The 57671-nt window shown below is 64.8% G+C and carries 44 protein-coding genes and 1 other RNA gene; 26 read left to right on the top strand and 19 right to left on the bottom strand.

The genetic code is table 11. The features are described 5' to 3' along the window. Positions 1-13: 13 nt before the first annotated feature. Entirely contained in the window at positions 14-1438 is a 1425-nt protein-coding gene (locus Q0K12_RS04940) for a hypothetical protein (RefSeq protein WP_297260656.1), read from the bottom strand. Between the two features lie 539 nt (positions 1439-1977). Further along, positions 1978-3894: a molecular chaperone DnaK gene (gene dnaK / locus Q0K12_RS04935; RefSeq protein ID WP_297260655.1), complete on the bottom strand. Its 1917-nt coding sequence runs from the start codon at positions 3892-3894 to the stop codon at positions 1978-1980. Positions 3895-4124: 230 nt separating this feature from the next. On the opposite strand from dnaK, the gene Q0K12_RS04930 reads away from it, so the two are divergent. After that, positions 4125-4952 carry a C-GCAxxG-C-C family protein gene (locus Q0K12_RS04930; RefSeq protein WP_297260654.1) on the top strand — a complete coding sequence of 276 codons (828 nt, stop codon included), beginning with the start codon at positions 4125-4127 and terminating at the stop codon, positions 4950-4952. Positions 4953-5287: 335 nt separating this feature from the next. Here Q0K12_RS04930 and Q0K12_RS04925 read toward each other — a convergent pair whose 3' ends face one another. The 5 genes from Q0K12_RS04925 to Q0K12_RS04905 form a co-directional block, all read right to left on the bottom strand. After that, positions 5288-6850, bottom strand: a complete 1563-nt coding sequence (locus Q0K12_RS04925) for a methyl-accepting chemotaxis protein (protein ID WP_297260653.1) — start codon at positions 6848-6850, stop codon at positions 5288-5290. Positions 6851-7057: 207 nt separating this feature from the next. After that, positions 7058-7666, bottom strand: a complete 609-nt coding sequence (recR, locus tag Q0K12_RS04920; protein ID WP_297260652.1) for a recombination mediator RecR — start codon at positions 7664-7666, stop codon at positions 7058-7060. A gap of 3 nt (positions 7667-7669) precedes the next feature. Next, positions 7670-7981 carry a YbaB/EbfC family nucleoid-associated protein gene (locus tag Q0K12_RS04915; protein ID WP_297260651.1) on the bottom strand — a complete coding sequence of 104 codons (312 nt, stop codon included), beginning with the start codon at positions 7979-7981 and terminating at the stop codon, positions 7670-7672. 10 nt (positions 7982-7991) lie between these two features. Continuing rightward, the gene (dnaX, locus tag Q0K12_RS04910) at positions 7992-9866 is read right to left on the bottom strand and encodes a DNA polymerase III subunit gamma/tau (RefSeq protein ID WP_297260650.1); all 1875 of its coding nucleotides are present in this window, start codon (positions 9864-9866) and stop codon (positions 7992-7994) included. A 51-nt stretch (positions 9867-9917) separates the two neighbouring features. After that, on the bottom strand, positions 9918-10838 hold the full coding sequence (locus Q0K12_RS04905; protein WP_297260649.1) for a branched-chain amino acid transaminase: 921 nt from the start codon (positions 10836-10838) through the stop codon (positions 9918-9920). 471 nt (positions 10839-11309) lie between these two features. Here Q0K12_RS04905 and Q0K12_RS04900 point away from each other — a divergent pair, with 471 nt between their 5' ends. The 5 genes from Q0K12_RS04900 to Q0K12_RS04880 all read left to right on the top strand — a co-directional run bounded on the left by Q0K12_RS04900 (position 11310) and on the right by Q0K12_RS04880 (position 18378). Then, on the top strand, positions 11310-13049 hold the full coding sequence (locus Q0K12_RS04900; RefSeq protein ID WP_297260648.1) for a hydantoinase/oxoprolinase family protein: 1740 nt from the start codon (positions 11310-11312) through the stop codon (positions 13047-13049). Beyond that, entirely contained in the window at positions 13040-13522 is a 483-nt protein-coding gene (locus Q0K12_RS04895) for a tRNA (cytidine(34)-2'-O)-methyltransferase (protein ID WP_297260647.1), read from the top strand. The genes Q0K12_RS04900 and Q0K12_RS04895 overlap by 10 nt, the downstream gene beginning before the upstream one ends. 325 nt (positions 13523-13847) lie before the next feature. Continuing rightward, positions 13848-14585, top strand: a complete 738-nt coding sequence (locus Q0K12_RS04890; protein WP_297260646.1) for a sulfite exporter TauE/SafE family protein — start codon at positions 13848-13850, stop codon at positions 14583-14585. After that, positions 14586-17708, top strand: a complete 3123-nt coding sequence (locus Q0K12_RS04885) for an efflux RND transporter permease subunit (protein ID WP_297260645.1) — start codon at positions 14586-14588, stop codon at positions 17706-17708. Beyond that, the gene (locus Q0K12_RS04880; RefSeq protein WP_297260644.1) at positions 17701-18378 is read left to right on the top strand and encodes a YkgJ family cysteine cluster protein; all 678 of its coding nucleotides are present in this window, start codon (positions 17701-17703) and stop codon (positions 18376-18378) included. Before Q0K12_RS04885 ends, Q0K12_RS04880 begins: the two co-directional genes overlap by 8 nt. A 1315-nt stretch (positions 18379-19693) precedes the next feature. Here the strand turns inward: Q0K12_RS04880 and Q0K12_RS04875 are convergent. The 3 genes from Q0K12_RS04875 to Q0K12_RS04865 form a co-directional block, all read right to left on the bottom strand. Further along, positions 19694-23059, bottom strand: a complete 3366-nt coding sequence (locus tag Q0K12_RS04875; protein ID WP_297260643.1) for an autotransporter outer membrane beta-barrel domain-containing protein — start codon at positions 23057-23059, stop codon at positions 19694-19696. Between the two features lie 453 nt (positions 23060-23512). Then, entirely contained in the window at positions 23513-23857 is a 345-nt protein-coding gene (locus tag Q0K12_RS04870) for a DVU0772 family protein (RefSeq protein ID WP_297260642.1), read from the bottom strand. Positions 23858-24290: 433 nt separating this feature from the next. Continuing rightward, positions 24291-27041, bottom strand: coding sequence for a hypothetical protein (locus Q0K12_RS04865; RefSeq protein WP_297260641.1), 2751 nt, complete (start codon positions 27039-27041; stop codon positions 24291-24293). Positions 27042-27126: 85 nt separating this feature from the next. On the opposite strand from Q0K12_RS04865, the gene Q0K12_RS04860 reads away from it, so the two are divergent. The 19 genes from Q0K12_RS04860 (at position 27127) to Q0K12_RS04770 (ending at position 44592) form a co-directional block, all read left to right on the top strand. Beyond that, positions 27127-27492 (top strand): molybdenum cofactor biosynthesis protein MoaE, encoded by a 366-nt coding sequence (locus Q0K12_RS04860; RefSeq protein WP_297260640.1) that lies wholly within the window; start codon positions 27127-27129, stop codon positions 27490-27492. 209 nt (positions 27493-27701) lie between these two features. After that, entirely contained in the window at positions 27702-30224 is a 2523-nt protein-coding gene (gene secA / locus Q0K12_RS04855) for a preprotein translocase subunit SecA (RefSeq protein WP_297260639.1), read from the top strand. Between the two features lie 299 nt (positions 30225-30523). Further along, on the top strand, positions 30524-31528 hold the full coding sequence (locus Q0K12_RS04850) for an ATP-binding cassette domain-containing protein (protein WP_297260638.1): 1005 nt from the start codon (positions 30524-30526) through the stop codon (positions 31526-31528). Beyond that, the gene (locus Q0K12_RS04845; RefSeq protein WP_297260637.1) at positions 31521-32183 is read left to right on the top strand and encodes a methionine ABC transporter permease; all 663 of its coding nucleotides are present in this window, start codon (positions 31521-31523) and stop codon (positions 32181-32183) included. The genes Q0K12_RS04850 and Q0K12_RS04845 overlap by 8 nt, the downstream gene beginning before the upstream one ends. 40 nt (positions 32184-32223) lie before the next feature. Beyond that, positions 32224-33015, top strand: coding sequence for a MetQ/NlpA family ABC transporter substrate-binding protein (locus tag Q0K12_RS04840; RefSeq protein ID WP_297260636.1), 792 nt, complete (start codon positions 32224-32226; stop codon positions 33013-33015). A gap of 373 nt (positions 33016-33388) precedes the next feature. Further along, positions 33389-34318, top strand: coding sequence for a GTPase Era (gene era, locus Q0K12_RS04835; RefSeq protein WP_297260635.1), 930 nt, complete (start codon positions 33389-33391; stop codon positions 34316-34318). Next, positions 34318-35025: a YggS family pyridoxal phosphate-dependent enzyme gene (locus tag Q0K12_RS04830; protein ID WP_297260660.1), complete on the top strand. Its 708-nt coding sequence runs from the start codon at positions 34318-34320 to the stop codon at positions 35023-35025. The genes era and Q0K12_RS04830 overlap by 1 nt, the downstream gene beginning before the upstream one ends. 116 nt (positions 35026-35141) lie before the next feature. Then, complete coding sequence (locus tag Q0K12_RS04825; protein WP_297260634.1) at positions 35142-35789, top strand: flagellar basal body-associated protein FliL; 648 nt, start codon at positions 35142-35144, stop codon at positions 35787-35789. Between the two features lie 30 nt (positions 35790-35819). Next, positions 35820-36362: a flagellar motor switch protein FliN gene (gene fliN, locus Q0K12_RS04820; RefSeq protein ID WP_297260633.1), complete on the top strand. Its 543-nt coding sequence runs from the start codon at positions 35820-35822 to the stop codon at positions 36360-36362. A 127-nt stretch (positions 36363-36489) separates the two neighbouring features. Further along, complete coding sequence (gene fliO, locus Q0K12_RS04815) at positions 36490-36852, top strand: flagellar biosynthetic protein FliO (protein WP_297260632.1); 363 nt, start codon at positions 36490-36492, stop codon at positions 36850-36852. Between the two features lie 37 nt (positions 36853-36889). Beyond that, positions 36890-37558, top strand: a complete 669-nt coding sequence (gene fliP, locus Q0K12_RS04810) for a flagellar type III secretion system pore protein FliP (RefSeq protein WP_297260659.1) — start codon at positions 36890-36892, stop codon at positions 37556-37558. 13 nt (positions 37559-37571) lie between these two features. Beyond that, positions 37572-37841 carry a flagellar biosynthesis protein FliQ gene (gene fliQ, locus Q0K12_RS04805; RefSeq protein WP_297260631.1) on the top strand — a complete coding sequence of 90 codons (270 nt, stop codon included), beginning with the start codon at positions 37572-37574 and terminating at the stop codon, positions 37839-37841. A 36-nt stretch (positions 37842-37877) separates the two neighbouring features. Then, positions 37878-38207 carry a cell division protein ZapB gene (locus Q0K12_RS04800; RefSeq protein WP_297260630.1) on the top strand — a complete coding sequence of 110 codons (330 nt, stop codon included), beginning with the start codon at positions 37878-37880 and terminating at the stop codon, positions 38205-38207. Positions 38208-38213: 6 nt separating this feature from the next. Further along, positions 38214-38495, top strand: a complete 282-nt coding sequence (gene zapA / locus Q0K12_RS04795) for a cell division protein ZapA (RefSeq protein ID WP_297260629.1) — start codon at positions 38214-38216, stop codon at positions 38493-38495. Then, a non-coding RNA gene (gene ssrS, locus Q0K12_RS04790) (6S RNA) lies at positions 38494-38670 on the top strand. The genes zapA and ssrS overlap by 2 nt, the downstream gene beginning before the upstream one ends. A gap of 136 nt (positions 38671-38806) precedes the next feature. Next, on the top strand, positions 38807-40366 hold the full coding sequence (gene rny / locus Q0K12_RS04785) for a ribonuclease Y (protein ID WP_297260628.1): 1560 nt from the start codon (positions 38807-38809) through the stop codon (positions 40364-40366). A 7-nt stretch (positions 40367-40373) separates the two neighbouring features. Then, the gene (locus Q0K12_RS04780) at positions 40374-41018 is read left to right on the top strand and encodes a hypothetical protein (RefSeq protein WP_297260627.1); all 645 of its coding nucleotides are present in this window, start codon (positions 40374-40376) and stop codon (positions 41016-41018) included. 401 nt (positions 41019-41419) lie between these two features. Further along, on the top strand, positions 41420-43678 hold the full coding sequence (locus Q0K12_RS04775) for a vitamin B12-dependent ribonucleotide reductase (protein WP_297260626.1): 2259 nt from the start codon (positions 41420-41422) through the stop codon (positions 43676-43678). A 413-nt stretch (positions 43679-44091) separates the two neighbouring features. Further along, the gene (locus tag Q0K12_RS04770) at positions 44092-44592 is read left to right on the top strand and encodes a metal-dependent hydrolase (RefSeq protein WP_297260625.1); all 501 of its coding nucleotides are present in this window, start codon (positions 44092-44094) and stop codon (positions 44590-44592) included. Between the two features lie 517 nt (positions 44593-45109). Here Q0K12_RS04770 and Q0K12_RS04765 read toward each other — a convergent pair. The 9 genes from Q0K12_RS04765 to dnaE form a co-directional block, all read right to left on the bottom strand. Next, a complete protein-coding gene (locus tag Q0K12_RS04765; protein ID WP_297260624.1) occupies positions 45110-45745 on the bottom strand; it encodes a protein phosphatase CheZ in 636 nt (211 codons plus the stop codon). Between the two features lie 12 nt (positions 45746-45757). Continuing rightward, positions 45758-46741, bottom strand: coding sequence for a tol-pal system protein YbgF (ybgF, locus tag Q0K12_RS04760; protein WP_297260623.1), 984 nt, complete (start codon positions 46739-46741; stop codon positions 45758-45760). 14 nt (positions 46742-46755) lie between these two features. Beyond that, on the bottom strand, positions 46756-46959 hold the full coding sequence (locus tag Q0K12_RS04755; protein WP_297260622.1) for a PLD nuclease N-terminal domain-containing protein: 204 nt from the start codon (positions 46957-46959) through the stop codon (positions 46756-46758). Continuing rightward, on the bottom strand, positions 46956-47456 hold the full coding sequence (gene lspA, locus Q0K12_RS04750; protein ID WP_297260621.1) for a signal peptidase II: 501 nt from the start codon (positions 47454-47456) through the stop codon (positions 46956-46958). Before lspA ends, Q0K12_RS04755 begins: the two co-directional genes overlap by 4 nt. Continuing rightward, positions 47456-50269, bottom strand: coding sequence for an isoleucine--tRNA ligase (gene ileS / locus Q0K12_RS04745; RefSeq protein ID WP_297260620.1), 2814 nt, complete (start codon positions 50267-50269; stop codon positions 47456-47458). Before ileS ends, lspA begins: the two co-directional genes overlap by 1 nt. 408 nt (positions 50270-50677) lie before the next feature. Further along, entirely contained in the window at positions 50678-51526 is an 849-nt protein-coding gene (locus Q0K12_RS04740; protein ID WP_297260619.1) for a WcbI family polysaccharide biosynthesis putative acetyltransferase, read from the bottom strand. Between the two features lie 14 nt (positions 51527-51540). After that, positions 51541-51954: a 6-carboxytetrahydropterin synthase QueD gene (gene queD / locus Q0K12_RS04735; RefSeq protein ID WP_297260618.1), complete on the bottom strand. Its 414-nt coding sequence runs from the start codon at positions 51952-51954 to the stop codon at positions 51541-51543. Beyond that, positions 51951-52109: a hypothetical protein gene (locus tag Q0K12_RS04730; protein ID WP_297260617.1), complete on the bottom strand. Its 159-nt coding sequence runs from the start codon at positions 52107-52109 to the stop codon at positions 51951-51953. The genes queD and Q0K12_RS04730 overlap by 4 nt, the downstream gene beginning before the upstream one ends. Before the next feature lie 84 nt (positions 52110-52193). Further along, positions 52194-55670, bottom strand: a complete 3477-nt coding sequence (dnaE, locus tag Q0K12_RS04725) for a DNA polymerase III subunit alpha (RefSeq protein WP_297260616.1) — start codon at positions 55668-55670, stop codon at positions 52194-52196. Between the two features lie 305 nt (positions 55671-55975). On the opposite strand from dnaE, the gene Q0K12_RS04720 reads away from it, so the two are divergent. Then, positions 55976-57229 carry a radical SAM protein gene (locus tag Q0K12_RS04720; RefSeq protein WP_297260615.1) on the top strand — a complete coding sequence of 418 codons (1254 nt, stop codon included), beginning with the start codon at positions 55976-55978 and terminating at the stop codon, positions 57227-57229. The last annotated feature ends 442 nt before the right edge of the window (positions 57230-57671 follow it).

Genomic DNA, 57671 nt, shown 5'->3' with positions numbered 1-57671 from the left:
GGAAGGACAGGAGTTAGTTGGCCGATCCGGGCAGCCGCAGTTTGTAAGAGGGGATCGGCGTGGTGCCGATGACCGGCTGCCGGGCCGGCTGTCCGGCGGGTTGCACGGCGGGCTGGGCGACGGGCTGGCCGTTGGCGTCCAGCTGCACCGGCTGTCCGGGCATGCCGGCTTGTACACCGGGCTGCGTGCCGGGCACAAGGGGGTTGCCCTGAGCGTCCACACTGGGCAGGCCCTGCATGCGCAGGGCGGCGCGTTCGAGGATGGCCTGACGGGCGGCCTTGTATTCGTCCAGCGAGAGCGGCTTCATGCCGTTGGCGGCGGGCTGGAAGAGGTAGAGCTGCTGATGGGCGATGCCGTTGCCGTCCCACTTGATGGGGGCCATGCCCCAGACCATGCGCAGCCGGGCGCAGGCGGCGGTGACGTCCGGGCTGGGGGGACGCTTGGCAAAGCCGAGCTGCACGGTGAAGCGGGCGAAGTCATAGCCCAGCGCGGTCCAGAAGTCATGCCCCGCGCCCTGCAGGGCCTTGGGGGCCCGGGCCTGGTTCCAGGCGCCGGGGAAGACGGCAAGCGCGAAGCGCTCCGTATTGACAACGCTTTTGCCGGAAAGGCCCTGCTCCCAGAGCGTGGTCCCCATGAGCACGAGCCGGTCCTCGCCGTTGTAGGCGAGGGCGGTGGTCAGCATGGGCATATTGCGCCAGGAGTCCGGCAGGAAGAGGGCTTCAAAGGCCGTCTGCGGGATGGGGGTGGCGCTGCTGCCGTCCTGGCTCTGGGTGGGGTTGATGAGCGGCGCGACGGCATTGACCCAGGAGTTGGGATTGGCGGCGTCATAGGAGGCCTTTTGCAGGCTGAGGCCGCGCTTGGCAAGCGTCTGTTCCATGAGCCCGGTCATGCGCAGGGCGAAGGCGTCGCTGGGGTGGAAGGCCCCGAAGGTGGAGATGCCCATGCCGTCGGTGGCAAAGGTCAGCAGGGCATCGATCTGGTCCTGCGGACTGGGAAAGAAGCGCCAGGCCTGCACGCCTTCCTCCCCGTCATCCAGGGCGGGCATGAAGGTGAAGAAGGCGCGCTTTTGCAGAGCGCCCGCCTCTCTGGCCTTGGCATAGACCGGGGCCTGCAGGGGGCCGCCCACCACGGCGCAGCTTTCAGGCAGGGCATCCAGCTTGACCAGCCAGTCGGCGGCGCTGGTATTGAGCTGTTCCAGGCGGGCGTCGATACCGTTGGTCTTCATTTCCTGCGCAGCAACGGTCGCGCCGCGGCGGATCTTGTTGGAGATGCCCGCATAAGGGCCGCTCGAGGGCAGGGCCAGCACGATGCAGGGGCCTTGCTTGACGGCAGGCTTGGGCTCTTCCTTGCTGCTCGTGGAGGAGAATTTGCACCCGCTCAGGGCAAGACAGAGGAGGAGGAGAAATCCGGCAGAGGAGAAGGGGCGCGGCAAAGTCATGTAACACCAATCCCAGCGTTAGAAGAAGGGCGAACGACCGCCATTCGCGGCGGGTTCGCCGGTCATGCGACGGGCGATCATCAGCAAAGGATGCCGCCCGCCGTCGTTCCTATCATGTGGTTACGGCCGGTGGGCCGGTCTGTCAGGGCGTGGATCAGGGCGCGAATCGGGATGTGCGGCCGGCGGCGGGCCCGGTCTGTGGTCCGGGCGGAGATCAGGCCTGTGGTCCGGCGGCGGGCGATGCCCCGGAGGGGGCGGTGGGCGGTGCCGCGAATCGTAATCGTGGTAAGAACCGTTCACGCAGCCGTTTGCCAGCAGAACAGCCGACATGAGCAGCGAAAAAAGCAGGATTCTTTTCATGTTCCCTCCCGCGGAACAGTTGTTCCCGTTCAGAATAATACAGGGCGCAGCATGAGGCAAGCCTTGCCGGACGCGCGGACGGCGCGGGCAGGGCGGGAAGGGAGGCGGCTGGACAGACGCAAAAAGGCGGGCCGAAGCCCGCCTTTGGCACAGACGCTGACGCTCATGCGTCGGGAGGTTTACTTTTTCACTTCCGTGTAGTCGGCATCGACGACATCGTCGCCGCCATTGGCCGAGCCGCCGGCATTGCCGCCGCAGGAACCGCCGGCGCAGCCGCCGTCCCCGGGCTGACCGCCCTGCTGCTGATAGAGCTGTTCGGCCAGCTTGTGCGAGGTCTTGGCCAGCTCTTCGGTGGCCGCCTTGATGGCCGCGGCGTCATCGCCTTCCATGAGCTTGCGCAGGCTGGCGATCTTGCCTTCCAGATCGGCCTTGAGGGAGGCATCCGCCTTGTCGCCAAGGTCGTTGAGGCTCTTTTCCGTGCTGTAGATCAGCGTATCGGCATGGTTGCGGGCCTCGATGACTTCCTGCTTCTTCTTGTCCTCGCTGGCGTGGGCCTCGGCCTCGCGCACCAGGCGCTGGATGTCTTCTTCCGAGAGGCCGGAGGAGGACTGGATCTTGATGGACTGCTCCTTGCCGGTGCCCATGTCCTTGGCCGACACGTTGACGATGCCGTTGGCGTCGATGTCGAAGCTGACCTCGATCTGCGGCACGCCGCGCGGCGCCGGCGGGATGCCCGTCAGGTCGAAGCGGGCCAGGGTCATGTTGTCGGCGGCCATGGGCCGCTCGCCCTGCAGCACGTGGATGGACACCGAGGGCTGGTTGTCCGCCGCCGTGGTGAAGACGTTGCTCTTGCGGGTCGGGATGGTCGTGTTGCGGTCGATGAGCTTGGTGAACACGCCGCCCATGGTCTCGATGCCGAGGGAGAGCGGGGTCACGTCGAGCAGCAGCACGTCCTTCACGTCGCCGGTCAGGATGCCGCCCTGGATGGCGGCGCCCATGGCCACCACTTCGTCCGGGTTCACGGAGCGGTTGGGGTCCTTGCCGAAGAACTCGCCCACCACCTTCTGCACCAGCGGCATACGGGTCATGCCGCCCACGAGGATGACCTCATCGATCTGGCTGGCGGACAGGCCGGCGTCGGCCAGCGCCTTCTTGCAGGGCTCGATGGTGCGATCCACAAGGTCGCTGACCATGGCTTCCAGCTTGGCGCGGGAGAGCTTGACCAGCAGATGCTTGGGGCCGTTCTGGTCGGCGGTGATGAAGGGCAGGTTCACTTCCGCTTCCATGGACGTGGAAAGCTCCTTCTTGGCCTTTTCGGCGGATTCCTTCAGGCGCTGCAGGGCCATGCTGTCCTTGGAGAGGTCGATGCCGTTCTCCTTCTTGAACTCTTCCACGAGGAAGTTGATGATGCGCTGGTCGAAGTCTTCGCCGCCAAGGAAGGTGTCGCCGTTGGTGGCGCGCACTTCCACCACATTGTCGCCCACTTCCAGGATGGAGATATCGAAGGTGCCGCCGCCAAGGTCGAAGACCGCGATCTTTTCGTTGGCCTTTTTATCGAAGCCGTAGGCAAGGGAAGCGGCCGTGGGTTCGTTGATGATGCGCTTCACTTCCAGACCGGCGATGCGGCCGGCGTCCTTGGTGGCCTGACGCTGGGCGTCGTTGAAGTAGGCCGGAACCGTGATGACGGCTTCGCTCACCTTTTCGCCGAGGTAGGCTTCCGCATCGGCCTTGAGCTTGGCCAGGATCATGGCCGAGATTTCGGGGGCCGTGTAGGTGCGGCCGTCCACTTCCACGCCGGCGTCGTCATTGGCGGCCTTGGTGATGGTGTAGGGCGAATGCTCCTTCCAGCGATCCACTTCGGGAGAGGCGTATTTGCGGCCCATGAGGCGCTTGATGGCAAAGATGGTGCGCTTGGGGTTGGTGACGGACTGGCGCTTGGCGATCTCGCCCACCAGCCGTTCCTTGTCGGTGAAGGCAACGACGGAGGGCGTGGTGCGGCCGCCTTCCGGATTGGTGATGCACTTGGGATCCTTGCCTTCCATGACGTAGATGCAGGAATTGGTGGTCCCAAGGTCGATACCGATAATCTTGGACATATCTGAATCCTCCCAGCGGAAATAACTCATAGCGGGACCGGGGGCGATGCCGCATCCGGTCGTGAGGCAAAGGTAAGTCTTTCCTGACCGTCGTCCAGAGGTCGGAAAGATTTTTTTTGAAAATTCTGTTCGTGCGTTGACCTTGCCGAAGGATGGGCGTAGTGAAATATTGAACAAAGCCCCCGTAGGGTACGGGGATGTTGCACCTGTTTTCATCCAAGGGAGGAGCTATGGATTTCAGCAGAAGGCAACTCATGATGGGGCTTGGCGGCCTGGCGGCCGGGACGGCGTTTTCGGGCATGGCGGCAACGGCCGTGGCGGCGTCGGAAAAGATGAAGCGCTTTGCGCAAGCCGGCGGCGACTTCAGCTGGACGCCGCACAAGCTGGACCCGAAAGAATGCGCCGCCGTGGCCTATGACGGCTACTGGCACAAGGGGTACGCCTGTGGGTATGGTTCGTTCTACAGCATCGTGGGGCTGCTGGCCGAAAAATACGGCGCGCCGTACAGCCAGTTCCCCTTCTCCATGCTGGAGGCCAACAAGGGCGGCATCTCCGACTGGGGCACCATCTGCGGCGCGCTGTACGGCGCGGCGGCGGCCTTTGCCCTGTTCTGGGGACGTGACGAACGCACCCCGATGGTCAATGAGCTTTATCGCTGGTACGAGACCACCAAGCTGCCCATTTACCAGCCCGGCGACGCGGCCAAGGGCGTGAAGGGCGAGCTGCCGCAAAGCGCCTCCCAGTCCGTGCTTTGCCACATCTCCGTCTCCAAGTGGTGTTATGCCAACAAGATCGAGGCCACCAGCAAGAAGCGCAACGAACGTTGCGGACGTCTCACGGCCGACGTGGCCGGCAAGGCCGCCGAGATCTTCAACGCCAAGATCGATCAGGGCAAGAACTTCAAGGGGACCTTCGCCAAGCAGGACGCCGTGGAGACCTGCGGTTCCTGTCACCAGACCAAGGGCAACGAAGCCAACTGGGCCAAGGGCGTCATGGACTGCACCCCCTGCCACAACGGCAGCAAGGCCCTGGCCGACAAGTTCAAGGATCATCCGTAAGCGGGAGGGCGCGAGCCGCCCCGTATCGGGAGCTGAAGAAAACGGCGACATCCGTGAAGGATGCCGCCGTTTGAGTATTTTGCCTGTGAAAAAGTAAAACGCAAGGCGGCGACATTGCGCCGCCTCGTCCAAACCAAACGGGAAGACCGCGATCTTTCCGCGAAACGCCAGCCGTATGGTTCGCAACGGGAAGCGTTCCAAACGGAAAATGCGCGACTGTTTCCTTGCGATGGTTTTTCGGCGTCGGCTTTGGGCGCGGCTTGCCGCGTGCCCTTTTCCCAAGAAAAAAACCGCCCCGAAGGGCGGTCGTGTTGCGGAAAGGACAGCTTGCGGCCTCAACGGCGCAGGCTGGTGAGCTCGGAAGCGGCCTGTTCCGCTTCGCGGGCCACATGAACGCGGATGCCTTCCAGCACGCTCTGGATGGTATGGGCCTGCTCGGCCAGCATTTCCACGGTGCCGCTGGCGGTGATCATGCTCTCCGAGATGGTGCCGCCAAGGACATTGACTTCGGAAATGGCGCGGGCGATCTCTTCCGAGGCGGCGGACTGCTGCGTGGCCGCGGCGGCGATGGCCTGCACCTGACGGCTGGAGTCGCCAGCCAGCGACTGGATCTGCGCCAGGGCCTGCCCGGAGGTCTGCGCCATCTCCGCCACCTTTTCGATGTCGCCCACGGCGGCCTCCACCGTATCGGTATTGCGGCGGGTCCCGGCCTGCACGGCGCCGATGGAATCTTCCACTTCCTTGGTGGCGCTCATGGTCTTTTCTGCCAGCTTGCGCACCTCGTCAGCCACTACGGCGAAGCCGCGGCCGGCTTCCCCGGCGCGGGCCGCCTCGATGGCGGCGTTGAGGGCCAGCAGGTTGGTCTGATCCGCGATGTCGCGGATGATGGTCAGCACGGCGCCGATGGCCCGGGCCTGCCCGTCAAGGTGTTCCATATCGTCCTTGATGCTCATGGAGCGCTGCTGGACGTTCTTCATGCCGTTGACGGTATTGTTCATGATCTCCATGCCGTGGTTGGCTTCCTTCTGCACGGAATCCGAGGCCTGGGCCGCATCTTCGGCATTCTTGGCCACTTCCAGCACGGTGGAGTTCATTTCCTCCATGGCGGCGGACGTTTCCGCAAGGCGTGCCGAGGCGTGCTCCGCATCCTGCCGTACCTTGTTGACCTCATTGGAAAGCGTGCTGGTCATGGCATTGAGCTTATCCACCACATCCTTGAGCTGTTCGACGGTATCCATGCGCGCCTTGCGGGAGGAGATGCCCGCTTCCCGCTTGAGGCTGAGTTCTTCGGTCACGTCCTGGCTCAGTTCCACATGGCCGATGTTCTCCCCGGCGCGGTTCTTGAGGAATTCAAGATGGACGCGCATGGCATGGCCGTTGCTCAGGACATTGAGACACTCGTGCTCGCCCCGGCGCAGGCGTTCGATGCCGCAGTTGGGCGTATTGCAGGTGGAGCCGTTCTTGGCCGAGCAGTGCTGGCCCAGCACCTGCTGCATGTCCGTTTTCTGCATGGAACGCAGCGCGGCGGTATTGCAGAAGGTCCAGCGCATGTCCATATCCGTTACGGAAATGCCGTAGGGGACCGTATTGAGGATGCTCTCGTACCAGTAGGCCCGTTCTTCACGCTTGCGGACGTACTCGCGAATGGCGGCGGACAGGGAGTCCTCCTCGCGCGGGCTCAGATCCAGATCTTCGGGGGCCTCATTGGCCTGCCGGATAAGCTCCCAGGCCGCACTGACCGGCGCCAGCAGGCGGTGGATGAGGAACGCGCCCGCAAGAAGCAGGACAAGTGCCGTGGCCAGACCCGCCAGAGGCGAGGCCGCGGCCAGCGATACTCCCGCCGTCAGGGCAAGGGCGATGAAAAGCAGGGCGGTCAGCTTGATACTCAGGGCTTGCATGCTACGCCTCCGGAAAGCACGGGGGATACGGGACGGTAAGACTTATCGGCAGGTTGTGCGCATTATTTAGAGGAGGTGCCGCCCCCTTCCAGCGTTTTTGCGCGCGAAGGGAAAGCTGTTGTCGGAGAAAGGGCCTTGTCCGGGGCGGAAGGCGGAATGCCGGAAGGGGCACTCCGTGCCTCCCGTACCGGATGCAGGGCCTGCGGCTCAAAGGTTCTGGCGGTACTGCAGGGACTGGCGGAGGGTCTCTTTGTCCATGTACTTGACTTCCGCGCCAAGCGGGATGCCCTGCGCCAGACGGGATACCTTGACGCCGGGAAAGCGTTGCCGCACCAGCCCCTTGATGAAGGAGGCCGTATTTTCGGCCTCCAGGGTTGCGCCCAGGGCCAGGATGAGTTCGGCGATCTCCCCTTCCTCCAGACGGCGGACGAGCCGTTCCAGATCGAGGCTTTCCGAGTCAACCTTTTCCAGCGGGGCCAGCAGGCCGCCGAGGATCATGTACTGCCCGTGGTAGAAGCCGCCCTCGTCAAGGGCCAGCATGCTGTCCCACTCCGCGACGAGGCAGAGGGTGTCCCGCTGGCGGGCGGGGTCGCCGCAGATGGCGCAGGGATCCGTGCCCGAAAGACCGCCGCAACGGGAGCAGAGATGCAGCCTGTCGCGCAGGTCATGCACATTGCGCCCGAGGCGGCGGGTCTCGGCTTCCGGCCACTTGAGCAGGGTCATGGCCACGCGCATGGCGGATTTGGGGCCAAGTCCCGGCAGGCGCGAGAGCTGTTCCACCAGCTCACGCAGCGGTTCCGGTATGCGTGCGGACATGGGCTAGAAGATGCCCGGCAGCTTGATGCCGCCGGAAATGGCGCTCATTTCGCGTTCCAGCGTTTCGCGGGCGATGCGGCCGGCCTCGTTGACCGCGGCCAGGATGAGATCCTGGAGCATCTCCACGTCGCCGCCTTCCAGGGCTTTGGGATCGATGGCGATGCTGCGCAGCTCCTGCTTGCCGCTGACCACGGCCTTGACCATGCCGCCGCCGCTGCTGGCTTCATAGCTGCGTTCGGCCGCTTCCTGCTGGAGCTTGGCGAGCTTGTTCTGCATGACCTGCGCCTGGCGCAGAATGTCGTTCATGTTGCGCATGGAGTTCTCCTTATGCTTCGGTACAGTGTTTTATGGTTGCGTTGAGCAGCGAGAGACAGTCCTGCATCTCCGGCCGCTGCCGAAATTCCTCGATGAGATCGGCCTCGCTGCGGGGCGGGCGGGGCGGGACGAGCTCCAGCGCCGGCGTCCCCGCGCCGTAGCGGGCCAGCGCCGCCAGGATGTCCGCCCGGTGTTTTTCCGCCTGGGCGAGGATCTGGCCCGCACTGGGATAGAGGCGCAGGCAGCCGGGCGTCCACTCGGCCCGCATCTGCCGCAGCAGGTAGGGCGGCGGGGAGGGGCGTCCCTCGGCCTGTTCCGTCCGGCAGTATTCGCAGAAGGCCGCCCAGTCGGGCGGCGTCTCGGGCCTGGCCGCCCCCCCTTCTCCGGCGGCGGGGACCGCTGTTGCCGCTTCGGCGGAGGGCGCTTCTTCCTGCCGGCGGACGGTCGTCCCCGTGGCGGCGGACGCCGTTTCGGCGGCGGGGCGCGCGACAACAGCGGGACGTGCCGTCAGCGCCTCAGGCGGCGCGGGCAGGTCTCCGGCCGGGGCGGGGTCGTCGCTTTCCGCATCCTCGTCATCGGCGGGCGCGGCGGCATCCGTCCGTCCGGCGCGCGGGGCTCCCGTCCCTGTCTGACGGAGGGGGCTGCCGCCTTCCCTGCGGGCGGCCTGCGCCGGCGGCACGCCGGCGGTCTGTTGTGCCGGGATCATGCCCGCGGGCTGGACGGGCGGCGGGCTTGCGCCGTTGTCCGTCACGGGGAGCGCGGCGGCCCCGGGCAGATGTTCCAGCGGCAGCAGCTGCGGCAGCAGGGCCAGATTGAGCAACAGCAGCTCCAGCGCCGCGGCCGGTTCGGGATTCTGCACGATGCCGCGCTGGGCGTCCAGCGTCATTTGCCAGGCGGCATGCAGGTGCGTGGCCGAGAAGCGCGGGGCGAGGCCCTGCCAGCAGGCGGCCTCGTCGCGGGTGAGGCCCAGATGGGGCAGCATGGCCGTCCCGGCCTGCCGCAAGAGGAAGAGCGTACGCAGATGCCCGGCCAGCTCGCGTACGAAAAAGCCGATGTCCACGCCTTGAGCGGCGATGCGGCGGGAAAGCTCCGCCACGCCGGCGCAGTCCCGCCCGGCAAGGGCCTCGAACAGGCTGACGAAAAGCTCCTGTCCGGCCAGGCCCAGCACCTCGCGGGTCACGCCGGCCGTGAGGCCGTCCCCGCCGAGGGCCAGCGCCTGATCGAGCAGGGACATGCTGTCGCGCACGCTGCCCGCCGCCCGGCGGGCGATGAGGCGCACGGCGGCCTCCTCATAGGTCAGGCCCTCCCTGTCCAGCACGTCGCACAGATGCGCGTGCAGCGCATCCTCGCTCAGATGGCGGAAAACGAAATGCTGACAGCGGCTGACGATGGTGATGGGGAACTTGTGGACTTCCGTCGTCGCGAAAATGAAGACCACCCGGCTCGGCGGCTCCTCCAGCGTCTTGAGCAGGGCGTTGAAGGCATTGCGCGAGAGCATGTGCGCCTCGTCGATGATGAAGACCTTGTAGCGGCCTTCCATGGGCGCATAGCCGATGGTCTCGCGCAGGGCGCGGGCATCGTCCACGCTGTTGTTGGACGCGCCGTCGATCTCGGCCACGTCCACATGGCTGCCCTGGGTGATCTTGCGGCACTGGGGGCACTGATTGCAGGGTTCGGGGCCGGGGGCGTGCTCGCAGTTGAGGGCCTTGGCGAAGATGCGGGCGATGGTGGTCTTGCCCACGCCGCGGGTGCCGCTGAGCAGATAGGCGGCCGCCACCTTGTCCTCGGCGGCGGCGCGGGACAGTACGGCCTTGACCGTATCCTGACCGGCGACCTCGGCAAAGGTCTGGGGGCGGTAACGTGCGGCGAGAGAAAGATGCTTCATGCGGCAGGATGGGGGCGCGCCGCTGCGGGCGCGCCCCGGCGGACGGCGAAACTAGATGGTGTAGTGGGTGCTCCAGCCGGCATACTTGGGGTTTTCGCCCTTGACGACGGCAAAGAATTCCTTTTGCAGATGCTTGGTCACCGGGCCGGCCTTGCCCGCGCCGATGACGCGGCGGTCCACCTCGCGGATGGGGGTCAGTTCGGCGGCCGTGCCGGTGAAGAAAGCCTCGTCGGCGATGTAAAGCTCGTCGCGGGTGAACTGCTGTTCTTCCACGCGGTAGCCGAGGTCGCGGGCCACGGTCATCACGGCGTCACGGGTGATGCCGCCGAGGATGGACGTCCACGGCGTGGTCTTGATGAGGCCGTCCCGCACGATGAAGATGTTCTCCCCGCTGGCTTCGGACACGAAACCGTTGGTGTCCAGCATGACGGCTTCGTCATAGCCTTCTTCCTTGGCTTCCACCTTGGCCAGGATGGAGTTCACATAGTTGCCCGCGGCCTTGGCCTTGCTCATGAGCGTGTTGACGTGCATGCGGGCGAAGGAGCTGGTCTTGGCGCGGATGCCCATTTCCAGCGCCTCGGGGCCGAGGTAGGCGCCCCAGGGCCAGACGGCGATGATGGTATGCACGGGATTGCTGCCGGGGTAGACGCCCATCTCCCCTTCGCCCACGAAGGAGAGGGGACGGATGTAGCCTTCACGCAGCTTGTTGGCCTTGAGGGTCTCGACAACGGCTTCGGAGATCTGCTTGGCCGTGTACGGCAGTTCCAGACGAAGGATCTTGGCGGAGTTGATGAGACGGGTGCTGTGCTCGGCCAGACGGAAGACCGAGGAGGTGCCGTCCGCACAGGCGTAAGCGCGGATACCTTCAAAAACGGCGCTGCCGTAATGCAGCGCGTGGGTCAGCACATGTACCTGAGCCTCTTCCCACGGGACCAACTTGCCGTCAAACCAGATAAATTTCGTTTTCTCCATGTGAGTATCCTTCTGTGCCGGTACGGGTTGTCGCGGTCTGGCCGCGCGAGGGAAAAAATTACTGAAAAGCGCGGCATAAGGCAAGGGCCATGCTGGCGGCCGCTTGCCAGAGCCGCCGCCGGAAGCTACAAAAAGAGGGCGCGGCCGCGGGGCCGCCTTCAAGAAAGCATTTTCCGTTTGAGACGCGTTGCGTCCCAAGCCATACGGCTTGGCGTTTCGCGAAAAAAAACGCGGTTTTTCCGCGGAGCCTTACGGGCATCGACAGCAGAGCGCGACCGAAAGGCGGCCGAAGGCCGTGCCTGTTAGGCCGTAAGGCCTTACAGGCATCGACAGCAGAGCGCGACCGAAAGGCGGCCGAAGGCCGTGCCTGTTAGGCCGTAAGGCCTTACAGGCATCGACAGCAGAGCGAGGGGTTTCCCTTCCCCCCAAACAAACAGCGAATAGTGTTAACAGGTCCTGGGGAGAACAGGCATGACCGAATATGTATTGGGCATAGATGCCGGGGGTACGCATACCGATGCCGTCCTGTGCGGGCCGGAAGGTCTGGTGGCGGCGGCCAAGACGGCGACCTGTCATGAGGATCTGCCGTCGTCCGTGGCCGAGGTGCTGCGGCGGCTGCGAGAGGCGGCGGGGCGGGCCTTCGCTCCGGAGAAGATCCGCCGGGTGACGCTGGGGGCCACGCTGGCCGTCAACGCCATCGTGCAGAACAAGGCCGACAGGGTGGGGCTCGCCCTTTCCGCCGGGCCGGGGCTCGCGCCGGAACGCTTCGCCCTCGGGGAGCATGTCTGCGTGGTCCCCGGCGGGCTGGATCATCGGGGGACGGAAGTGACGCCCCTTGCGCCGGAGGCCCTTGCCCGGGCCGCCGCCCGCTGGAAGGAGGAGGGCGTGCGGGCCGTGGCCTGCGTGGGCAAGTTCTCGCCCCGCAATCCCGCGCACGAGAACGCCATGCGGGAGGTGGCCGCCCGTGCCTGCGGCCTGCCCGTGACCTGCGGCCATGCCCTTTCCGGGCAGCTCAATTTCCCGCGTCGCGTCGCCACCGCCTATTACAATGCGGCCGTGGCCCGTCTGCACGCCGCCTTCCTGGATGCCGTGGAGGGCGAGCTTGCCCGGGCGGGCATCAACGCCCCCGTGCGCCTGCTCAAGGCCGACGGCGGGGCCGTCCCGGCGGCGCTGTCGCGCCGGGAGCCGGTGCAGTCCATCCTTTCCGGCCCGGCGGCCAGCGTCATGGGCGTCATGGCCCTTGCGCCCGTGGAGGAGGACGCGTGTTCCCTGCTCATGGACATGGGCGGCACCACCACCGACCTGGCCGTCTTCGTGGACGGATCGCCGGTGGTGGACAGGGACGGCATGTTGCTCGGCGGGCGGCGTACGCTGGTGCGGGCGCTGGCCTCGCTGTCCATCGGCGTGGGCGGGGATTCGCTCCTCAGCCCCGTGGAGGACGGCGTACGGGTGGGGCCGTTGCGCGAAGGCCCGGCCTGCGCCTTCGGCGGCACGCGGCCGACCCTGCTGGACGCGCTCAATGTGCTGGATGCCGACACGCCGGGCTGTCCGCTTTCCGGCGACGCGGCGGCTTCGCGCCGGGCGCTTGAGGCGCTGGCGGCGGCAAGCGGGCGTTCCTGCGCGACGCTGGCGCAACAGGCCGTGGCGGACGCCCTGCGGCAGATCGGCGAGGCCGCGGACAGGCTCTTGCGCGGCTGCAATGAGCGCCCGGTCTACACGCTGGCGGCGCTCAAGGGCATGCGGACGCTGCGCCCCGGCCGCGTCTGGCTGGTGGGCGGCCCGGCGGATCGTCTGCGGCCGCGGCTGGCGCGCTTCCTGGAGCTGCCGGTGGATTGTCCGCCCCATGCGGACGTGGCCAATGCCGTAGGCGCGGCCCTGACCCTGCCCACGGCCACGCTTGAGATTTATGCCGATACCGGGCGCGGCCTGCTGCGGGCGCCCTCCCTTGAACATGAAGAGCGGCTTGCCGCTTCTGCCCGTCTGCCGCAGGTGGAAGCGCGGGCGCTGGAGCTGCTGCGCGGCCATCTGGCGGCCAACGGCGCGGACGAGGCCGTGGACGGGACGGCCCGGCTGGAAGTGCTGGAGGCCGATTCCTTCGCCACGCTGGATGACGGCGGCTACGGCGCGCGGGACATGCGGGTGAGCTGTCAGGTGGTGCCGGGCATCGCCGGCCGTCTGCGGGGCGCGGCGGGGGAGAGCGCGTGGAACTAGTTTTGTACGAGCCGGAGATACCGCCCAATACCGGCAATGTGGCCCGCCTGTGCGCGGCGACGGACACCCCCCTGCATCTCATCGAACCGCTGGGCTTTCGTCTGGAGGACCGCTACCTGCGTCGGGCCGGGCTGGACTACTGGCCCAATGTGCGCCTGAAGGTCTGGCCGGACTGGGAAAGCTGGCTGGCGGCGGCGCGCGAGGCCCGCGGAGGACGTGCGCCCCGCTGCATCATGACCTCGGCCCGGGGCGGGACCCCGCTGCATCATTTCGCCTTTGCGCCGGATGACTGTCTGGTCATGGGGCCGGAGACGCGCGGCCTGCCCGCCGCCCTGCTGGCGAAGGGGGAGGCGGTGCGTATCCCCATGAAGCCCGGCGGCGTGCGCAGCATCAACATGTCCACGGCCGCGGGCATCGTGCTTTATGCCGCGCTGGCCTCCTGCGGCGAGCTGGATGCGCCGGGCTGGTGCTGAGGGCTTGGACGCAGCATCGGACCGCCCGTCCCGAGAGGGTATTTTTCATAACTTTCTGTAAAATAGAACACTATTTCCCGTGAAAGGGTGTTTCGTCCCTCACGCCCCGCGCACGGGCGGCGGGAGTGAGGGAAGATAGGGGCGTTCACGGGGGGAAGAAATTCCTTTTGTCGCGAGCGGCGACCCGGCGGGCGGCCGCGGGCCGTGTCCGTCTGGTCGCAGGAACCTTGCGGACAGCGGAGCGAAGGGCTTTCTTCCGCAAAAAAACGTAAAGGGTCCCGGAGCCTGGGCTCGGGAAGATCTTTCACGAAGTGGGGAGGCGGCGATGCTGGCTATTGCGGCGGTCTGTTTTCTGGTGGGCTTCCTGGGAGCCGTCACGGGCGTGGGCGGCGTGCTCATCCCGGTGGTGCTCATGTTCGCGGGAGGGCAGGAGACCCATGTGGCCATGGGCACGGCGCTGGCCTCCCTCTTTCCCCTGAGCCTGCTGGGCGCGGTCATCTATGCCCGCCGGGGCTGGTATCAGCCCCGCACCGCGGTGGTTTTCCTTGTCGGGGGCATCATCGGGGGCATCATCGGCGGATTGCTCAATGCCTATGTGCCGGGGCCGCCGCTGGTCTGTCTGCTGGCCGGCATCATCATCTTTGCGGGACTGGCGGCACTGCGTCCCCACCGGCAGGGACAGGGGAACGCCTTCTGGCTGTCGGCCCGGGGGCTGTTCTGCATCGGGCTGGCCACGGGCCTGACGGCCGGCCTGACCGGGGCGGGGGGGCCGGTGCTCTCCATCCCCTGGATGGTGGCTGTGGGCTATACGCCCTTCTATGCCGTGGGTTCCTCCATGTTCATGCAGCTGGGCACCATCCTCTCCGGCAGCTGGGGCAATGCCTGCTCCGGCTTCATCGACTGGAATATCCTGCCGTGGGTCATGATCATGGAACTGGCAGGCTGTCTCGTGGGCCTTCAGGTGGCCAAGCGCATCTCTTCCGAGCTGGCCCGCAAGGCCATCGGCGTGCTCTGCACGGGACTGGGGGTATTTTTGTTGCTGCGTCAGATCCTGGAGTTTTAGATGAATATCGCCTCCCTCTTCATCCGCCGCCCGGTGGCCACGGTGCTCGTCATGCTGGGCCTGCTCTTTTTCGGCGCCGCGGGCTACGTCAACCTGCCGGTGAACCAGCTGCCCAACGTGGACTTTCCCACCATCCAGGTATCCGCCGACCTGTCCGGCGCGGACCCTGAGACCATGGCCGCCTCGGTGGCCACGCCGCTGGAAAAGGAATTCTTCACCATCGCGGGCATCGACTCCATCACCTCGGTCAATGCCACGGGGCGCACGCGCATCACCATCCAGTTCGCGCTGGACCGGGACATCGACGCCGCGGCCCTGGACGTGCAGGCGGCCATCGGCCTTGCCCGGCGGCGGCTGCCCACCAACATGACCAATGACCCCAGCTTCCGCAAGGTCAATCCCGCCGACCTGCCCATTCTCTACCTGCGCGTCAGTTCGCCGACCCTGCCGCTCTACCAGCTCAACGAATACGCCGATACGCTCATCGGCCAGCGGCTTTCCATGGTCAAGGGCGTGGCGCAGGTGGTCATCTACGGACAGAAGAAGTACGCCGTGCGCGTGCAGCTCGACCCGGACGCCCTGGCCACGCGCGGCCTCGGCATCGACGAGGTGTCCGAAGCCATCATGGCCGCCAACAGCAAGTTGCCCACGGGATCGCTGGACGGGGCGCGGCGTTCGCAGTCCATCAAGGCTTCCGGTCAGCTGGAGGACGCGCGGGCCTTCCGGGACGTCGTCGTGGCCTATCGGGACGGCGCGCCGGTGCGCCTGCGCGACATCGGCCGGGTCATCGACAGCGTGGAGCAGGACAAGCAGCTCTCCTGGAGCAATGACGGCGCGCCCTGCATCACCCTGGCCGTGGAGCGCCAGCCCGGGGCCAACACCGTGGAAGTGGTGGACGCCATCCGCGCGCTTTTGCCCGAACTGCGGCGGCAGGTGCCGCCCTCGGTGGGCGTGGACATCTTTTATGACCGCTCCGAGACCATCCGCGAATCCGTGGCCGAGGTGAAGTTCACCCTTGTGCTGACGGTCTTTCTGGTGGTGCTGGTCATCTTCCTCTTCCTGCGCAACCTGCCGGCCACCGTCATCCCCAGCCTGGCCCTGCCCATGTCGGTCATCTCCACCTTCGCCGTCATGTACGGCATGGGCTTCAGCCTGGACAACCTTTCGCTCATGGCGCTGACGCTGGCCGTGGGCTTCGTGGTGGACGACGCCATCGTCATGCTGGAGAACATCGTCCGCCATCAGGAGATGGGCAAGGATCCGCTCACCGCGGCCCATGACGGCTCGCGGGAGATCGGCTTCACCATCATCTCCATGACCATCTCTCTGGCCGCGGTCTTCATCCCCGTGCTCTTCATGGGCGGCGTGGTGGGGCGGCTCTTCTACGAGTTCGCGGTGGTCATCATCACGGCCATCCTCTTTTCCGGCGTGGTCTCGCTGTCGCTTACGCCCATGCTCTGCGCCTACTTCCTGCGGGCCCAGCCCCAGCACCGCGCAGGCTACGAGGGCATGTACGGCCGCATGGAACGGGCCTTCGACTGGCTGGCGAACAAGTACGCCGCCTCGCTGGACGTGGTGCTGCGGCACCGGCGGCTGACCCTGCTGGGCTCCCTGCTGCTCCTGCTGGCCACGGCCTGGCTGGGGGCGGTCATCCCCAAGGGCTTCCTGCCCACCGAGGACATGGGCTTCATGAGCGCCACCACCGAGGCCGAGCAGGGCATTTCCTTCCAGGGCATGGTGGAGGCGCAGCATTCGCTCGATGAGCTCCTGCGCAATGACCCGGAAGTGGAGAGCTTCAACTCCGTGGTGGGCATCGTGGGCAGCAGCCAGAGCATGAGCAACGGTAACCTCATGATCCGCCTCAAGCCCTACAACGAGCGCGAAGGCATCAACGAGGTGGCCGAACGCCTGCGCCGTACGCTCAATACCTCGCCCGCCCTGCGGGTCTTCCTGCGGGTGCCGCCGTCCATCAACATCGGCGGCCGTTCCTCCAAGGCGCTGTATCAGTACACGCTCTCCGGCCCCAACATGGAAGAGCTCTTCGACTGCGCGCAAAAGGTCGAGCAGGCCCTGCGGCGCGTGCCCGAGATCCAGGACGTCAACAGCGACCTGCAGCTGCGCAATCCCGAGCTGCGCGTGCAGATCGACCGCAACCGGGCCGCCGCCCTCGGCGTGAGCGCCGGGCAGATCGAGCTGGCCCTGCAGTCGGCCTTCGGCTCGCGGGAGATCTCCACCATCTACGCGCCGAGCAACGACTACACGGTCTTCGTGGAGTTGCTCAAGTCCTTCCAGCAGTCGTCGGATGCGCTCTCCCGCCTCTATGTGCGTTCCAGTCAGGGGGACCTCGTGCCGCTCTCCACCGTGGCGAGCGTGAAGCCCGGCGTGGGCCCCATCTCCGTCAGCCATTCCGGCCAGTTCCCGGCCGTGACCATCTCCTACAACCTGCGTCCCGGCGTGGCCCTCAGCGAAGGCGTGGCCGCCGTGGAGCGCGCGAGTCTGCCGCTCCTGCCCGATTCGGTCAGCGCCGAGTCCCAGGGCACGGCCCAGGCCTTTCAGGATTCGCTCTCCGGCATGGGCTGGCTGCTCCTGCTGGCCATCGTGGTCATCTACCTTGTGCTGGGCATCCTCTATGAAAGCTTCATCCATCCGCTGACCATCCTCTCCGGTCTGCCCTCGGCGGGCTTCGGGGCGCTGCTCACGCTCTGGATCTTCGGGCAGCCGCTGGACCTCTACGGCTTTGTGGGCGTCATCATGCTCCTGGGCATCGTCAAGAAGAACGCCATCATGATGCTGGACTTCGCGCTGGAGGCCCAGCGCCATGACCCGAACTGCACCCCCCTGCAGGCCATCACGCAGGGCTGCCATGTGCGCTTCCGTCCCATCATGATGACGACCATGGCCGCCCTCATGGGCGCGGTGCCGCTGGCCGTCGGCATGGGCATGGGCGCGGACGCCCGCCGTCCCCTCGGTCTGGCCGTGGTGGGCGGGCTCTGCTTCTCCCAGCTGGTGACGCTCTACATCACGCCCGTCTACTATTATTATATGGAAAAGTTCTCGCAGTGGCTGGGACGCCGCTACGGCGGCCGTTTCCATCAGCAGCCCGAAGAGGTCCCCCATGCCTGAGTGCCGCCGTTGCGGGCAGTGCTGCCGTCTCGGCGGCCCCACCCTCATGCGCGGGGATGCGGACAGGCTGCTCGACGGGAGCCTGCCCCTGTCCGCTCTTGTCTGTCTGCGGCGCGGCGAATGGGCCCGTCATGACGGCAGCCGGGGCACGACGGCTGACGCCGCTCCGCGTGGCGACAATCTGGCTCCGCTGGCCCGCGAGATGCTCAAGCTCGCCGGAGCGGGCGCCGGCCCTCATCCCTGGCAATGCCCATACCTGCGGGAGACCGCCGGACAAGCCGCCTGCGCCATCCACGAGAGCCGCCCCCTGCAATGCCGCGCGCTCTTCTGCGAGGCCCCGCAGGCGGTAGAAGACTTGCTGGCGGGCGGGGATTTCCTTTCTCGGGCGGAACTCTTTGCCCGGCTGGCCCCCGTGGAGCCCCGCGCCTCCCTCTGGCGGGAACTGGCCGAAGCCCATGAGGAAGCCTGTCCGGCAGGCGGTTATTTCCGCCTCTGGCAGGACTTGGCGGCAACGCCGAACGTGGCGGCCGTCCGCCGGGAACTTGCCGAGCTGGAACGCTACGACGAGGCCTTTCGCCAGCTCTGCATCGAGCGCGGCGCTCTGGAGCCGGAACTGCTGCCGCTGGTGCTGGGTCGCCCCCTGCGCGACCTGTCCCGCCCCGGCGTGTGACGGGGAATGGTTTTGAGACGGGGGGAAGGAAGGGGGCTTTTTTGTAAAAAAGCCCCCTTCCTTCCCCCCGTACCCCCCATCCATCCCGCAAAAAACTTTGTTCGGGAGGATGACAGATCGCTGGCCCGCATAGACCGTTCCCAGACCGATGGTCCCCCGGCAGTGTGATAAAAAACCGGGAAATTAAGTGTTCCGTGCTGTTTTCCCGCCATATCTTTAGGACATTTTCCGTTTGAAACGCGTTGCGTTTCAAACCACACGGCCCGGCGTTTCGCGGAAAAACGCGGTTTTTCCTGACTGTTTTCGCTGTCCGTCAGCCTTTGTGGCGACTCGGAAGAGGGCTGCTTTTTGTCTCAACCCCTTACCGGAGCGATGTCCTCCACAGCATGCGTATTCCATCATCCTGTTTGCCGTCGTAAGCGCGTCATGGCGCGGAGGAGATCGCCGCGCCGGAGGCGCGGAAGCTCCGACGCCGCCCGGACGCTCGTCCCGCGTGAGCGCGGGACAGCGGGAGGGCGACGCCTTATGGCGCGCGGCAGAGAGGAGAGCAGGGGAAGGCTGTCGCCTGTCGGATGTTCGTCAGGGCTGGCTGTCCCAAGGCGGGGTTGGGGGTCGTAGGGGGTAAGGGGCCGCCCAGGCCCCTTATCCCCTGCCCCCCGCCGGGAGGCGACCCCGCCCGGACACCGGGCAGAAGCCGCCATCCAGCGGGGCAAAAACAAAAAAGCCACTTTTCTTTCAGTTGAGCCGCATTTGAGAACACCTGCGAGAAGTTTTTCTCTTACTGTTCTCGCTGGCTGTAAGTCTTTGCGACGACTCGGAAGGGGGCAGCTTTTTGTCCCAACTCCTTATCGGAGCGACGTCCTCCAGCGCATGCGTATTCCATCATCCTGTTTGCCGTCGTAAGCGCGTCATGGCGCGGAGGAGATCGCCGCGCCGGAGGCGCGGAAGCTCCGACGCCGCCCGGACGCTCGTCCCGTGTGAGCGCGGGACAGCGGGAGGGCGATGCCTTATGGCGCGCGGCAGGGAGGAGAGCAGGAGAAGCCTGTCGCTTGCCGGATGTTCGTCAGGGTTGGCTGTCCCAAGGCGGGGTTGGGGGTCGTAGGGGGTAAGGGGCCGCCCAGGCCCCTTATCCCCTGCCGCCCGCCGCGCAGGCGACCCCGCCCGGATACCGGGCTGAAGCCGCCATCCAGCGGGGCAAAAACAAAAAAAGGAAGAGACCCCTTCTCCATCCGCCGGGCTGAAGCCTCTGCCCAGCGGCAAAACAAAAAAAGGGGGGATCGCTCCCCCCAAGAAAACGCCGTGACGGCAACAGAGATCAGAATTCCCAGCCGAAGCTGAGACCGGCATTGACGGCCGTGGCTTCCGGACGGAAAAACTCCCCACCCACATCGACCTGCGTGAAGAAGCTGTTGGCATGCCGCAGGCGCAGACTGCCCTGCAGGAGCAGGGCGTCACGTCCCACCAGTTCGGTGGCGGAATCGAAACGGTAGGGGCCATAGCCCTGAAAGGCCGCCGTGGTGCGGAAGGTGCCGTCCAGCAGCTCATGCCGCCAGGCGGCAAGCATATCCAGCCCCAGGGTCGAACCGTTTTCCAGCGCGACGTTCCAGCCGGCATGCGCGCCCAGGGAGAGCAGCAGGGAATCGTACAGACTGTCGTCCACACGCAAGCGGCTGGCCTGCCCGTCCTCTTCCGTGAAGCCGGGGCGGCGCAGGAAGGCGTATTCCAGCCAGCCCAGCGGCCCGGCACTGAGGGAGCCGCTTTCAAACTGCCGGCTCCAGTCCTTGCCGCCGCCCAGCATGGCGCTGCCGGTGAGGCCCGTCCAGCGGCTTTCGTTGTGGCGAAGGTAGGCATCGCCGATGTTGACGTTACGGTCCATTTCGCCCTGTTCCATGCCGAGGCGGGCTTGCGCCGTGAGATAGAAGCCGTCCCACTGTTCGGGGGCCAGCAGGCCCTGCAGGCCCGCAAGGGCGGACTGGGTGTCGGCGCTGGCGTCGTGCGCGCCGTTGATGGTGGTGCGGCGGGCAGCCAGCGCCAGATGGAAACCAAGGCTCAGGCCGGAGTCGAAATGGCGGTCCATCCCGGCCAGCAGGCCCACGCCGGCGCTGTTCCAGCCGGAAGCGCCGCCGTGATCGCCCTGCCAGGAGGCAGCGCCGTAGGGCGTTGCCCAGGCCTGCCAGAGGCCCGCCTCCGGGGAGTCCTGCACGCTGCCGGCGGCACGCGCCGCCTGCCGGGCCTGTTCGCCTGCCAGCATGCGCCGCAGGAGCAGGACGGTGAACTCGCTCTGCTGCCCCAGTGAGGCGCGGGCGGAAGCATCGTAGGCTTCCGGGCCGAGCTGATGCAGGGCCCGGCGCACGCCGCTGCCGTCGCGGGGCGTCCAGTCGATGGCGGCGAGCAGCTGCCGCATGTCGCCTTGCGCCACATTGGCGATGCCGTGCAGCGCGTGCCCCAGCGAGGCCGTGCCGGTGGTGTCGGCATAGCGGCTGTAGGCATCGCCGGGGCGGGAGACGTACAGCTGCGGACGGGAGGGGTCGGGGTCGCGCAGGCTGAAGTCCAGCGTGGGCGACTGGCCGGCGACGAGGCTGACCGACGAGAAGCCGCCGTTGATGGTGTCGGCTTCCACCGGCGCTTGCGGGGTGATGACGGCATTGCCGGCGTAGAAGTCCCGCAGGGGACGCAACGTCCAGTTGCCGGCCAGAGTGGCCGTTTCGGCCTCGATGCCGGCCACGCTGCCGTCAGCCATGACGGCGGTCTCCAGTGTGGCGTCGGGGCCGTTGACGAAGGTGGTGGCGACGTCGGCGGCCGTGCCGTCGGGCGTCATGCCGCCAAGGGCCAGATAGCCGGAGTTGGCAAGACTGTAGACGCTCAGCGGCCCGGTGACGGAAAGGCGGCCCGCGCTGAGGGTCATGTCGATGCTGTCCGGCCCGTAAACGCCGCCGTTGAGGGTCATGGTGAAGGCGGCATCCGGGTTGACGCCGGCGCTGCCGTCAGCCTGCGGCGCAAGACCGAAGGTCAGTGCGGTGTGCAGGTCGTCACGAGAGCCGGTGTACTGGATATCGGGATTCTGAGGGTCCCAGTCGGAAATGATGTCGCCGGTGATGGAGGCCCCGGAAAGGATGTTGATGCGTTCGACGAGGGCGTTTTCCGAAATGTAGATGGCGGCCGCGCTGCCGCTCAGGCTGCCGCTCACGTCGAAGGTCGAGACCAGCGCCCCGTCGAGATTGAGGGGCAGACCGCTGTGATCGAGGTTGCCGTGGGCGATGGACTGCTGCCGTCCATCCGCCGTCCAGATCCAGGAGCCGCGGTATTCCGTGGCATCACCGAGCAGGTTGTGTCCGAAGTCAAAACGGACGGCCACGCCGCCTGCGCCGTTGGCCTCGATGTTCCCGCCGCTGATGATGTTCTGTTCCTTGCCGTAGGCCACCAGCAGGCCGGTGCCGCCCAGACCGTTGGCGCTCACGCGCACCCCGGAGGCTATGCGCAGGGTATTGCCGCTGCCGTCCACGCGTATGCCGGTCCCCGCGACGCCGTCGGCCAGCAGGTCGGCGGCCTGGGTCACGTCGTTGTCCTTGCCGTAGATGTGCAGGCCGACGCCCAGGGTGGCCGTATTGGCCTGTCCCGTCAGATAGGCATCCCCGGCGGCATTGCGGGCAAAGTAGCCGTTGTGGTTGATGATGGTCCCGCCATCGCCGTAGACGGAAAAGCCGAAGAAGTTCCGGCGATCGATGGCATAGCCCATATCCTGCAGGGCGGCCAGCTCGGCCTCCATGAAGGTGGTGTAATTGCGGTAGTTCTGGTGGCTCATGAGGCTGTGCTCGAGCTCGATGTGCGAGAGCTCGGGATCATCGCCCTCGTAGCCGTTGATGGGCAGGCCCGCACCGGCTCCCATGACTTCGGCCACATGCTCCCCCTGGAAGGTGACGCCGCTCTGGGCTTCGTCCCCCACGATGAAGTCCGTACCCGGCGTACCCTGGCCCGGCTTGACGATGCTCATGCCCGGCCTGAGCCAGGTGCCGTACTGATCCCTGAGGTGCGCATCCCATGTGCTCAGATATTTGCTGTCCATGACCGAAGCCAGAGACGACACTCCGAGGGCATGGCCGATCTCGTGATAGAGCGTCGCGACGAGATTGAAGCCGTTGACGGTGGGCAGAGGCGAAAGGTTTTCCTGGATGGCAAAATCGAGCTTGCCGATACGGATGATCCCCGGCGAATCGGGAGCGTTGCCGTTGATGATGGCATCCTGCACGCCGGTGGGGAAAAAGTGATCGCCGGAACCGGGGTTGCCGTTGGGTTCGCTTGAGGCATCGGCGTTCTCAAAAAGATAGGTGCCCACAGTGATGGGGATGGGGGCGGTGTTGCGGCTGCCGGGGCCGAGTACCTCCGCCCAGAGGGCGGCGGCCCGGGTCACGGCATCTTTCTGCGCCTTGCTGAGCTGCCAGGGGGAGTACCCCGGCATGTCCGGATCCTCATAGTTCCCGTACCGTTCACCCGCATCGAAGAAGTGCAGTGCAAAAAGCGGCGATCCGTCTGGACGGGGGACGATGCGCAGTTCACTGGCCTCTACTGTGGCGGTCTGCAAGGGGAGAAGCGGTATGGCGCTGCCAAGCAGTCCGGCGAAAAGCGCGGCAAGCGTGATGTTTTTCCAGCGCCGCAGACCGGCGCGGGCTTCCTTCGAGAGCATGGTGGACCTCCTGTACGTCTGGTGCGTATCCGCTGCGGCACGCGGCAGCCTTGGGCTGTACGCATCGCTTGCCTGTGGCGGGGCCGTCATTTGGGCTGGCGTCATCGCAGGCACTGCCCTTGCGGCATGGGCCGCGTGTCGGATCTGTTCCATGGCCGTGTCCTGCGGAAAGCCGCTGCCGCTTGCGGAGAGCGCGCATGGGGGGGCGGAGCCTAACAGAAGTGCCGGCCGTAAACAAGGCTAAAAAAATTTCATTCTTTCCGAAAGTTGGCATGATGTCCAGCCTGATCCGCATGGCGGATGACAGACGGTGCGGAGCGGTAAGGAAAAGGGCTCGTCCGTCGACGAGCCCTTTTCGCGAGGCAGATGGTGTGATGCAACGGCATGCGTCATGCCGCGAGGAGTGGGAGGGTATGCTATCTCCGACGGAAAAAGGGGGGATCCGCCGGGAGGTTATTGGCCCATTTCGTGACGCAGCCAGTTCTTGATGGCGGGCGTCGGTTCGCTGATGCCCCGGCAGGTGCCGTGCACAGCCTGAAAATCTTCCAGAAGGGCGTCGGGCAGCGGTACGGAGATCAAATCTTCCGCATTTTCGGAGTTGCGGCGCACAAGGCGTACCACGGGTTTTTCACCCCAGTTGTCCACCACGAAGTAGTAGGACACGTCTTCCTTGGAACGCACCGGCGGATATTCCGCATGCCAGTCGTTGTTGCCCCATTCCAGATACATGGTCACGGCATGTTCCGGCGACAGGTTCCACGATATATCGTACAAGGCAAAATCCTTCAGGCTCGACATGGTGTGCCTCCTTGTTGATTCATTAGTAACTATTCCTAAGAAGAAAGTCAAGACTTTTCCGAGTGAAAAACTGGGAAAAGACACGGACGGCGAATGAGGGGGGCATGAAAAAAAGCAACACCCGGGACGGCGGCATAGCGCCGCCCGGTCCAAAAGAAAACCGCCTGCCGGGTGGCAGGCGGTCGGGATCGTTGGGGCGGGGCCTAGGACGTGCTAACACAAATTTTAAAAACAATTTCAATAGATAAAGTCAATAAACTCTGTACGCTTCGCTTGCCTTTGGAGCTGGGTCGCCTCGTGTTCCTGACCCTTTCCCGGTGAAAGCGCGCTGGGGAAAGGATGGGGGGCTTGGGGGGAAGGGAAACCCTCTCCCGCGCTGGCGGAGGGGTTTCCCTTCCCCCCAAAAAACAGGCAGCGAAGAGTGTGAACAGCCCTAGTTGTCTTCCATGCGGCGGCGAAGTTCTTCCTGCCGCTGGCGTTCGGCTTCGGCCTCCTGCATGCGGCGGGCGTTCTCCGCTTCCATCTGGCGCTGGCGGCGGATGCGGTCAAGGCGCATCTGCTGGGCCTTTTCGCGTTGTTCGCGGGCCTCGTTGAGCAGCTTTTCCCGCTTGGAGTCAAAGACCAGGGTGGAGCGCAGCGCGGCGACGCCGAGGGCGATGACCGAGATGATGAAGACCAGCACCTTCTGGATGCCCCACTGGTTCTCGCCGATGAGGTCGCGCAGCCAGCCCATGTAGAAATGCTGGCCCCAGAGCACCACCGCGGGCACGCCGAGGAAGCAGAGCAGCAGGCCCACCAGCTCGACCCAGAGGAAGGTCTTGCCCATGGTCATGACGAAGAGGGTGACGTCACGCACCATGCGCAGGAACTTGAGGCGCTTGCGCAGGTCGCGCAGCAGCTGGTTGAGGCGCGGCGTCGTGCTCTGGGCGCGCTTGAAGGTGGCGGCGTCATTGAAGTTGCAGGCGAAGGCCCAGTTGATGATGCCCGCGCACTCGTTGAATTCCTGACTGAATTCCTTGAGCGCCGAGGGGAAGGGGAACCACGAGGCCTCGTCGCGCACTTCCTGCAGGCGTTCCAGATAGCCCTTGTAGCGTTCGCGCAAGTCGTCCACTTCGTGCTGTATGCACTCGTCGAGTTCCTTTTCCAGGGGCGGCGTTTCCTCGACCACGCGCAGGAAGGCCGTGTAGTTCTTGACCTCGCTCATGTGCTTGAGCTGGGTGATGCGCTTGCCGAGTTTGATATGGACGGGGTGGTCTTCCTCGAACCACTGGCCGAGGCGTTCCTCCATTTCGTTGATGCGTCCGGTCTCATCCAGGGCGCGGCTGTGGGCGGCGTCCCAGAGATCATAGAGCGAGGACAGGATGAGCAGGCGGCCGCGCTCCAGGGCCGGGTCGATGAGGATGCGGTTGAAGAAGGCCGGCTCTTCCTTGACCAGCCTGGCGATCTGGTCGAGCACCTGCTCGCCGAAGCCCATCTTCACCTTGCAGACGATCTCCCGATAGCGCAGATCATGCCACTGCGGCATGAGGCGCAGCACCTGCGCGTACTGTTCGAGGGCCTGGGCGTAGTGGCCGAGCTCCTCGTGCAGGCGGCCCTGCAGATATTCGTTCCAGGCCTGCAGAGCGGGCGAGGGGGTGAGACTGGCGGCCTCCCGGAAGGACTGGGGCGCATGGGCGTAGTCGCCGCGTTCCACCTGCAAAAAGCCCAGCACCGTCCGCAGCCGGGGATCGCGCGAATGCCGCGTGATGGAGTCGTTGATGGCCTTTTCCAGCGAAAGGAGGCCTTCCGGCGGCGTCTGGGTCAGCTTGTCGAGGAAATCCCAGGCCGGGCTGTCGTCGCGCTGGACGGTCTCGTCCTCGTCCACGTCGCGCATGCGGTAGAGCCACTGCCGGGGCACGTTGCGCAGCTGGCCGGCCCCGTTGAGATCGAGCACCGCCTGCAGGAGGGTGGCGGTGGGCCCGGGAGTCGCCAGCAGTTCGCTGTAGCCGTTCAGGCCCTTGGCGACCAGCACATGTTCTATCTGGCGGAAGCCCTCGTTGATGGTGTCCAGGTCCAGCGCGGCCAGCTCGTCCCAGATCTGGGGACGGCTGGGGGCGTAGGTGCGGGTGGGGCACTGGGCCGCGGTGTGGGTGCGAATGCCGCAGTAGAAGCAGCCGGCGTCGGAAGTCCCGCTGGCAGCCAGATGGCCGGCCATGAGCAGCGGTATGGAACGATGGCTGACGCTGTTCTCGTCAAGGATGATGTTGCACCAGCTGTCGATGCTCGACTGATCGCCGGAAAAGGCGATGTCGCGGATGGTGAAGCCCTCGCCCAGCAGATAGGCGTTGCGGTAGCTCAGGTAAGGAAAGTCGGGCATGAGGCTGTCCCACTTCAAGCCGACTTTCTTGGGCAGATCGTTATTGAAGTTGAAGTTCTTGCGGTCCGTCACCACGCAGACGCAGGGCCAGCAGGGGGCCTTCTGGTCGCTTTCGCGGTCGAAGGTCTGCAGATAGTCCCGCAGGAAGGTGCGCAGCATGAGCAGGTTCTCCACGGCGACCATGACGAAGGTCTCGTGGACGATGAAGCGCATCTTGTGTTCCTGGAAGAGGCTCTCCAGCCGCTCGAACATGGCGGGCCAGCCGGTCTGGTATTCCTTGTCCAGCGGGCTGCCCAGCGGGTGCAGGATGGCGAACCACGACTGGGTGGACGTATAGGGCATGCGCACGTCCGCCTTGAGCAGCGCCCAATCCAGCTGGGCGACGCCCTGACGGGGCGCGGCCTTTTCAAAGTCGATGCCGGGCAGGGTGTTCTTGCCCTCGCGGCTCTTGGGGTGCACCCAGACTTCCAGATTCTCGCGCACCATCATCGACTGGGCGGCCAGCTTGCCGTCCACCCAGAGGTTCATCTCCCGGCGCGCGCCGAACTGCAGGCGGCCGGGGAAGATCTCGATGGCGACGGACAATTCGTTGAAGTTGCCCCAGACGGAAAGGCGCGCCAGCGCAAGGAAGGCGTCATCGGTAAAGAAGAACCACAGCGCCTGGTCGCCCTCTTCGGTCAGCAGCATGCCGCCGTAGTTGAGCAGCGTCTGATTGACGGCCGCGGGCGGGGTCTTTTGCCAGCACACCCAGACGGCATGCCCCATGGTGCTCATGCGGACCACAGGGATATCGGGCAGACGATTGAGAAGCTGCGACAGATTGGCCATGAAAAAATCCTTTATGCCGGGCGGCGATACATGTAGACTGCTGCGTCAGGACATCCGTCCCGCGCACAACAGGAGAGCTCGACTTATGGACATCACCAAAACGCTCCAGGAACTGAAACAGCGCCCCGGCTTCAGCGATCATGTAGGCATGATGCTGGTGCACAACGGCGTCGTGCGGGGCTGGTCCCGCAAGGAACATGCGGCCGTCGGGCGGGTCATCGTCCGTCCCGACCGCGAACGGATGGAAGCCATCCGCCGCGAGATGGAAGGCCGTCCCGGCATCTTCGCCATCCTGGCGGAAGCCGCCGAGGGCGAGCTCCGCCCCGGGGACGATCTGCTTTTCCTCGTGGTGGCCGGCGACATCCGCGAGAACGTGAAAGCCGTTTTCGCGGAATTGCTGGACCGCATCAAGGCCGAGGCCGTCATCAAGGAAGAGCTGCCGCCTGCCTAGAGCGGATCGCCGCAACCCGTCAGTTCCTTTCCTCTTATCGGCACGGCGGGAAGGGACATTAGCGCCGCTTTCCTTTTTCTGCAAAGATTTACGGCATTGCCAAACGGCAAAGCCTGCCTATACTATGGGGACAGGCCGGGGCGCGCCCCTCTCCGTGAACCCATTCCCTTTCGGCCGCACGCATGCGGCCGCGCATCCCAGGAGTCCCGATGTTCGGATATATCTTCAAAAAAATCTTCGGCAGCAAGAACGAGCGCTATCTGCGGCGGCTGCGCCCGCTGGTGGCGCGCATCAATGCGCTTGAACCCGATATGCAGGCCCTGGCCGACGAGGACTTTGCCCGGCGCATGGGCGAGTGCCGGCAGGCCGTGCAGGCCGGGGAAAAGACGCTGGACGATCTGCTGCCCGAGGTTTTTGCTCTGGTGCGGGAGGCCTCGCGCCGCGTGCTGGGCATGCGCCACTATGACGTGCAGCTCATCGGCGGCATGGTCCTGCACAAGGGCAAGATCGCCGAAATGAAGACCGGCGAGGGCAAGACCCTTGTGGCCACGCTGGCCGTGGCGCTCAATGCGTTGTCCGGCAAGGGCGTGCATGTGGTGACGGTCAACGACTATCTGGCCCGCCGCGACGCCGAGTGGATGGGCAAGCTCTACGGTTTCCTCGGCCTGAGCACCGGCATCATCGTGCACGGTCTGGACGACGAGGAACGCAAGGCCGCTTACGCCGCGGACATCACCTACGGCACCAACAACGAATTCGGCTTCGACTATCTGCGCGACAACATGAAGTTTTATGCCGAGCAGCTCGTGCAGCGCGGGCACAGCTTCGCCATCGTGGACGAGGTGGACTCCATCCTCATCGACGAGGCGCGCACGCCGCTCATCATCTCCGGCCCCTCGGACGAGGACGTGAGCGCCTATCGCGTCATGGACGGGGTGGTGCGCCAGCTCGGGCCGGAGCACTACACCGTGGACGAAAAGGCCCGCACCGCCATGCTCACCGAAGAGGGCGTCATCCGCTGCGAAGAGCTCCTTAAATTGGACAACCTCTTCGATCCGGTCAACGTCACGGCCCAGCACGGCATCCTCCAGTCCCTCAAGGCGCATCACATCTTCAAGCGCGACAAGGACTATATGGTCGTGGACGGCCAGGTGGTCATCGTGGACGAATTCACCGGCCGTCCCATGGAAGGCCGCCGCTATTCCGACGGTCTGCATCAGGCGCTGGAAGCCAAGGAAGGCGTCACCGTGGCCGCCGAGAACCAGACCCTGGCCGCCATCACCTTCCAGAACTATTTCCGTCTGTACGACAAGCTGTCGGGCATGACCGGCACGGCGGACACCGAAGCCGTGGAATTCCAGCAGATCTACGGTCTGGAGGTGGTCTCCATCCCGCCCAACCGGCCCATGATCCGCAAGGACTACCCCGACCTTATCTACCGCAGCCGCAAGGAGAAGTACGAGGCCATCCTCGAGTCCATCCGCGAGCTGCACAAGACGGGCCAGCCCGTGCTGGTGGGCACCATCTCCATCGAGACCTCGGAGATGCTCTCCGCCCACCTCAAGCGCATGGGCATCCCGCACAACGTGCTCAACGCCAAGCAGCATGAGCGCGAGGCCGAGATCGTGGCTCAGGCCGGGCAGAAGGGCAAGGTGACCATCGCCACCAACATGGCCGGCCGCGGTACGGACATCATCCTCGGCGAGGGCGTGCGCGAACTGGGCGGTCTGCACATCCTGGGCACCGAACGGCACGAGAGCCGCCGCATCGACAATCAGCTGCGCGGCCGCTCCGGGCGTCAGGGCGACCCGGGTTCGTCCCGTTTCTACCTCTCGCTGGAAGACGACCTCATGCGGCTTTTCGGCTCGGACCGCATCGCCGGGCTCATGGAAAAGCTGGGCCTCAAGGACGGCGAAGCCATCGAGAACCGCATGGTCACCCGTGCGGTGGAAGGCGCGCAGAAGCGTGTGGAAGCGCATCACTTCGAGATCCGCAAGACCCTGCTGGACTACGACAACGTCATGAACCAGCAGCGCGAGGTCATTTACAGCCTGCGGCGCGACATCATGACCGAGGCGGACATGGAGCCCGTGGTGGCCGAATTCCGCGGCGACGTGCTGGACGACGCCTATGGTCAGCTCGACCGGGTGCCCGCCGATCAGATGGACGAGGCGCGCCAGACGGTCATGGCCCGTCTGGCGGACGTCTTCAACCTCGGCCGGGTCATGGAGCCGGGCTCGCCCCTGCCGGAACGCGAGGTCTGCGAGGAGAAGATCGGGGAGATCTTCGCCCAGCTGCGGGAAGAGGCGCAGTCCATGTATCAGCCCATCCTGCGGTATTTCCTGCTGGAAGAGCTCGACCGCTGCTGGAAGGAACACCTGCGCAACATGGACGCCCTGCGCGACGGCATCGGCCTGCGCGGCTACGGACAGAAGGACCCCAAGCTGGAGTACAAGCGCGAGGGCTTCGAGATCTTCCAGAACATGTTGTTCCAGATCCGCGAAGCGGTGTTCCGCACCCTGACGCGGGTCCATGTGCAGCCGGAGAGCCGCGAAGAGGAGCCGCCCCTGCATCACAAGGAAGAGGAGCGGAACCTTTCCTATTCCGGCGGCAGCGAGGTGGAGCCGCCCAAGGCCCGTCCCGCACGCGCGCGGCAGCAGGTGGGCCGCAACGACCTTTGCCCCTGCGGCAGCGGCAAGAAATACAAGCGCTGCTGCGGCGCCGGCCAGTAGAGCATTTTCCGTGTGAAACGCGTTGCGTTTCACACCATATGGCGGGAGGGAGGCCCTGCGGGGCGGCCCTCCCGTTTGCCGTCTCGGGGAGCCGCCGGGGAACGGGGACGTGCCCTCTTTGCGCCCGGCGGAAAATATGCTAGAGCGGTTCCACTTTGAAGGAAGCGTACCGGATGGCCGCAGGCGCGGCCGTCCGCATCCCGTCTCTGCAGGGCGGGACGCGGCATGGCGTCCGCGTGCAGCCGCCCGGCGTGCGGGCTGCGCCGACGCACGGGAAGTGCCGCGCGCGGGGAGGTGCTATGGCCGATGAGCCAATTATTCGGATAGTCGGGCTGGAAAAGCGTTTTTCCGGCAAGAATGCGGAAGTCTATGCCCTGCGCGGCATCAATCTTGATATCGGCAAGGGCGATATTTTCGGCATCATCGGGCAGAGCGGGGCGGGCAAGTCCACGCTGGTACGCTGCATCAACATGCTGGAGCGCCCCACGGGCGGCAGCGTGCTTTTTGACGGCAAGGATCTTTGCCGCCTGCCGGAAGCGGAACTGCGCGCGGCGCGCCGCTCCATGGGCATGATCTTCCAGCAGTTCAACCTGCTCATGCAGCGTACGGCCCTGCAAAACGTCTGCTTCCCGCTGGAACTCGTGGGCACGCCCCGCGCGGAGGCCCGCCGGCGCGCGCAGGAACTGCTGGAACTGGTGGGCCTTGCCAACCGCATGGGCTCCTATCCCTCGCAGCTTTCCGGGGGGCAGAAGCAGCGCGTGGCCATCGCCCGCGCCCTGGCCACCAATCCGCGCGTGCTGCTCTGCGACGAGGCCACCTCGGCCCTCGACCCCGCCACCACGGACTCCATCCTGGCCCTCATCAAGGACATCAACGCCCAGCTGGGCATCACCGCCGTGGTCATCACCCACGAGATGAGCGTCATCGAAAAGATATGCAGCCATGTGGCCATCATCAGCCGGGGCGTCATCGAGGAACAGGGCCTGGTGGAGGACGTCTTCTTCCATCCGAAGACGGAGGCCGCCCGGCGGCTCGTCCTGCCCGAGGCCCTGCAGAAAGCGCCGGGCGAGCACATGTACCGGCTCATCTTCAACGGACGTTCCTCCTTTGAGCCGGTCATCGCCAATATGGTGCTGGAATGCGGCTGCCCGGTGAACATCATGTACGCCGATACGCGCGACATCAACGGCGTGGCCTTCGGCCAGATGGTGCTGCAGCTGCCTGATCGCGAGGCCTCGCGCACCCGCATCATGGCCTATGCCCGCGCCCACAACATCCTGCTGGAGGAGATGCGCAATGATTGACCAGCAAACCGTCGAGATGCTGCTCGTGGGCGTGTGGGACACCCTCTACATGACGCTGGTGGCGACCTTCTTTTCCTACGTCTTCGGTCTGGTCATGGGGGTGGTGCTGGTCATCTGCCGCAAGGACGGCATCCGGCCCAATGCCCTCGTGTACGGGGTGCTGGACGTGGTGGTCAATCTCACCCGCTCCTTTCCGTTCCTCATCCTCATGATCGCGGTCATCCCCTTCACCCGCTTCCTGGTGGGGACCACCATCGGCAACAACGCCACCGTGGTGCCCCTGGTGCTGGCGGCCGCGCCCTTCGTGGCCCGTCTGGTGGAGTCCTCCCTGCTGGAGGTGGACGGCGGCGTGGTGGAGGCCGCCCAGAGCATGGGCGCGTCCACCTGGCAGATCATCAGCAAGGTGCTGCTGCCCGAGGCCCTGCCTTCGCTCATCAACGGCAGCGCCGTGTCGGCCATCACCATCCTGGGATATTCGGCCATGTCCGGCGCGGTGGGCGGCGGCGGTCTGGGCAAGCTGGCCATCATGTATGGGTACAACCGCTATCAGACGGACATCATGGTCATGACCGTGGTGCTGCTCATCATCATCGTCCAGGCCTTCCAGAGCTTCGGCAACTGGGCCACCCGACGCAGCGACAAGCGCGGCTCCTGACGGGCCGCGTGACACCCTTTAGCCTGTGGGAGACACAGCCATGAAAAAACTGCTTTTGACGCTGGCGGCGCTGCTGCTGCTGCCCCTTTCCGCCCATGCGGGCAATACCATCGTGGTGGGGGCCTCGCCCACGCCGCATGCCGAGATCCTGGCCGAGGCCGCCAAGATCCTCAAGAAGGACGGCTACACCCTGAAGGTGGTGGAGTATTCCGACTATGTGCAGCCCAATGTGGCGCTGGACAGCAAGGAACTGGACGCCAACTACTTCCAGCACAAGCCCTATCTGGACGATTTCAATGCCCAGAAGGGCACCAAGCTCGCCAGCATGGGCGGCGTGCACTATGAGCCGTTCGGCATCTACGCGGGCAAGTGCAAGAGCCTCAAGGACCTGAAGGACGGTGCCATGGTGGCCGTGCCCAATGACGCCACCAACGAAGGCCGCGCCCTGCTGCTCATGGAAGCCGAGGGGCTCATCAAGCTGAAGAAGGATGCCGGTCTCGCCGCCACCCGCCGCGACATCGCCGAGAATCCCAAGAAGCTCAAGATCGAAGAGATCGAGGCCGCCCAGCTCGTGCGCGCCCTGCCCGACGTGGACGTGGCCATCATCAACGGCAACTACGCCATCCTGGGCGGCCTGAAGGTGGCCGACGCCCTGGCTGTGGAAGCCGCCGATTCCGTGGCCGCCGCCACCTATGCCAACATCCTGGCCGTGCGGGCCGGCGACGAGAGCCGTCCCGAGCTGCAGGCGCTCTACAAGGTGCTGACCAGCCCCGAACTGGCCGAGTTCATGAAGAAGAAGTACGCGGGCGCGGTGCTGCCGGCCCACAAGTAGCGACGTCGGCCGGGCTGTCCGCCTGCGGGCGGCCGGATGACGGAAGGAAGGGGGCGTCTGCCGTTGGAGGCAAACGCCCCTTGCCGTTGCCGGGGCTGACGGCGGGACTCCGGCCCGCGGGCGGTCCGCATCCGGCGGCCTCCCGACGGGCGGGCTTGACCGCGCGGCCGTGTTGTGGAAGACATAGAGCAATTCCCCATTGAAAAATGTGGATTGCTCCGGTAGTCGCGCGAGCGACTGCCCGCAACCGAACACACGGAAAAACCACGCTTTTTCCGTCGTGTGAGGGCAGCGTCAGCAGGGAGAGTGGACACGATTTCCCTGCGAATCCGCTCTAGACCATCATTCCCGATAACGAAAGACGAGGCATCAAATGACCGCGCAAAGCTATCGCTGCGGCTGGGTGGCGCTCATGGGGCCGCCCAATGCGGGCAAGTCCACCCTGCTCAACGCGCTGCTGGGGCAGAAAGTCACCATCGTGACGCCCAAGCCGCAAACCACGCGGAACCAGATCGTGGGCATCCATACCGACGAGGCGGCGCAGACCGTCTTCATGGACACGCCGGGGCTTTCGCAGGTGCGGGGAAGGTTGAGCAAGGCCATGCTCCAGGCCGTATGGCAGAGCCTCAATCAGGCCGACGTCATCATGCCCGTGCTGGACAGCCATCTTTATATCCGTCATCCCGACTATCTGGAGCGCGACCTTGCGCCGGTGGCCGAAGCGCTGGCCAGCGAGACGCGCCCCATGATCGTGGTGGTCAACAAGGTGGATCTTTTTGCGGACAAGAGCCGCATGCTGCCCCTCCTGACCCGCCTGAGCGAGATGTGGCCCTCGGCGGAGATCTTTCCGGTATCGGCCCTCATGAAGGACGGCCTGCCCGCCCTCATGGAGCTCATCCGCTCGCGCCTGCCCGAAGGCGAGGCCCAGTTCCCCGAAGACCAGATCTCCACGGCCCCGGTGCGCTTCATGGCGGCGGAGATCATCCGCGAGAAGCTCTTCCTGCAGCTGCGGCAGGAGGTTCCCTACTGCATCGCCGTGGAGGTGGAGCACTGGGAGGAAGACGCGGAAAGAGGGCAGACCGTCATCCATGCGGTCATCTATGTGGCCCGCTCCATGCACAAGGGGATGGTCATCGGCAAGGGCGGCAAGGTGCTCAAGCAGGTGGGCATGGAAGCCCGCAAGGACATCCAGGAGCTTCTGGGCGGCAAGGTGCATCTGGAGCTCTGGGTCAAGGTGCGGGAAAACTGGACCGAGGACCCGGCCTTCGTGCAGGAGATGACCCGGGTCGGGGAGGTGCTGTGATGGATATTCGCGCGCGTTACGCGTCCGTGCTGGAACGGCTGGACAAGGCCGTCTCCGCCGCCGGCCGCAAGCGGGAGGAAGTGACCCTCGTGGCCGTCTCCAAGCTGCATGCGGCGGAAGACGTGGCCCAGGTGGCCGCGGCCGGGCAGGTGGATTTTGGCGAGAACTATGTGCAGGAGGCCCTGCAGAAACGGCAGGATCTGGCTGCCGATCCGGCCTGCGCCCATATCCGCTGGCATATGATCGGCCACGTGCAGAGCCGCAAGGCGCCGCTGGTGGCCGGGGCCTTCACCCTGCTGCATACGCTGGATTCCCGCAAGCTGGCCGACGGTCTGGAAAAGCGCCTGGTCGCGCTGGATGCCCGTCAGCCCGTGCTCTTCGAGATCAATGTGGGGGCCGAGCCGCAAAAATCCGGCATCATGGCTGAAGATTTGCCGGAACTTGCCGATTATGTTCTGGAGCACTGCCCGCATCTGGATGTGCAGGGGCTTATGTGTCTGCCGCCGGTCTTTGACGCCGGGGACGCCGCGCGCCCGTATTTCGCGCGCCTGCGCTGCCTGTGCGAGGATCTGCGGACGCGCACCGGGCTGGCATTGCCGCATCTGTCCATGGGCATGTCCGGCGATTTCCCGGCGGCCGTGGCCGAAGGTTCGACCATCGTCCGCATCGGGACGGATATTTTTGGTCCGCGACCGCCAAAAGTCTAGCGTGGCGCGGTTATTGCAATAAGTTACGCGGGTCCGGAACACGACGGCGGCGCGGCAGACCGGCGGCGCATCGTTGAGGACGCTTTTCGGGACACCGCTAACGGCAAGGAGCAGCTATGGCAGCCAAAGACGGCAGCAAGGAATCGCAGGCCCTTCCCCCGGGCGCTGCGGGAGACACCCCCAAGAAGAAGTCCCGTGCCAAACGGATCGTCATATTTTTGGCGATCCTGCTCATTACCTTGAGCGCCGCGGGAGGCGCGGCCTACTGGTGGCTGTACCTGCGGACGGCTGAGGGTGTGGCGCAGGAAAGCCCGGCGGCCCCCGCGCCGGCAGAGGCCACGGCGGCGCCGGCAGCGGCGCAGCCCGCCGCACAGGCCGGCGGCAAGTCCGGGCAGACGCCTGCCGCGACGGCTTCCGGCAAGGATTCGGCCCGCATCGAGGCGCAGCCGGAAGCGCTGCGCAGCACAGGCATCGTCCTGCCGCTGCCGCCCGTTCGGGTCAACCTGACCGATCCCAGCGGACGGCGTTATCTCACCGTCGGCATGGAGATCGAGGTCAACAGCGACGTGTCGAAGGAGCTCAAGGCGCAGAGCGCCCGCATCAACGACACCATCATCATGCTGCTGGCCGGGAAGACCTACGGCGAGATCTCCACGCCGGAGGGCAAGGTGTCGCTCAAGCATGAGATCGCCGCGCGGCTCAACCAGATCCTGGGCGCGCCGCGGGTCATTCGAGTCTACTTTACCAACTTTGTGGTGGAATAGCTTCCCCACGTCTGAAACGAGGATGTGAGCATGTCGCAGGACGAACAGGACGATATGGCCGCACAGTGGGCGGCTCAGCTGGATGGTAGTGGAGGAGCGGACGACCTGCTCGCCGACGTTGACCTCGGGGGGGATGCTTCCGCGTCCGCGGGCGGCGAAGACGAGGCGCTGGCTTCGGAGTGGGCCGAGTCCCTTGCCAATGACGAAAAGAACGGCGGTACGGACAAGCTGACCAGCTTTGCCGAGCAGGCCACGGATGCCCAGTTCAAGAACATGACGGAGGCGGCCCGCCAGCCGCATGATCAGAAGCTCAAGCGCGAGCTGGATTTCATCCTGGACATCCCGCTGGATGTGTCCGCCGAGCTGGGACGTACCCGGCTGCTCATCAATGAGCTGCTGCAGCTGGGCCAGGGCTCGGTGGTGGAGCTGAACAAGCTGGCCGGCGAACCGCTGGAAGTCTTCGTGAACGGCAAACTGGTGGCCCGCGGCGAAGCCGTGGTCATCAACGAAAAGTTCGGCGTCCGTCTGACGGACATCATCAGTCCCATCGAGCGGGTGAAGCAGCTTGGCTAGCCTGTCTGTACGCTGCCGCGCCATACTGACGGCAGCTTGTGCGGGAATCTGGGCGACCGGGGGACTGACCCCGGTCGCCTTGGCCGCTGAGGAAGCGGCTCCGGCGGCGGGCGCGCTCGGGCAGCCCATGTTTTCCTGGGGCAGCTATGCGCAGGCGCTGGCTGTTTTGTGTCTGTTGCTGGGCCTCCTCTGGGTCGGGGTGTGGCTTCTGCGCCGCTACGGACGCTTCAACTTTATTCCGCGCCCCGGCAATCTGCCGCGTGACGCGCTGCTGATGGAAGCGCAGATGCCCCTGGGGCCCCGCAAGGGCCTTATGGTGGTCCGCTTCATGAATCGCAGACTGCTGCTCGCCGTGACCGAACAGCAGATCAGCCTGCTGACGGAGGAAAGCCTAGATCATGAAACGCCTTGTCAGGATTTTCAGCACATCCTGGAGCAGAGCGTTGCCGCTTCTGCTCACGGCGCTGGCGCTGACGGTTCTCGTCCCTGAGCAGGTGGGAGCCGCGCAGGATCTTACCCTGCCCAGCATGCAGCTCACCCTCTCCGGCGGAGCGACCGAACCGAGCAAGGTCTCCGTCCTGCTGGAGATCCTTTTCCTCCTGACCGTCCTGTCGGTGGCGCCGTCCATCATGCTCACGGTCACCAGCTTCACGCGCATCATCATCGTCTTCAGCTTTCTGCGGCAGGCCATGGGCGTGCAGCAGCTGCCGCCCACGCAGGTGCTGGCCAGTCTTGCCATCTTCATGACGGTGGTCATCATGTTCCCTGTGGGCAAGCGCATCAACGACGAAGCCCTGCAGCCCTACCTGCAGGAGCAGATCGACTACAAGGTCGCGCTGGACAGGGCCCAGGAACCGCTGCGCGTCTTCATGTTCAAGCACACCCGCGAAAAGGACATCTCGGTCTTTTACGCCATTTCGGGCATGGAAGCGCCCAAGAACAAAAATGAAGTCCCGACCGTGATGCTGGCCGCCGCCTTCGTCATCAGCGAACTCAAGACGGCCTTCACCATCGGCTTCCTCATCTACATCCCCTTCCTCGTGCTGGATATGGTCATTTCCAGCGTGCTGCTGGCCATGGGGATGATGATGCTGCCGCCCATGATGGTCTCCATGCCGTTCAAGCTGTTGCTCTTCGTGATGGTGGACGGCTGGAACCTGCTGGTCGGTTCGCTGGTCAACAGTTATCTCTTGTGACGGGAGGGCAGGCATGACGACGGATTTTGTCATCGGTTTCGGGCGGCAGGCCATCGAGCTCTGCCTCATGATGGCGCTGCCCATGCTGGCCGTGGGACTCGGCGTCGGGGTGGTGGTGAGCATCATCCAGGCGGCCACCCAGATCCAGGAGACCACCCTGAGCTTCATCCCCAAGATCATCAGCATGTTCATCGCGCTCCTGCTGGCCCTGCCGTGGATCATGGAGCGTGTGGTCTCCTTCACCCGCGAGGTCTTCATCAATATCCCCAACTACGTCCAGTAGTCTCCGCAGCCTGCCCGCGGCACGGGAGCGTCCTCTATGGGCGGCTATCCCGTTGCGCGGGCAGGCTTTTTGCTTTCGGGCATCTTGCGTAACCGGCCCGGCAATGCTATAAACAGGTTCATGGATGTTCTTGAGCAGCTTGAAGTCCGCGTTTCGGAGCTTTTGCGCAAGCTGGAGGCCATGCAGGCCGACAGTGAGCGGCAACAGGCCGAAATGGCGGCGGCTGCCAGGGAAAACGAGGCTCTTGTGGCCCAAAACGATGCGTTGCAGCAGGCTTTAGCTCAGGAGCGGGCATGGCGGGCCGAGGCACTGGCCCGACTGGATGCCCTGATACAGGCTGTTGAAGAGCATGACAGCGCGGAGTAGACGCCCATGAGCTCGGAAAACGCGAGCAGGCTGACCGTCCTCGGGACCGATATCTTTTTTCGTCCCGGCGCGGATCTGGAAAAGTTCCGGGCAACCATCGCTCTGGTGGAAGAACGGTTCGCCGATTTGAAACTGAGGTCCCACGGCGCGCAGACCAAAGATATTCTGCTGACGTACTTGGCCCTTGGGCTGGCGGACGATTTACTGCAAGCGCAGAAAAAGCAGGCGGATGTGCAGGATCGCATCCAGAACCTGCTTACGCAAATAGAAGAGTCGCAACCTCTTTAAATCCCTGGGGTGTGCGTGATTTATGTCTCGGTGCTGACCTTACAAGCATACAAAAGGGAGCCGTACCCGCTACCGGTGAGCATGCCCGCAAGGGAAGCCTGAAGGGAGCGCCTCGGCGCCCACCTGGGAAACCAGGTTCTGCACCGAAGTCATGACACGGCACCCTGGGGCATTTGCCCCGGACACCTCCGGGTGTGCCTGTCCTGCGCCGTTCGGGCGCGTCTCTACCTGCCCCCGCCGTGGTTACACGCTGACCGCTGCGCCTTGTGGTGCGGCGTTGGGCGGCTTTGCCGCCATTTCGGGGGGAATCTATGGACATACTGACCATCGTGTCGGCGGTGCTGGCGCTGCTTGTGGGCGCGGCGTTCGGCTATGTGCTGCAGAGCCGGGCGACGACCAAGCGTATCGGGGATGCCGACGAGCTGGCCAAGCGCATCGTCGAGGAGGCGCGCAAGGAAGCTCAGGCGCAGAAAAAGGAAATTCTCCTGCAGGGGCAGGATGATCTCTATAACCAGAAGCGCGAGCTGGAAAACGAGTTCAAGGAACGCGAGCGGGAAGTCAAGAACCGCGAGCGCAAGCTTGAGGAAATGGGCGACAGGCTGGAAGAGCGTCTGGGCAAGGCCACGGAAAAAGAGCACGAGCTGCTCGCCACCGAGAAGGAGCTTGCCCGCAAGGAACGCCAGCTTGCCGAAAATGAGGAATACCTCCAGGGCCGCATCGAGGAGCAGGAACAGCGCCTGTCGGAGATCGCCGGCCTGACGGCGGACGAGGCCCGCGAGCGCCTGCTTGCCGACATCGAGGCCCGCACGCGGCATGAGTCCGCGCGCATGATCCGCCAGATCGAGACCGAAGCCCGCGAGACGGCCGACCGCAAGGCCAAGGAAATCCTCTGCAGCGTCATCCAGCGCTATGCCGGCGACTACGTCAACGAACAGACGGTGACGGCGGTCAGCCTGCCCAGCGAAGACATGAAAGGGCGCATCATCGGCCGCGAGGGCCGCAATATCCGCGCGCTGGAAGCGGCGACCGGCGTGGACCTCATCATCGACGACACGCCCGAGACGGTCATCCTCTCCGCCTACAGCCCCCTGCGCCGTCAGGTGGCCAAGATGGCGCTGGAACGCCTCATCCAGGACGGCCGCATCCATCCCGCCCGCATCGAAGACATCGTGCAGAAGTGCGAGCAGGAGCTCGACGCGCAGGTGCGGGAAGTGGGCGAGCAGGCCACCTTTGATGCCGGCGTGCACGGCATCCATCCCGAGATCGTCCGTCTGCTGGGGCAGTTGCGCTACCGTACCTCCTTCACCCAGAACGTGCTGCAGCACTCGCTGGAAGTGTCGGCCCTCTGCGGCATGATGGCCGCCGAACTGGGGATGGACGTCAAGAAGGCCAAGCGCGCCGGGCTGCTGCACGACATCGGCAAGGCCGTGGACCACGAGGTGGAAGGCCCCCATGCGCTCATTGGCGCGGATATCGCCAAGAAATACAACGAAGCCAAGGATATCGTCCACGCCATTGCGGCCCACCACGAGGATCAGCGGCCGTCCACGGCGCTGGCCGTGCTCGTGCAGGCGGCGGACTCCATTTCCGGAGCCAGGCCCGGCGCACGCAAGGAGCTGCTGGAAAATTACGTCAAGCGGCTTGAGGATCTGGAGAATATCGCCACCTCCTTTGACGGCGTCTCCAAGGCCTACGCCATCCAGGCCGGCCGCGAGATCCGCGTGATGGTCAATCCCGAGAGCGTGGATGACGACACGACCTACCTGCTGTGCAAGGACATCGCGGAGAAGATCGAAAAGAACCTGACCTATCCCGGACAGATCCGGGTGACGGTCATCCGTGAGCGCCGGGCCTCCGGCTTTGCCAAGTAGGGCGGCTGTGAACGCCGTCTGGCTGCTGTTCCTGCTGGGCTCCGAGCTGCCCGCCGTTTTCCTGCTGGCCTTTGCCGCCGCCTGCCGGGCCGGTATGGGCGGCTCGCGGCGCGGCGCGGCCTTGCTGACGGCCGTCATGACGCCGCTGGCCGCGGAAGTGCTGCGGCATCTTCTGTTGCGCAGCGGTCAGTACCTCTTCCTCGTGCACCCTCGGGAAGTGCTGGCCTGCATGCTGGCCGGCGGCCTGCTGGGCTATGCGGCCTCGCGGGGGCGGCGTGCGGCTCCGTTGCTCATGCTCACGGACTCGCTGGGCGTGTTCCTGTTTTCCGCGCTCATGGTTCATGCCGGACTGGCTTCCGGTCTGTACGCGCCGCAGGATGTGGGGCTGGCCCTGCTGGCCTGGCTGGCGGCCGGCCTGACCGTGCTGCTGCGTGATACGCTCAATGCGGACAGTCCCCGCATCATGGAAGAGCAGGTCTATGCCACGGGCATGGCGCTGGCGGCCCTCCTGCTGCTGGCGGCCCGTCTGCAGTGGCCCGCTGCCGCGCCTGCCGCGCAGTTGGGCATGCTCTGGGGGGCGGCCCTGCTGCCCTTGCTGCTTCGCTGCGGCTGGCTTTTGCGGCAGGGGAGGGGCAAGCTGTCGTCCTGGTAGAGCATTTTGCCTTTGACAACGGCAAAATGCGAGGCGGCGGCACAGCGCCGCCCGGCCGAAACCAGGCGGAAAAACCGCGTTTTTCCGCGAAACATCAGGCCGGATGGTTTGGCACGCAAAGCGTTGCAAACTGAAAATACTCTGAGTATTGACATATATGTCTGTCACACTTCTCCTGCGGGCAGTGCTTTTCAACCTGCCCGCAGGAGAGTATACAGAGGGGAGCTTCCTCTTGGGTCATCCGCCTGGGAGGAGGGTTTTTTTTTGCATAATGCCGCAGCCTTCCGCTGCCGTGACCGGCCTGCGCGGCCTCTGCCGGGAAATGCGTCGGCAGGCGTCGTGCGGTTTATCGGCAGGGGCAAGGCTGCTTCCACCACCTTACGAACAAAGAAGGGATGTCCATGATTCCCATGCCTGAACAGCTGCCGCATCCGCAGCTTACGCCCAATATCGAGGTTGTTCTGAAAAAGCGTTACTTGCGCAAAAGCCCTGACGGGCTGTCCATCGAGGAACCCCGCGATCTCTTCTGGCGGGTCGCCGCAGCCATCGCCGCCGTGGACGGAGACTACAAGGCCACGCTGGAAGAGCAGTCCGCTCTGGCCCGTCGCTTTTATGACCTCATGACTTCCTGGCGCTTTTTGCCCAATTCGCCCACGCTCATGAACGCGGGCACGGAGCTGGGGCAGCTTTCCGCCTGCTTCGTGTTGCCGGTGGGCGACTCCATCGAGGAGATCTTCGATGCCGTCAAGTACGCGGCCATGATCCACAAGTCCGGCGGGGGCACCGGGTTTTCTTTCTCGCGCCTGCGGCCCAAGGCCAGCCGGGTGGGCTCCACGGGCGGCGTGGCGTCCGGGCCGGTGTCCTTCCTGCGCATCTTCAATACGGCCACGGAGCAGGTCAAGCAGGGCGGCACGCGGCGCGGCGCCAACATGGGCATCCTGCGCGTGGATCATCCCGACATCGTGGAATTCATCCGCGCCAAGGAAAAAGACGGGGAATTCAACAACTTCAATCTGTCCGTGGGCCTGACCGAAACCTTCATGCAGGCGGTGGAGGCGGACGGGGAATACGAATTGCGCTCCCCGCAAAACGGCGAGGTGTTCAAGCGCCTGCGCGCGCGAGAGATCTTCGACCTGCTCGTACGCAAGGCCTGGGAATCCGGCGATCCGGGCATAATTTTTCTGGACCGCATCAATCGTGACAACCCGACCCCGGAGCAGGGAGAGATCGAGTCCACCAATCCCTGCGGCGAGCAGCCCCTGCTGCCGTATGAGGCCTGCAACCTCGGCTCCATCAACCTGGCCTGTTTCTACCGGCCCGGCCACAATGAGGATGCCGTGCCCGCCGACGGCGGCATAGACTGGGATGCGCTGCGCGAGGTGGTGCATCTGGCCGTGCATTTCCTGGACAATGTGGTGGACGCTTCCCGCTTCCCGCTGGAGCGCATCGCCGAGACGGTGCGGCGTAACCGCAAGATCGGCCTTGGGGTCATGGGCTTTGCCGATCTGCTCTATCAGCTGGGCATCGCGTACGATTCCGAAGAGGGAACGGCGCTTGCCGAGCGCATCATGGCCTTCATCAACGACGAGGGCCACAAGGCTTCGGCGGAGCTGGCGCGTCTGCGCGGGCCCTTCCCGGCCTATGCGCACTCCACCTACGCCGCCCGTGGCGAAGGGCCGTACCGCAACGCCACGGTGACGACCATTGCCCCCACGGGCACGCTGTCGCTCATCGCGGGCTGTTCTTCCGGGGTGGAACCGCTCTTTGCCCTCTGCTTCACCCGCAATATCCTCGATGGGGAACGCCTGCTGGAAGTGAATCCCCACTTCGAGGCGGCAGTGCGTGAGGCGGGGCTCGATTCGGACGAACTCATGGAGCAGGTGCTGGAAAAGGGCTCCATCCGCGGCATGGGCAGTCTGCCCGCGGCCATGCGCCGCGTGTTCGTGACCGCTATGGACATAGAGCCCGTCTGGCACCTGCGCATGCAGGCCGCCTTCCAGCGGCATACGGACAACGCCGTCTCCAAGACCGTCAACCTGCCCCATTCCGCCACTGAGCAGGATATCCACGACATCTACTGGCTGGCCTACAAGGAAGGCTGCAAGGGCGTGACGGTCTACCGGGACGGCTGCAAGGCCGTACAGGTCCTGGCCACCGGCGAAGGCCAGCGCAAAATGGACGGCGAACCGGCAAAGTCGCCGGTCTCCGCTGTGCGCAAGCGCCCCGACGTGGTGCAGGGCTTCACCCAGAAGGTACAGACCGGTCTGGGCGCCATGTACCTGACCGTCAATGAGGTGGACGGCAAACCCTTTGAAGTCTTTGCCACCATCGGCAAATCCGGTCGTTCCATCACCGCCAAGGCCGAAGCCATCGGCCGTCTGGTCTCCCTTGCGCTGCGCTCCGGCGTGGAAGTGCGCGACATCGTGGCCCAGATCAAGGGCATCGGCGGCGAGCATCCCGTCTTCCGCGGCAAGGGCCTCCTGCTCTCCATCCCCGACGCCATCGCCTGGGTTCTGGAACGGCGTTACCTCAAGGACGAACAGCTCGGTATCGGCGTGACGGACATCGAACAACAGCACTGCCCGGAATGCAACGCCGTGCTGGTCTTTCAGGAAGGCTGCCTCATCTGCCCCACCTGCGGCTTTTCCCGTTGCGGCTAGGGCCTGGTGTGATACTGTGCGTTTTCCGCAGGGGGAAGGGGGACCCCCCGCCTCGCGCGGGTGGAGTCCCCCTTCCCCCTGCACCCCCAACCCCTCCCCGGCGCGCTTTAGAGCAATCCACATTGAAAATGTGGATTGCTCTGGTAGTCGCGAGAGCGACTACCCGCAACCGAACACACGGAAAAATCACGCTTTTTCCGCAGTGTGAGGGCAGCGTCAGCAGGGAAATTGGATACAATGCCAATGCGAATCCGCTCTAGAGCGTTTTGCCTTTGAAAAAGGCAAAACGCGAGGCGGCGCACAGTTCCATTGGGCCAAAAGCAAGCGGAAAGCCGCGCATTTCCGCGAAACGACAGGCCGTATGGCTTGGAACGCAAAACGTTTCAAACTAAGAATATTATAAAGGAAAACGCATGAAATGGATGACACATCAGGCGGCGGCGGTCGGTATGGCCCTGGTGCTGCATTTGCCGGTGGAGGGGGTGCTTGCCTCCTGTTTTGGGGCCGTGCTGCCGGACATGCTGGATCAGCGTGCCGCCCGGTTCACGCGTAATCCGCAGCGGACATTCAACCGCATCCATCGAGGGGTGACGCACTGGTTCGGCTGGTGGCTGGGGCTTTTTCTGGTGGCGAGCCTGCTGCCGCTGCCGCCGCACGGGCGTGCGCTGGTGCTGGGAGTAGGGTTTGGGGCCTTGAGCCATATCGTGCTGGACATGCTCAATCCCACCGGGGTGCCGCTGCATCCCTTCAGCCGCAAGAATCGTTTTTCCTTGCGGCTCTGCTCTACGGGCAGCGTCGGGGAGTATGTCTTTCTGGCGGCCATGCTGGGCTGTTTCGTGCTCTTTCTGGGGCCGCGTTTCTGGGACATCCTGCATCAGGCCGAACGCTGGGCCGGTCATGTGCTGCGCTTTTAGGGCGTTTTATCTTTGAAAAAGATAAAACGCGAGGCGGCGGCACAGCGCCGTCCGGCCAAAAGTGAGCGGAAAAACCGCGTTTTTTCCGCGAAACGCTAAGTCGTATGGTTTGAAACGCCAAGCGTTTCAAACAGGAAATGCCCAAGGCCCTCCCGCGCCAGCGGCGACCCAACGGGCGGCCGGAGGCCGTGCCCGTTGGAGTTTACTCATAAAACGTTCTGTATTTTGTGGAGAAATGTTTTTTGCATGGTTCGCCCCCTGGTAAAAGCGCGCTGGGGAAGGGATGGGGGGCTTGGGGGGAAGGGGAACCCCTCCCGCGCCGGCGGAGGGGTTCCCCTTCCCCCCAAAAAAAACTGCACACAGAGGCAGCACGCCATATGCAGAAAAGCCGCCGGGGTGACCGGCGGCTTTTCCGCAGTGTCAGGCATCACGCTATGGCGGGCAAGGATGCGGGGCCTGACGACGTTACAGGCGGCAGCCGGCCAGCAGCGGCTGCCGCCGTAGTGCCTTTTCGGGCTTACAGGCCAAGCTGGGCCAGCATGTCGTCGATGGCGCCCTGAGAGCAGCCGTCGGCGCTGGGGCCCTTGAGATGGCTGTTGGTCTGGCGGGAGTTGCGGAAGTCCTCCACGGCCTTGTTGACCTCCTCACGCAGTTCCTGCGCGTCCTTGGTCGGGTTCTTTTCCGCGCCGTCGAGGAAGAGGCCTGAGGAGACGTAGAGTTCCACCACCGTGCCCTCGATGCGGTTGAGGGCCTCCACGACCTTCTTGATGCGCTGGCCGGTGATGTCCTGAAAGCTCAGGGTGGTGATCACGTTGGTCAGGTCGTCGCCCAGATCGGTATTGATGGCCTTGAGGCGTTCTTTCTGCTCGGCGCTGGCGCTGCCGTTCAGAAGCGCCTCGATGAGTTCGGCGGACTCCATCTGCCGTTCCAGCTGTTTTTCCACCACTTCCAGGATGCTCATGGTCGCCTTTTCCGTGGCCTCCATGACTTCCCGCAGCTGATCCGAGGCTTCGTTGAAAAGATGGTCCGCCTCGTCACAGCCCAGCAGCTGGCCGCTGGTGGCTTCGGAAATCTGCTGATAGATGCGCTTGAGTCCTTCGCGCATATCGTCGTTGAGCTGACGGTAGACGCTCTGATGCTCTGCTCCGCTCATGGCATGCCTCCGCTACTTGTTGGTCTTGAGGAAGGTCTTGGCGCGGGCCGCTTCCGGCGAATTGGGATACTTCTTGATCAGTTCCTGCATGCGGGCCTTGGCGGCCGCCGTCTGCTTGATCTTGCTGAAGCAGATGCCCTGCTTGAGGTAGGCGCCCGGCGCGCGCGAGGACTTGCCGTATTTGGTGATGACCGTATCGTAGGCCAGGGCGGCATCGGCGAACTGATTGCGCTGGAAGTAGCATTCCGCCAGATGGTACTGCGCCTCGGCGGTCATGGTGTGATTGGGGTAGTTCTTGACGAAGTCCGAGAAGGACCGCTGAGCTTCCTCGTATTTGCGGTTGGTGAAGGCGTTGATCCCGGCGTCATACAGGGCCGTGGAAACGTCCTTCTTCGCTACCGGGGCCTGCTGGGGCTGCGGCGTGGGCTGGCCCCAGGTAGAGCCCTGATCCACGGCGGCGGCGGTTCCCGCGGCGGCCGCGCCGGTGGTCGCCGTGGCGGTGAGGGCGGTGCTGGGCTGGCCCCAGGTCTCGCCGGTGCCGGCAGCCGCGGCGGACTGCGGCGCGGTGGCGGAGGTCTGCCCCCAGCCGTCCGACAGGGCGGGAGCGGACGCCGGGGCCGGCGCGGGCGCGGCCGAAGCCGCCGGCAGGGCGGGCAGCGGGTCGCCCAGGTTCAGATTGAGGGCCATGCTGGTTTCCACCTGACGCAGGGCGGCGTCATGCTTGTTCAGGCGTTCCACCACGGCACGGGCGCCGCCCACTTGCTGCAGGTCGTAGACCTGCCCTTTGAGGGCCTGGACTTCCTGACGCAGGGCCTGCACCTGATTCCACATCTCCGCCTGCGCGGGCTGGAGCTGGCGCAGCTGGGAATCCTGCTGCTGCACGCGCTGTTCCAGATCCAGCGAGGACGAGGAGGACGAGCTGCCCGCCACGCAGCCGCTGATGAGCGATGCGCTGCACAGGAAGCCAAGGGCGGTAAGGAGTCGACTGTGTTTCATGAAGCACCTCGAATTTACGGAAAGGGGTCGCCGGCCTTGCGGCGACCGGTAAAAATGTACGCCAGCCCGCCAATCACGGGCACGAATACCACGAAAACCAGCCAGAGGGACCGCTGCAGCGGACTGGAAAACTGATGCCGCCAGATGTGCATGATGCTCCAGAAGGTCGGCAACATGGGCAGCAGGGCCAGCGGGATATGCCACCAGGCGAAGGTCATGGGCGATCCTCTTTTCCCGGGTCGGGGCGGGGAGACCGCCAGAGCAGCAGGCAGGCCAGGCCCGCCCCTATGCAGATGGCCATGTCCGCCACGTTGAAGGCGGGCCAGTGCCAGTCCCCCACATAGATGTCCAGAAAGTCCACCACGGCCCGGAAGCGTATACGGTCGACGAGGTTCCCCAGCGCTCCCCCCATGACGAGCCCCAGCGCCCGGAAGAGCCAGGGCTGTTCCTGCGCGGTGCGGACAAGCAGGATGATGGCGACCGCCGCCACCAGCGTGGCCAGCAGGAAGAGCCAGAACTGCCATTCGATGTCCGAGCGGTTGAGGAAGCCGAAGGCCGCCCCCCGGTTGCGGATGTTCACGAGATCCAGCAGACCGGGGATGACGGTGATGCTCTTGTGTTCAGGAATGGCGGCCAGCACCCAGAACTTGGTGAGCTGATCGAGCAGCAGCGCCAGCAGGGCGTAGCCGCCAAGCAGTCGGTAGCGGGTTCGCACTAGGACAGTTCCTTCATGACCGCCGTGCAGCGGGGGCAAAGGGTCGGATGGGCGGCATCCTGTCCCAGTTCCGTGCTGTAGATCCAGCAGCGTTCACACTTCTCGCCTTCCGCCTTGGCCACGCCCACGGCCAGCCCGGGCACGTCGCCGTCCTGCGGGGCCGTGGCGGGCGCTTCGGCCAGCGGGGCCAGCCGGATCTGCGAGACGATGCAGAATTCCCGCAGGTCCGCGTGCAGGCTCTCCACCCGTTCACGCAGTTCGTCGCTCACATAGAGCGTGACGCTCGTATCCAGCGAATGCCCGACCACGCCGTCCCGGCGCAGCGGCTCGATGGCGCGGGTCATGGCGCCGCGCACGGCCATGAGCACGTTCCAGTCGTCGCGCACGCCGTCTTCCAGCAGGAAGGGGCTGATGTCCGGCTCGGAGAGAGCGAAGACGGTGGGCGCTTCGTCGCGCAGGTCATTGGGCAGGGCAAGGTAGATCTCCTCCGCGGTGAAGGAGAGCACCGGGGCCATGTCCCGCATGAGCAGGCAGGTCAGGTGGTAGAGTGCCGTCTGCGCCGAGCGGCGTTCCCGGCTGTGGGGCGCCGAGGCGTAGAGCCGGTCTTTGAGGCCGTCCAGATAGACGCCGGACAGGTCGGTGGTGCAGTAATTGTGCAGGGAGTGGTAGACCTTGTGGAACTCGTAGTCCGTATAGGCCTGCTGGATGCGCTGATGCAGGCGGGCCGCCACGTCGAGGGCGTAGCGGTCCAGCGGCAGCAGGTCGGCGGCGGGCAGCAGATCCTTGCGGTGCAGGTCGGACAGGTTGCCGAGCATGAAGCGGGCCGTATTGCGGATGCGGCGGTAGGCGTCCACCAGCCGGCCGAGGATCTCGTCGGAGATGCGGACGTCTTCCCGGTATTCCACGGAGCTGACCCACAGACGGATGATCTCGGCCCCGAACTTGTCGATGAGTTCCTGCGGCGCGATGACGTTGCCCACGGACTTGGACATCTTGCGGCCGTTGCCGTCCACCACATAGCCGTGGGTGAGCACGGCCCGGTAGGGCGGCGTGCGGCGGGTGCCCTCGGCCGCCAGCAGCGAGCTGTGGAACCAGCCGCGATGCTGGTCCGAGCCTTCAAGGTAGAGATCGGCCGGGAAGGACAGTTCGGGACGGGCCTCCAGCACGGCGGCCCAGCTCGTCCCCGAATCGAACCAGACGTCGAGGATGTCGGTCTCCCGCTTCCAGTGGTTGCCGCCGCATTTGGGGCAGGTCAGCCCGGCGGGCACGATGTCCTCCAGCGGGGCTTCGTACCAGTAGTCGCAGCCCGTGGGATGCTTGGCGAAGCGTTCGCTCATGTCGCGCATCCAGGCGGCGTCGTTCCAGGCCTCGCCGCAGTCCTCGCAGAGCAGGGCCATGATGGGCACGCCCCATTGGCGCTGACGCGAGATGCACCAGTCCGGGCGGGATTCGATCATGTTGTAGATGCGGTCCCGGCCCCAGGCGGGGATCCAGCGCACCTTCTCGTCGATGGCCGTCAGGGCGCGGCGGCGCAGGTCGTTCTTTTCCATGCTGATGAACCACTGCGTGGTGGCCCGGAAGATGACCGGCTTCTTGCAGCGCCAGCAATGCGGGTAGGAGTGGGAGATGGTCCCCGCATCCAGCAGGTTGCCCACTTCCTTCAGTTTGTCGATGACCGGGGCATTGGCCTCAAAGACGTTGAGCCCCGCGAAGAATTCCACGCTGGGCAAAAAGCGGCCCGCGTCGTCCAGCGGCGAATAGATGTCCAGCCCGTAGGCCAGGCCCACCTCGTAGTCCTCCCGACCGTGGCCCGGCGCGGTATGCACGCAGCCCGTACCGGCGTCCAGGGTGACGTGGCGGCCCAGCACCAGCGGCGAGGGGCGGTCATAGAAGGGATGGCGGGCCGTGAGGCGTTCCAGCTTCTCGCCGGTGGTGCGGGCGATCTCGCGGACATCTTCCCAGCCGAAGCGGCGGGCGCAGCCTTCCAGCAGTTCGGCGGCCAGCAGATACTGCGCGCCCGCGGCCTCCACCAGCACGTATTCAAATTCGGGATGCAGGCAGACGGCCATATTGTCCGGCAGGGTCCAGGGCGTGGTCGTCCAGATGACCACGAAGGCCCGCGCCGGATCGGCCCCGGGCAGCACCTCGGCCAGCCGGGCGTCCGTCAGGGGGAAGCGTACGAAGACGGAAGGGGAGGTGTGGTCGGCGTACTCCACCTCCGCCTCGGCCAGCGCCGTGTGGCAGGAACAGCACCAGTAGATGGGTTTCTTGGCGCGGATGACGTTGCCCGCATCCACGAAGTTGGCGAGTTCGCGCGCGGTGGCCGCCTCGTAGGCGGGGGCCATGCTCATGTAGGGATGTTCCCAGTCGCCCAGCACGCCGAGGCGCTTGAATTCCTTGCGCTGAGTGTCGATCCACTTGCCGGCGTATTCCCGGCAGAGCTTGCGCACCACATGGGCGGGCAGTTCCTTCTTCTTTTCCTTGAGTTCCTGCTCGACCTTGAGTTCGATGGGCAGGCCGTGGCAGTCCCAGCCGGGCACATAGCGGGCTTCATGGCCCTGCATGTTGCGGGCCTTGATGATGATGTCCTTGAGGATCTTGTTGAGGGCCGTGCCCATGTGGATGTGGCCGTTGGCGTAGGGCGGGCCGTCATGCAGCACGAAGGGACCCATGTGGGTATCCCGCTCGATCATGGCGCGGCAGGCGTCGATGTCTTCCCAGTGCTTGAGCATCTGCGGTTCGCGCTGGGCAAGATTGGCCTTCATGGGGAAGGCGGTCTGGGGCAGATTCAGGGTCTTCTTGTAGTCGCTCATGCTGGCTCCCGAAGCGGATGGGGTGCTCCGTGCGGTTCCCTTGTTATGTCGCCTCCCGCGTATGGCCGACAAGGCCGCGCACAGGGCGCGACCGGCCATTCCGTCGGGGGCGGCTGTCATGACGTTGGCGTCGGGCCGCCGCAAAGGCTGACCCTGCCTGTTTTAGAGCATTGTGCCTTTGAAAAAGGCAAAATGCGAGGCGGCGGCACAGCGCCGCCCGGCCGAAAGTGAGCGGAAAAACCGCGCTTTTTCCGCGAAACGCCAGGCCGTATGGTTTGAAACGCCAAGTGTTTCAAACTGGGCCTGCTCTATAAGGCGATGATTTTCCGCAAAGACGCGCGCAAAGTCAAGGGATGACGGCGGCCGCCGGCACAGGAGGAGAGCGCCCCCGGCGAGCCGGGCCGGGGATCAGGCCTCGGGCGGCAGATGGGCCAGGAAGGCCAGCAGGTTGCCTTCGCCCGCGGCGCGGCAGCTCAGATAGCAGCGGGCGTAATCGGCGGCGGTCATCTGGCGGGCGAAGACCCGGTAGCGGCGCTGCCGGCCGGCAAAGGGCAGGGCAAGGCCGCCTTCGCTTTCCGGCAGGCCCAGGGCGGGCGGCAGGGGCAGCCAGAAATCTTCCTGCGGATGCGCATAGTCGCGGGCCACGCTGTCCGGCAGGCCTCCAAGGCCCAGCAGGCGCAGCACGCTGTCGGCCACATGCAGCACGAGCCGCCGGGCCGGATGGTTGACCGTGATGAAGAGCTGTTCCGTGCGCCAGTGCTCGCGCAGCAGCGGCGCGCAGCGAATGGGCGCGTTCCGCTCCTTCGCCTCTTCCCGCCGCAGGGATGCCTCGGCGATGTCGGCCGTCGCGCCGAAGAAGGACGGCCGGGAGCGTTCATAGACCAGGCTGGCTTCCAGCGGGGAAAGACCGCGCTGCAGCAGGCCTTCCAGCAGGGTGTCGGCAAAGTCCACGCCCGGCAGGCGCGTCCAGGTGGGCCAGTATCCCTGAAAGAAGAGATTGGGCAGCCGCAGCGCCTGACAGGAAGGCGGCAGGCGCTGCAGGATCTCGGCGCTGGAGAGTTCGCCCCATTTGGCGCCGAGCTCCTGATGCAGATAGAGGGCGCAGCCATCCAGCAGATCTTCCGGCAGGGCGGCACGCGTGTAGTTGAGCACATGCAGCACGCGAAACCGCCGGGCAAAGGCCGGAGTGGCTTCCAGCAGGGGACGCAGGGCCTCGCCCTGGCAATTGGCGTGCAGGAGGCAGAGTGCGCGCGGCATGGCTGCGGACGGGACTATTCGTCCCACTCAAGATAGGTGGCCGTCTGCCGGCCCTTTTCGGAAACGGACACGCCGGCCACGGCGACCTTGCGGGCCTGCGGGTCGGGGTGCCGCCGCAGCCGCTCGGCCACGCTCCGCCAGATGTGGCGGGCCAGGTTCTCCGACGAGGGATTGACGGCGTCGAAGGGCGGCGTTTCGTTGAGCACGCTGTGATCCAGCGTGTCCAGCGTTTCCTTGAGCACCTGCCGCAGCACCTTGAAGTCCAGCAGCAGTTCCGTGTCCGGCAGCAGTTCTTCGCCCTGAACGGTGAGTTCCACGCCGAAGTTGTGTCCGTGCAGATGTTCGCACTTGCCCTCGTAGTGCCGCAGGGCATGGGCGGAGCAGAATTCGTCCCGTACGGTGAGACGCCAGCATTTTTTTCTGTTCATTGGAGGATCCAGTACATGACGATGGCCGCCATGATCATGACGATGATGGCCAGGATGATGCGCGCGTTCTGATCCCATTCATAACTGGCGTCGCTGTCGGGATCGTCGTCCAGCGGCGGGGAGACAAGGTTCTGCAACCAGGAAAACAGGGACATGGCAGGCTCCTTCGGCTAAAGGGGGGAAATCGTCAAAAAGTCGTCCTGCGGGGACTGCATTCAAAAACCGTACCCCTTTGCGACTCATGACGCCCAGGCCGCCAGGGCCCTGTCCAGTTCCGGGCCGGGGGCCACCCGGAATTGCGGCCCGAGCTGCAGGAGGCAGCGGTAGCCGTCCAGCAGGACGACGGCCTGCGCTTCCACCTCGCCGGGATGGGCGGCCAGGATGTTCTTCAGGCTCAGGATATGCTCGCGTCCCAGCCGCTGGGCCGGGATCTGCACGCAAATGGGCTGATCGCTCTGGCCGCAGGCCTCGCGCAAAAGCCGCACGCTCTGGCCAAGCAGCTTGACGTCGCGGGGGGCCTCCTCGCCGTCCTCGTCGCTGTCGCGCGCGCTGTCCTCCTGCTTGTCCAGGCGGGCCCGCAGGCAAAGGGGTTGCTCGCTTTTCAGCAGTTCGCGCGCCTCGGCATAGGGCTTGGGGAAGAAGGTCACCTCGGCATGCCCGGTAAGGTCCTCGATGCTCACGAAGGCCATGCGCTCGCCCTTGGATTTGGTGATGACCTCCTTGATGCCGGTGACCAGCGCCGGGCAGGAAATCTCCGCGCCGGGGAAGAGGTCGCGCGCGTCTTCCAGCGTGCTCAGGCCGATGCGGCGGATCTCGCGGCTGAAGGGCTGCAAGGGGTGGCTCGTGAGGAAGAAGCCCAGGGCCTCCTTCTCAAAGCGCAGCTTCTCGTCATTGTCCCATTCGGGCATGGCGGCCTCCGGGCAGTCCATGCCGATGCCGGGCAGGGGGGCGGCTTCGGTGCGGGGGGCCAGCGCCAGCAGGGAGACCTGATTGGATTCCTTTTCCCTGGCCTTTTTCTGGGCCCGGGCCACCACGCCGTCCAGGGTGGCGATCATGGCGGCGCGGCTCACGCCGAGGCAGTCGCAGGCCCCGCCCTTGATGAGCGATTCCAGCACGCGCTTGGTGACCTTGCGCAGGTTGACCCGGCAGCAGAGATCCAGCAGGGAGGCGTACGCGCCGCCCTCGGCGCGGGCCTCCATGATCTCGCGGATGGCTTCGTCCCCCACGTTCTTGATGCCGCCAAGGCCGAAGACCACCTTGCCGTCCTTGGCCGAGAAGGCCCGCTGGCTGTCGTTGATGGACGGCTGCACCACGTCGATGCCCATGTCCTTGCAGCAGGAGACGTACTTGAGCAGCTTGTCCTGATTGCCCATTTCCGAGGTCATGAGCGCGGCCATGAATTCCACCTTGTGGTGCACCTTGAGGTAGGCCGTGAAGTAGGACACCAGCGCATAGGCGGCCGAATGGGACTTGTTGAAGCCGTAGGCCGCGAATTTTTCCATGAGGTCGAAGATCTCGTCGGCCTTTTCCCGGCCGATGCCGTTGGCCTTGGCCCCCTCCACGAACTTGACGCGCTCCTTGGCCATGGCCTCGGCCTTTTTCTTGCCCATGGCCCGCCGCAGCAGGTCGGCGCCGCCGAGGGTGTAGCTGGCGATGATCTGCGCGATCTGCATGACCTGTTCCTGATAGACGATGACGCCGTAGGTGTCCCGCAGGCAGTCGCTCAGGGAGTCGTGCGGATAGACGACCGGCACCTGCCCGTGCTTGCGCTTGATGAACTCGTCCACCATGCCCGAGCCCAGCGGGCCGGGCCGGTAGAGGGCCAGCATGGCGATGACGTCCTCGAAGCAGGAGGGCTTGAGCATGCGCAGGTACTGCCGCATGCCCGAACTTTCCACCTGGAAGACGCCGTCCGTGTCCCCGCGCGAATAAAGTTCGTAGGTGGCGGCGTCGGTCAGCGGCAGGTTGTCGAGGTCCGGCGGCGTTTGCCCCTGCAGGCTGATGTTGTCCAGCGTGTCCTGGATGAGGGTCATGGTCTTGAGGCCGAGGAAGTCGAACTTCACAAGGCCGGTCTGCTCGGTCATGGGGCCGTCGAACTGGGTGACGAGTTCGCCGCGCTTGCCCGTGTAGAGCGGCAGATATTCGTCCATGGGCTTGTCCGACACCACAAGGCCCGCCGCATGGGTGGAGGCGTGCCGCGCAAGGCCCTCCAGCCGCCGGGCCGTATCCAGCAGCTTTTTGACCTGCGGGTCGCTGTCGTAGAGCTTTTGCAGCTCCGGCTCGGCCTCCATCGCTTTGTTGATGGTCATCTTGAGGTCGTCGGGCACCATCTTGGCGATGCGGTCGGTCTCGGCAAAGCTCATGCCCAGGGCCCGGCCCACGTCGCGCACCACGCCCTTGGCCTTCATGGTGCCGAAGGTGGTGATCTGGGCCACGCTGTCCTTGCCGTAGGTATCGACCATGTGCTGGATGACTTCCACGCGGCGGCGTTCGCAGAAGTCCACGTCGATATCGGGCAGGCTCACGCGTTCGGCATTGAGGAAGCGCTCGAACAGCAGATTGTAGGGGATGGGGTCGAGGTTGGTGATGCGCAAAGCCCAGGCCACGAGGCTGCCCGCCGCCGAACCGCGCCCCGGCCCCACGGGGATGCCGTGGTCCTTGGCCCAGTTGATGAATTCCTGCACGATGAGGAAATAGCCCGGGAAGCCCATGTTGCAGATGACGTCCAGCTCGTAGCGCAGGCGCTCGCGGTAGGCATCCGCATCCACGGAGGCCGGGTCGGGATGCTTTTGCAGGCGCAGTTCCAGGCCTTCTTCGGCCAGCCGGCGGAATTCCGACTCCAGCGTGGCCCCTTCGGGCAGGGGATAGACCGGGAAATAGTGGTGGCCGAAATCCAGCTCCACGTTGCACTGTTCGGCGATGCGCATGGTATTGGCCAGCGCTTCCGGCACATGGCCGAAGGCGGCTTCCATCTCCTCGGCGCTCTTGTAATAGAGTTCCGTGGTCTCGAAGCGCATGTGCTTGGGATCGTCCATGGTGGTCTGCGTCTGGATGCAGAGCAGCACCTCGTGGGCCTCCACGTCGCCGGCATCGAGGTAGTGACAGTCGTTGGTGGCCACCAGCGGCAGATGGAGCTGTTCGGCGATCTCCATGAGGCCGTTGTTGACCGTCACCTGTTCCTGCAGGCCGTTGGACTGCAGTTCCAGATAGAAGCGGCCGGGGTAGATGTCCGCGTATTCCCGGGCCAGCGCGAGGGCCTTGTCCATGTCGCCGGCCTGGATGGCGCGCGGCACTTCGCCCGCGATGCAGGCCGAAAGGCAGATGAGCCCCTCGGCATACTGGCGCAGCAGCGGCTTGTCCACGCGCGGCTTGTAATGGAAGCCCTCCAGAAAGCCCTTGGTCACCAGCTTGACGAGGTTGTGATAGCCCGTCTCGTTCTGGGCCAGCAGGATGAGATGGTTCCGCTTGCGGGCCAGTTCGGACGTCTTGTCGAAATGGTCATGGCAGACGTAGACCTCGCAGCCGAAGATGGGCTTGATGCCGACGTCGGCGCACTGCTTGGCGAAGTAGGCCGCGCCGTACATGTTGCCGTGATCGGTGATGGCGCAGGCGGGCATGCCGAAATCCTTGGCGCGGTTGCACAGATCCTTGAGGCGGATGGCCCCGTCCAGCAGGCTGTATTCGGTATGGCAGTGCAGATGCACGAAATCGGACATGCGGCGTTCCTCGGCCGGATTTTCCCGGCGGCTGGGGATGAAGGGGAAAGGCGGCGCGGATACGCCGTGGGGAAAGAAATTAGCATGCCTCGTTCCGCGGCTCAAGGCGCGGGAAAAGCGGTCCGTCCGCCGAAAAAAACTTTACAAAACTATTTAACTAGTTTTATTGTTGCAAAGGCTTCTCCCTGAACGCCCCGGCGTCGGCAAAGCAGGCGCAGGCCAGAGGCGGGAAAGCTCCATCTTACATGCCGTGCGGCATGGGCGGGAAGGCAACTCGCACATGACCGGCGGCGACAGGGGGCAGTATGAGCATCATTACGGATCTGACGCGGATGTGGCTTACACGATCGACACGCCCGTTCACCTTCACAAAGGAATACGACCAGACGCTTCCCTATGCCGAATGCGCCGACCTTGGCCTGTATGTCCATATCCCGTTCTGCAGAAGCGTCTGCAATTTTTGCCCGTATTGCAAACGGCCATATGTCAGGGAGCTTTGCGAAAGGTATATCGATTCCCTGCTCAAAGAGATAGAGATGGTGGGCGGCCGGCAGCCGGGAAGAAAGCGTGTGACGAGCCTGTATTTCGGCGGCGGCACGCCCGCTCTGGCCGTTGACCGCATCGGGGAGATCAGGGAAGCGCTGGAAAGGCATTTTCTCATCACCGATGGCGTGGGGCTGGAACTGCATCCCGACGATGTGACGCCGGACGTCCTGCGCAGGCTGAAGGAAGCGGGCGTCACCAGGATCAGCATCGGCATCCAGTCCTTCCAGGCTACGTACCAGAAGCTTCTGGGCCGGAAGCCCGTGGACAAAAAGATGTTGCGGCAGGCGCTGGATGCGGTGCCCTTTGCGACCGTATCCGTGGACCTCATCTTCGCGCTTCCCGGCCAGCGGTACGAGGACTTGCGCGCGGATATCGACGAAGCCGTCGCGTGCGGGGCAAATCATGTGGCCATATACCCCTTCATCGATTTCACCTGTACGTCGAGCCCTGTCCCCGCCATGCCCAAACGGGAGAAGCGCGAGCTGCTGGACGCCATCACCCGCTATTGTCTGGGCAAGGGCTGGCGCCGCAATTCCATCTGGACGTTCTCCTGCTCGCCGGACGTCGCGTACTCCTCCATGACGCGGGACAACTTCCTCGGTTTCGGCTGTTCCGCAACGACTCTGCTTAACGAACAGTTCAAGATCAACACCTTTGATGTGGAGGCCTATTGCGCGCGTATTGCCGACGGAAAGCTCCCCACGTCCCTCACCCTTCGCTTCACGCGGCGGCAGCGGATGCTGTACTGGCTGTTCTGGACGGCATACGGCACCCGCGTGCGGGCAGCGGACTTTGAACGCTTTTTCGGCGTGCCGCTGAAAAAGATGTATGGCGGCGAACTCCGGCTGGCAAAACTGCTGGGCTTTGTGACGGAAGCCGGCGGAACGTACGCCCTGACCCTGAAAGGAGCGTTCTTCTACCATTATTATGAAAATTTTTACACATTGGCCTATATCGACAAGATGTGGGGAATATTGCGCGGGAACGCATTCCCGGAGCGCATCGAATTGTAGGCTAGCCCGCGCCCTTTCCCCCGGACACACGGCGAATGGCGGCAACGGCCCCTGACGGACACGCCCTGCGGCAAGATGCGGTGTTCCCTGTCATGGATGCGGCGTGGAGAGGAAAGCCGCATGCCTCGTCGCGCGGCTCAAGGGCGAAAAGGGCTGACGTCGCACGAGGAACCTTGACTGGACTTTTTTGTTGGTTTTATACGTACGCGAATTATCATAGAGCATTTTTGGTTTGAAACGCTTGGCGTTTCAAACCATACGGCCTGGCGTTTCGCGGAAAAAGCGCGGTTTTTCCGCTCACTTTGGGCCGGGCGGCGCTGTGCCGCCGCCTCGCATTTTGCCTTTTCAAAGGCAAAATGCTCTAGGGTCAGGACTCATTATCAGGCAATATGTTCTGACTGAGATATTTTTATAACTTGTTGTAAAATAAATACTTATTTTT

The sequence above is a fragment of the uncultured Desulfovibrio sp. genome (genome assembly GCF_944324525.1).
GTDB lineage: Bacteria > Desulfobacterota > Desulfovibrionia > Desulfovibrionales > Desulfovibrionaceae > Desulfovibrio.
The sequence above is the reverse complement of the archived record's forward strand: the minus strand, read 5'-3'. Positions and strand labels throughout refer to the sequence as shown.

What these genes read in the sequence shown, in the direction of transcription:
- rny (WP_297260628.1), top strand. Translation starts at nt 38,807, where the DNA reads ATGGACATACTGACCATCGTGTCGGCGGTGCTGGCGCTGCTTGTGGGC.
- Q0K12_RS04925 (WP_297260653.1), bottom strand. Translation starts at nt 6,850, where the DNA reads ATGCAAGCCCTGAGTATCAAGCTGACCGCCCTGCTTTTCATCGCCCTT.
- dnaE (WP_297260616.1), bottom strand. Translation starts at nt 55,670, where the DNA reads ATGTCCGATTTCGTGCATCTGCACTGCCATACCGAATACAGCCTGCTG.
- Q0K12_RS04885 (WP_297260645.1), top strand. Translation starts at nt 14,586, where the DNA reads ATGAATATCGCCTCCCTCTTCATCCGCCGCCCGGTGGCCACGGTGCTC.
- Q0K12_RS04845 (WP_297260637.1), top strand. Translation starts at nt 31,521, where the DNA reads ATGATTGACCAGCAAACCGTCGAGATGCTGCTCGTGGGCGTGTGGGAC.
- Q0K12_RS04840 (WP_297260636.1), top strand. Translation starts at nt 32,224, where the DNA reads ATGAAAAAACTGCTTTTGACGCTGGCGGCGCTGCTGCTGCTGCCCCTT.
- Q0K12_RS04940 (WP_297260656.1), bottom strand. Translation starts at nt 1,438, where the DNA reads ATGACTTTGCCGCGCCCCTTCTCCTCTGCCGGATTTCTCCTCCTCCTC.
- dnaX (WP_297260650.1), bottom strand. Translation starts at nt 9,866, where the DNA reads ATGAAGCATCTTTCTCTCGCCGCACGTTACCGCCCCCAGACCTTTGCC.
- Q0K12_RS04880 (WP_297260644.1), top strand. Translation starts at nt 17,701, where the DNA reads ATGCCTGAGTGCCGCCGTTGCGGGCAGTGCTGCCGTCTCGGCGGCCCC.
- fliQ (WP_297260631.1), top strand. Translation starts at nt 37,572, where the DNA reads ATGACGACGGATTTTGTCATCGGTTTCGGGCGGCAGGCCATCGAGCTC.
- fliO (WP_297260632.1), top strand. Translation starts at nt 36,490, where the DNA reads ATGTTTTCCTGGGGCAGCTATGCGCAGGCGCTGGCTGTTTTGTGTCTG.
- recR (WP_297260652.1), bottom strand. Translation starts at nt 7,666, where the DNA reads ATGTCCGCACGCATACCGGAACCGCTGCGTGAGCTGGTGGAACAGCTC.
- Q0K12_RS04755 (WP_297260622.1), bottom strand. Translation starts at nt 46,959, where the DNA reads ATGACCTTCGCCTGGTGGCATATCCCGCTGGCCCTGCTGCCCATGTTG.
- Q0K12_RS04765 (WP_297260624.1), bottom strand. Translation starts at nt 45,745, where the DNA reads ATGAGCGGAGCAGAGCATCAGAGCGTCTACCGTCAGCTCAACGACGAT.
- Q0K12_RS04800 (WP_297260630.1), top strand. Translation starts at nt 37,878, where the DNA reads ATGGGCGGCTATCCCGTTGCGCGGGCAGGCTTTTTGCTTTCGGGCATC.
- Q0K12_RS04905 (WP_297260649.1), bottom strand. Translation starts at nt 10,838, where the DNA reads ATGGAGAAAACGAAATTTATCTGGTTTGACGGCAAGTTGGTCCCGTGG.
- Q0K12_RS04825 (WP_297260634.1), top strand. Translation starts at nt 35,142, where the DNA reads ATGGCAGCCAAAGACGGCAGCAAGGAATCGCAGGCCCTTCCCCCGGGC.
- zapA (WP_297260629.1), top strand. Translation starts at nt 38,214, where the DNA reads ATGAGCTCGGAAAACGCGAGCAGGCTGACCGTCCTCGGGACCGATATC.
- Q0K12_RS04775 (WP_297260626.1), top strand. Translation starts at nt 41,420, where the DNA reads ATGATTCCCATGCCTGAACAGCTGCCGCATCCGCAGCTTACGCCCAAT.
- Q0K12_RS04740 (WP_297260619.1), bottom strand. Translation starts at nt 51,526, where the DNA reads ATGCCGCGCGCACTCTGCCTCCTGCACGCCAATTGCCAGGGCGAGGCC.
- Q0K12_RS04865 (WP_297260641.1), bottom strand. Translation starts at nt 27,041, where the DNA reads ATGGCCAATCTGTCGCAGCTTCTCAATCGTCTGCCCGATATCCCTGTG.
- Q0K12_RS04770 (WP_297260625.1), top strand. Translation starts at nt 44,092, where the DNA reads ATGAAATGGATGACACATCAGGCGGCGGCGGTCGGTATGGCCCTGGTG.
- Q0K12_RS04830 (WP_297260660.1), top strand. Translation starts at nt 34,318, where the DNA reads ATGGATATTCGCGCGCGTTACGCGTCCGTGCTGGAACGGCTGGACAAG.
- Q0K12_RS04930 (WP_297260654.1), top strand. Translation starts at nt 4,125, where the DNA reads ATGGATTTCAGCAGAAGGCAACTCATGATGGGGCTTGGCGGCCTGGCG.
- Q0K12_RS04915 (WP_297260651.1), bottom strand. Translation starts at nt 7,981, where the DNA reads ATGCGCAACATGAACGACATTCTGCGCCAGGCGCAGGTCATGCAGAAC.
- era (WP_297260635.1), top strand. Translation starts at nt 33,389, where the DNA reads ATGACCGCGCAAAGCTATCGCTGCGGCTGGGTGGCGCTCATGGGGCCG.
- secA (WP_297260639.1), top strand. Translation starts at nt 27,702, where the DNA reads ATGTTCGGATATATCTTCAAAAAAATCTTCGGCAGCAAGAACGAGCGC.
- ileS (WP_297260620.1), bottom strand. Translation starts at nt 50,269, where the DNA reads ATGAGCGACTACAAGAAGACCCTGAATCTGCCCCAGACCGCCTTCCCC.
- fliN (WP_297260633.1), top strand. Translation starts at nt 35,820, where the DNA reads ATGTCGCAGGACGAACAGGACGATATGGCCGCACAGTGGGCGGCTCAG.
- Q0K12_RS04730 (WP_297260617.1), bottom strand. Translation starts at nt 52,109, where the DNA reads ATGTCCCTGTTTTCCTGGTTGCAGAACCTTGTCTCCCCGCCGCTGGAC.
- Q0K12_RS04900 (WP_297260648.1), top strand. Translation starts at nt 11,310, where the DNA reads ATGACCGAATATGTATTGGGCATAGATGCCGGGGGTACGCATACCGAT.
- Q0K12_RS04870 (WP_297260642.1), bottom strand. Translation starts at nt 23,857, where the DNA reads ATGTCGAGCCTGAAGGATTTTGCCTTGTACGATATATCGTGGAACCTG.
- Q0K12_RS04860 (WP_297260640.1), top strand. Translation starts at nt 27,127, where the DNA reads ATGGACATCACCAAAACGCTCCAGGAACTGAAACAGCGCCCCGGCTTC.
- Q0K12_RS04890 (WP_297260646.1), top strand. Translation starts at nt 13,848, where the DNA reads ATGCTGGCTATTGCGGCGGTCTGTTTTCTGGTGGGCTTCCTGGGAGCC.
- Q0K12_RS04850 (WP_297260638.1), top strand. Translation starts at nt 30,524, where the DNA reads ATGGCCGATGAGCCAATTATTCGGATAGTCGGGCTGGAAAAGCGTTTT.
- dnaK (WP_297260655.1), bottom strand. Translation starts at nt 3,894, where the DNA reads ATGTCCAAGATTATCGGTATCGACCTTGGGACCACCAATTCCTGCATC.
- Q0K12_RS04720 (WP_297260615.1), top strand. Translation starts at nt 55,976, where the DNA reads ATGAGCATCATTACGGATCTGACGCGGATGTGGCTTACACGATCGACA.
- queD (WP_297260618.1), bottom strand. Translation starts at nt 51,954, where the DNA reads ATGAACAGAAAAAAATGCTGGCGTCTCACCGTACGGGACGAATTCTGC.
- Q0K12_RS04875 (WP_297260643.1), bottom strand. Translation starts at nt 23,059, where the DNA reads ATGCTCTCGAAGGAAGCCCGCGCCGGTCTGCGGCGCTGGAAAAACATC.
- fliP (WP_297260659.1), top strand. Translation starts at nt 36,890, where the DNA reads ATGCAGCTCACCCTCTCCGGCGGAGCGACCGAACCGAGCAAGGTCTCC.
- ybgF (WP_297260623.1), bottom strand. Translation starts at nt 46,741, where the DNA reads ATGAAACACAGTCGACTCCTTACCGCCCTTGGCTTCCTGTGCAGCGCA.